Source organism: Alkalibacillus silvisoli, assembly GCF_039521975.1.
GTDB lineage: Bacteria > Bacillota > Bacilli > Bacillales > Alkalibacillaceae > Alkalibacillus > Alkalibacillus silvisoli.
The window spans coordinates 57672-115342 of the sequence record NZ_BAAACZ010000029.1 but is presented as its reverse complement, the minus strand read 5'-3'; the positions used below and the strand labels follow the sequence as shown (position 1 = coordinate 115342).

General features: G+C 36.8%; 60 protein-coding genes (2 of these 60 cut by a window edge). 14 read left to right on the top strand and 46 right to left on the bottom strand.

Going from position 1 to position 57671, the window contains the following annotated elements; genetic code table 11:
* Positions 1 to 1485, bottom strand: partial view of a DNA ligase D gene (gene ligD, locus ABDZ63_RS14855; protein WP_343784855.1) — the 5' portion only. It extends 273 nt beyond the left edge of the window; the window shows 1485 of its 1758 coding nt (coding positions 1-1485); it begins with the start codon at positions 1483 to 1485; its stop codon lies beyond the left edge, outside the window.
* A gap of 95 nt (positions 1486 to 1580) precedes the next feature.
* On the opposite strand from ligD, the gene ku reads away from it, so the two are divergent.
* Positions 1581 to 2438, top strand: coding sequence for a non-homologous end joining protein Ku (gene ku, locus ABDZ63_RS14850; protein WP_343784853.1), 858 nt, complete (start codon positions 1581 to 1583; stop codon positions 2436 to 2438).
* Positions 2439 to 2481: 43 nt separating this feature from the next.
* Here ku and ABDZ63_RS14845 read toward each other — a convergent pair whose 3' ends face one another.
* The 5 genes from ABDZ63_RS14845 to ABDZ63_RS14825 form a co-directional block, all read right to left on the bottom strand.
* Positions 2482 to 2703 carry a hypothetical protein gene (locus tag ABDZ63_RS14845; RefSeq protein ID WP_343784851.1) on the bottom strand — a complete coding sequence of 74 codons (222 nt, stop codon included), beginning with the start codon at positions 2701 to 2703 and terminating at the stop codon, positions 2482 to 2484.
* A 43-nt stretch (positions 2704 to 2746) separates the two neighbouring features.
* A complete protein-coding gene (locus ABDZ63_RS14840; RefSeq protein ID WP_343784849.1) occupies positions 2747 to 3880 on the bottom strand; it encodes an ABC transporter permease in 1134 nt (377 codons plus the stop codon).
* Positions 3877 to 4761, bottom strand: a complete 885-nt coding sequence (locus ABDZ63_RS14835) for an ABC transporter ATP-binding protein (protein WP_343784847.1) — start codon at positions 4759 to 4761, stop codon at positions 3877 to 3879. Before ABDZ63_RS14835 ends, ABDZ63_RS14840 begins: the two co-directional genes overlap by 4 nt.
* A gap of 15 nt (positions 4762 to 4776) precedes the next feature.
* The gene (locus tag ABDZ63_RS14830) at positions 4777 to 6015 is read right to left on the bottom strand and encodes an ABC transporter permease (RefSeq protein WP_343784846.1); all 1239 of its coding nucleotides are present in this window, start codon (positions 6013 to 6015) and stop codon (positions 4777 to 4779) included.
* Positions 6016 to 6127: 112 nt separating this feature from the next.
* Positions 6128 to 7366 carry an ABC transporter permease gene (locus ABDZ63_RS14825; protein WP_343784844.1) on the bottom strand — a complete coding sequence of 413 codons (1239 nt, stop codon included), beginning with the start codon at positions 7364 to 7366 and terminating at the stop codon, positions 6128 to 6130.
* Between the two features lie 562 nt (positions 7367 to 7928).
* Here ABDZ63_RS14825 and ABDZ63_RS14820 point away from each other — a divergent pair.
* Together ABDZ63_RS14820 and ABDZ63_RS14815 are read left to right on the top strand one after the other, a co-directional pair.
* A complete protein-coding gene (locus ABDZ63_RS14820; protein ID WP_343784842.1) occupies positions 7929 to 8093 on the top strand; it encodes a hypothetical protein in 165 nt (54 codons plus the stop codon).
* Between the two features lie 59 nt (positions 8094 to 8152).
* Positions 8153 to 8707 carry a hypothetical protein gene (locus ABDZ63_RS14815; RefSeq protein ID WP_343784840.1) on the top strand — a complete coding sequence of 185 codons (555 nt, stop codon included), beginning with the start codon at positions 8153 to 8155 and terminating at the stop codon, positions 8705 to 8707.
* Between the two features lie 47 nt (positions 8708 to 8754).
* Here the strand turns inward: ABDZ63_RS14815 and lplA are convergent, their stop codons facing one another.
* A complete protein-coding gene (lplA, locus tag ABDZ63_RS14810; RefSeq protein ID WP_343784838.1) occupies positions 8755 to 9762 on the bottom strand; it encodes a lipoate--protein ligase in 1008 nt (335 codons plus the stop codon).
* Positions 9763 to 9826: 64 nt separating this feature from the next.
* Positions 9827 to 10564 (bottom strand): MBL fold metallo-hydrolase, encoded by a 738-nt coding sequence (locus ABDZ63_RS14805; protein WP_343784836.1) that lies wholly within the window; start codon positions 10562 to 10564, stop codon positions 9827 to 9829.
* Between the two features lie 125 nt (positions 10565 to 10689).
* On the opposite strand from ABDZ63_RS14805, the gene yhfH reads away from it, so the two are divergent.
* Complete coding sequence (gene yhfH, locus ABDZ63_RS14800) at positions 10690 to 10818, top strand: protein YhfH (protein ID WP_343784834.1); 129 nt, start codon at positions 10690 to 10692, stop codon at positions 10816 to 10818.
* Positions 10819 to 11075: 257 nt separating this feature from the next.
* Here yhfH and hemY read toward each other — a convergent pair whose 3' ends face one another.
* From hemY to liaF, 7 genes are all read right to left on the bottom strand, one after another.
* Complete coding sequence (gene hemY / locus ABDZ63_RS14795) at positions 11076 to 12458, bottom strand: protoporphyrinogen oxidase (RefSeq protein ID WP_343784832.1); 1383 nt, start codon at positions 12456 to 12458, stop codon at positions 11076 to 11078.
* Between the two features lie 6 nt (positions 12459 to 12464).
* Complete coding sequence (gene hemH / locus ABDZ63_RS14790; RefSeq protein ID WP_343784830.1) at positions 12465 to 13394, bottom strand: ferrochelatase; 930 nt, start codon at positions 13392 to 13394, stop codon at positions 12465 to 12467.
* 17 nt (positions 13395 to 13411) lie between these two features.
* Positions 13412 to 14443 (bottom strand): uroporphyrinogen decarboxylase, encoded by a 1032-nt coding sequence (gene hemE / locus ABDZ63_RS14785; RefSeq protein WP_343784828.1) that lies wholly within the window; start codon positions 14441 to 14443, stop codon positions 13412 to 13414.
* A gap of 127 nt (positions 14444 to 14570) precedes the next feature.
* Positions 14571 to 16727 carry a transglycosylase domain-containing protein gene (locus tag ABDZ63_RS14780; protein ID WP_343784826.1) on the bottom strand — a complete coding sequence of 719 codons (2157 nt, stop codon included), beginning with the start codon at positions 16725 to 16727 and terminating at the stop codon, positions 14571 to 14573.
* Positions 16728 to 17031: 304 nt separating this feature from the next.
* Entirely contained in the window at positions 17032 to 17667 is a 636-nt protein-coding gene (locus ABDZ63_RS14775) for a response regulator (RefSeq protein WP_343784824.1), read from the bottom strand.
* A 14-nt stretch (positions 17668 to 17681) separates the two neighbouring features.
* Positions 17682 to 18719: a sensor histidine kinase gene (locus ABDZ63_RS14770; protein WP_343784822.1), complete on the bottom strand. Its 1038-nt coding sequence runs from the start codon at positions 18717 to 18719 to the stop codon at positions 17682 to 17684.
* Positions 18720 to 18730: 11 nt separating this feature from the next.
* Positions 18731 to 19624, bottom strand: coding sequence for a cell wall-active antibiotics response protein LiaF (gene liaF, locus ABDZ63_RS14765; protein WP_343784820.1), 894 nt, complete (start codon positions 19622 to 19624; stop codon positions 18731 to 18733).
* A 201-nt stretch (positions 19625 to 19825) separates the two neighbouring features.
* On the opposite strand from liaF, the gene ABDZ63_RS14760 reads away from it, so the two are divergent.
* Complete coding sequence (locus tag ABDZ63_RS14760) at positions 19826 to 20260, top strand: ferritin-like domain-containing protein (protein WP_343784818.1); 435 nt, start codon at positions 19826 to 19828, stop codon at positions 20258 to 20260.
* 335 nt (positions 20261 to 20595) lie between these two features.
* Here the strand turns inward: ABDZ63_RS14760 and ABDZ63_RS14755 are convergent, their stop codons facing one another.
* The gene (locus ABDZ63_RS14755; RefSeq protein WP_343784816.1) at positions 20596 to 21261 is read right to left on the bottom strand and encodes an HAD family hydrolase; all 666 of its coding nucleotides are present in this window, start codon (positions 21259 to 21261) and stop codon (positions 20596 to 20598) included.
* Positions 21262 to 21755: 494 nt separating this feature from the next.
* Here ABDZ63_RS14755 and ABDZ63_RS14750 point away from each other — a divergent pair, with 494 nt between their 5' ends.
* Positions 21756 to 22931 (top strand): M20 family metallopeptidase, encoded by a 1176-nt coding sequence (locus ABDZ63_RS14750; RefSeq protein ID WP_343784814.1) that lies wholly within the window; start codon positions 21756 to 21758, stop codon positions 22929 to 22931.
* Between the two features lie 65 nt (positions 22932 to 22996).
* On the opposite strand, the gene ABDZ63_RS14745 is transcribed toward ABDZ63_RS14750, so the two are convergent.
* From ABDZ63_RS14745 to ABDZ63_RS14730, 4 genes are all read right to left on the bottom strand, one after another.
* Positions 22997 to 23389 carry a VOC family protein gene (locus ABDZ63_RS14745; RefSeq protein WP_343784812.1) on the bottom strand — a complete coding sequence of 131 codons (393 nt, stop codon included), beginning with the start codon at positions 23387 to 23389 and terminating at the stop codon, positions 22997 to 22999.
* Positions 23390 to 23408: 19 nt separating this feature from the next.
* Positions 23409 to 24266 (bottom strand): YitT family protein, encoded by an 858-nt coding sequence (locus ABDZ63_RS14740; RefSeq protein ID WP_343784907.1) that lies wholly within the window; start codon positions 24264 to 24266, stop codon positions 23409 to 23411.
* A gap of 171 nt (positions 24267 to 24437) precedes the next feature.
* Complete coding sequence (locus tag ABDZ63_RS14735; protein ID WP_343784810.1) at positions 24438 to 25661, bottom strand: ABC transporter permease; 1224 nt, start codon at positions 25659 to 25661, stop codon at positions 24438 to 24440.
* A gap of 1 nt (position 25662) precedes the next feature.
* Positions 25663 to 26400, bottom strand: coding sequence for an ABC transporter ATP-binding protein (locus ABDZ63_RS14730; RefSeq protein ID WP_343784808.1), 738 nt, complete (start codon positions 26398 to 26400; stop codon positions 25663 to 25665).
* Positions 26401 to 26540: 140 nt separating this feature from the next.
* On the opposite strand from ABDZ63_RS14730, the gene ABDZ63_RS14725 reads away from it, so the two are divergent.
* Together ABDZ63_RS14725 and ABDZ63_RS14720 are read left to right on the top strand one after the other, a co-directional pair.
* A complete protein-coding gene (locus ABDZ63_RS14725) occupies positions 26541 to 26960 on the top strand; it encodes an HIT family protein (RefSeq protein ID WP_343784806.1) in 420 nt (139 codons plus the stop codon).
* Between the two features lie 118 nt (positions 26961 to 27078).
* Complete coding sequence (locus ABDZ63_RS14720) at positions 27079 to 27450, top strand: YtxH domain-containing protein (protein ID WP_343784804.1); 372 nt, start codon at positions 27079 to 27081, stop codon at positions 27448 to 27450.
* 192 nt (positions 27451 to 27642) lie between these two features.
* Here ABDZ63_RS14720 and ABDZ63_RS14715 read toward each other — a convergent pair whose 3' ends face one another.
* The 4 genes from ABDZ63_RS14715 to ABDZ63_RS14700 all read right to left on the bottom strand — a co-directional run bounded on the left by ABDZ63_RS14715 (position 27643) and on the right by ABDZ63_RS14700 (position 31668).
* Positions 27643 to 28572, bottom strand: a complete 930-nt coding sequence (locus ABDZ63_RS14715; protein WP_343784802.1) for a glycine betaine ABC transporter substrate-binding protein — start codon at positions 28570 to 28572, stop codon at positions 27643 to 27645.
* Positions 28573 to 28611: 39 nt separating this feature from the next.
* Positions 28612 to 29550, bottom strand: a complete 939-nt coding sequence (locus tag ABDZ63_RS14710) for a glycine betaine ABC transporter substrate-binding protein (protein ID WP_343784800.1) — start codon at positions 29548 to 29550, stop codon at positions 28612 to 28614.
* An 86-nt stretch (positions 29551 to 29636) separates the two neighbouring features.
* Entirely contained in the window at positions 29637 to 30482 is an 846-nt protein-coding gene (locus tag ABDZ63_RS14705; protein WP_343784798.1) for an ABC transporter permease, read from the bottom strand.
* On the bottom strand, positions 30472 to 31668 hold the full coding sequence (locus tag ABDZ63_RS14700; RefSeq protein WP_343784796.1) for a quaternary amine ABC transporter ATP-binding protein: 1197 nt from the start codon (positions 31666 to 31668) through the stop codon (positions 30472 to 30474). The genes ABDZ63_RS14705 and ABDZ63_RS14700 overlap by 11 nt, the downstream gene beginning before the upstream one ends.
* Before the next feature lie 279 nt (positions 31669 to 31947).
* Between ABDZ63_RS14700 and ABDZ63_RS14695 the strand changes: the two genes are divergently transcribed.
* The 3 genes from ABDZ63_RS14695 to ABDZ63_RS14685 all read left to right on the top strand — a co-directional run bounded on the left by ABDZ63_RS14695 (position 31948) and on the right by ABDZ63_RS14685 (position 33794).
* Positions 31948 to 32439 carry a GbsR/MarR family transcriptional regulator gene (locus ABDZ63_RS14695; protein WP_343784794.1) on the top strand — a complete coding sequence of 164 codons (492 nt, stop codon included), beginning with the start codon at positions 31948 to 31950 and terminating at the stop codon, positions 32437 to 32439.
* Between the two features lie 163 nt (positions 32440 to 32602).
* Positions 32603 to 33130 (top strand): HTH-type transcriptional regulator Hpr, encoded by a 528-nt coding sequence (locus tag ABDZ63_RS14690; protein WP_343784792.1) that lies wholly within the window; start codon positions 32603 to 32605, stop codon positions 33128 to 33130.
* Positions 33131 to 33251: 121 nt separating this feature from the next.
* Entirely contained in the window at positions 33252 to 33794 is a 543-nt protein-coding gene (locus tag ABDZ63_RS14685) for a DUF3267 domain-containing protein (protein WP_343784790.1), read from the top strand.
* A gap of 283 nt (positions 33795 to 34077) precedes the next feature.
* Here the strand turns inward: ABDZ63_RS14685 and ABDZ63_RS14680 are convergent, their stop codons facing one another.
* Positions 34078 to 34173: a YjcZ family sporulation protein gene (locus tag ABDZ63_RS14680; RefSeq protein WP_343784789.1), complete on the bottom strand. Its 96-nt coding sequence runs from the start codon at positions 34171 to 34173 to the stop codon at positions 34078 to 34080.
* Between the two features lie 147 nt (positions 34174 to 34320).
* Between ABDZ63_RS14680 and ABDZ63_RS14675 the strand changes: the two genes are divergently transcribed.
* The gene (locus ABDZ63_RS14675; RefSeq protein ID WP_343784787.1) at positions 34321 to 35229 is read left to right on the top strand and encodes a peptidylprolyl isomerase; all 909 of its coding nucleotides are present in this window, start codon (positions 34321 to 34323) and stop codon (positions 35227 to 35229) included.
* 578 nt (positions 35230 to 35807) lie between these two features.
* Here ABDZ63_RS14675 and yhaM read toward each other — a convergent pair.
* The 3 genes from yhaM to ABDZ63_RS14660 are packed head-to-tail and all read right to left on the bottom strand — an operon-like array spanning position 35808 to position 40959.
* Entirely contained in the window at positions 35808 to 36746 is a 939-nt protein-coding gene (yhaM, locus tag ABDZ63_RS14670) for a 3'-5' exoribonuclease YhaM (protein ID WP_343784785.1), read from the bottom strand.
* Between the two features lie 27 nt (positions 36747 to 36773).
* The gene (locus ABDZ63_RS14665) at positions 36774 to 39752 is read right to left on the bottom strand and encodes an AAA family ATPase (RefSeq protein ID WP_343784783.1); all 2979 of its coding nucleotides are present in this window, start codon (positions 39750 to 39752) and stop codon (positions 36774 to 36776) included.
* Positions 39739 to 40959, bottom strand: coding sequence for a metallophosphoesterase family protein (locus ABDZ63_RS14660; protein WP_343784781.1), 1221 nt, complete (start codon positions 40957 to 40959; stop codon positions 39739 to 39741). Before ABDZ63_RS14660 ends, ABDZ63_RS14665 begins: the two co-directional genes overlap by 14 nt.
* Positions 40960 to 41125: 166 nt before the next feature.
* Between ABDZ63_RS14660 and ABDZ63_RS14655 the strand changes: the two genes are divergently transcribed.
* On the top strand, positions 41126 to 41311 hold the full coding sequence (locus ABDZ63_RS14655; protein WP_343784779.1) for a YhzD family protein: 186 nt from the start codon (positions 41126 to 41128) through the stop codon (positions 41309 to 41311).
* Between the two features lie 73 nt (positions 41312 to 41384).
* Here ABDZ63_RS14655 and ABDZ63_RS14650 read toward each other — a convergent pair whose 3' ends face one another.
* Both ABDZ63_RS14650 and ABDZ63_RS14645 read right to left on the bottom strand, forming a co-directional pair.
* Positions 41385 to 41735 (bottom strand): YlbF/YmcA family competence regulator, encoded by a 351-nt coding sequence (locus ABDZ63_RS14650; RefSeq protein ID WP_343784777.1) that lies wholly within the window; start codon positions 41733 to 41735, stop codon positions 41385 to 41387.
* 83 nt (positions 41736 to 41818) lie between these two features.
* Complete coding sequence (locus tag ABDZ63_RS14645; protein ID WP_343784775.1) at positions 41819 to 42955, bottom strand: DUF445 domain-containing protein; 1137 nt, start codon at positions 42953 to 42955, stop codon at positions 41819 to 41821.
* A gap of 168 nt (positions 42956 to 43123) precedes the next feature.
* On the opposite strand from ABDZ63_RS14645, the gene ABDZ63_RS14640 reads away from it, so the two are divergent.
* Positions 43124 to 43318: a hypothetical protein gene (locus tag ABDZ63_RS14640; RefSeq protein WP_343784773.1), complete on the top strand. Its 195-nt coding sequence runs from the start codon at positions 43124 to 43126 to the stop codon at positions 43316 to 43318.
* Between the two features lie 416 nt (positions 43319 to 43734).
* On the opposite strand, the gene ABDZ63_RS14635 is transcribed toward ABDZ63_RS14640, so the two are convergent.
* From ABDZ63_RS14635 to ABDZ63_RS14560, 16 genes are all read right to left on the bottom strand, one after another.
* Positions 43735 to 43932 carry an alpha/beta-type small acid-soluble spore protein gene (locus ABDZ63_RS14635; RefSeq protein ID WP_343784771.1) on the bottom strand — a complete coding sequence of 66 codons (198 nt, stop codon included), beginning with the start codon at positions 43930 to 43932 and terminating at the stop codon, positions 43735 to 43737.
* Positions 43933 to 44008: 76 nt separating this feature from the next.
* The gene (gene fumC, locus ABDZ63_RS14630; RefSeq protein ID WP_343784769.1) at positions 44009 to 45400 is read right to left on the bottom strand and encodes a class II fumarate hydratase; all 1392 of its coding nucleotides are present in this window, start codon (positions 45398 to 45400) and stop codon (positions 44009 to 44011) included.
* A gap of 139 nt (positions 45401 to 45539) precedes the next feature.
* Positions 45540 to 46322: a M15 family metallopeptidase gene (locus tag ABDZ63_RS14625; RefSeq protein ID WP_343784767.1), complete on the bottom strand. Its 783-nt coding sequence runs from the start codon at positions 46320 to 46322 to the stop codon at positions 45540 to 45542.
* Positions 46323 to 46444: 122 nt separating this feature from the next.
* On the bottom strand, positions 46445 to 46684 hold the full coding sequence (locus ABDZ63_RS14620; RefSeq protein ID WP_343784765.1) for an IDEAL domain-containing protein: 240 nt from the start codon (positions 46682 to 46684) through the stop codon (positions 46445 to 46447).
* 641 nt (positions 46685 to 47325) lie between these two features.
* Positions 47326 to 47922 (bottom strand): NAD(P)H:quinone oxidoreductase, encoded by a 597-nt coding sequence (wrbA, locus tag ABDZ63_RS14615; RefSeq protein WP_343784763.1) that lies wholly within the window; start codon positions 47920 to 47922, stop codon positions 47326 to 47328.
* A gap of 72 nt (positions 47923 to 47994) precedes the next feature.
* The gene (locus tag ABDZ63_RS14610) at positions 47995 to 48540 is read right to left on the bottom strand and encodes a GNAT family N-acetyltransferase (RefSeq protein WP_343784761.1); all 546 of its coding nucleotides are present in this window, start codon (positions 48538 to 48540) and stop codon (positions 47995 to 47997) included.
* 21 nt (positions 48541 to 48561) lie between these two features.
* Positions 48562 to 48855, bottom strand: coding sequence for an AzlD domain-containing protein (locus tag ABDZ63_RS14605; RefSeq protein ID WP_343784759.1), 294 nt, complete (start codon positions 48853 to 48855; stop codon positions 48562 to 48564).
* Positions 48852 to 49592, bottom strand: coding sequence for an AzlC family ABC transporter permease (locus tag ABDZ63_RS14600; protein WP_343784757.1), 741 nt, complete (start codon positions 49590 to 49592; stop codon positions 48852 to 48854). Before ABDZ63_RS14600 ends, ABDZ63_RS14605 begins: the two co-directional genes overlap by 4 nt.
* Positions 49593 to 49631: 39 nt before the next feature.
* A complete protein-coding gene (locus ABDZ63_RS14595) occupies positions 49632 to 50417 on the bottom strand; it encodes a cobalamin-binding protein (protein WP_343784755.1) in 786 nt (261 codons plus the stop codon).
* An 11-nt stretch (positions 50418 to 50428) separates the two neighbouring features.
* Entirely contained in the window at positions 50429 to 51607 is a 1179-nt protein-coding gene (chrA, locus tag ABDZ63_RS14590; protein WP_343784753.1) for a chromate efflux transporter, read from the bottom strand.
* Between the two features lie 68 nt (positions 51608 to 51675).
* Positions 51676 to 53457: a methyl-accepting chemotaxis protein gene (locus ABDZ63_RS14585; protein WP_343784751.1), complete on the bottom strand. Its 1782-nt coding sequence runs from the start codon at positions 53455 to 53457 to the stop codon at positions 51676 to 51678.
* A gap of 224 nt (positions 53458 to 53681) precedes the next feature.
* On the bottom strand, positions 53682 to 54740 hold the full coding sequence (locus ABDZ63_RS14580) for a SpoVR family protein (protein WP_343784749.1): 1059 nt from the start codon (positions 54738 to 54740) through the stop codon (positions 53682 to 53684).
* A gap of 72 nt (positions 54741 to 54812) precedes the next feature.
* The gene (locus ABDZ63_RS14575; protein WP_343784747.1) at positions 54813 to 55466 is read right to left on the bottom strand and encodes a YhcN/YlaJ family sporulation lipoprotein; all 654 of its coding nucleotides are present in this window, start codon (positions 55464 to 55466) and stop codon (positions 54813 to 54815) included.
* Between the two features lie 79 nt (positions 55467 to 55545).
* A complete protein-coding gene (locus tag ABDZ63_RS14570; protein WP_343784745.1) occupies positions 55546 to 56262 on the bottom strand; it encodes an ABC transporter ATP-binding protein in 717 nt (238 codons plus the stop codon).
* A 14-nt stretch (positions 56263 to 56276) separates the two neighbouring features.
* A complete protein-coding gene (locus ABDZ63_RS14565) occupies positions 56277 to 57278 on the bottom strand; it encodes an ABC transporter permease (protein WP_343784743.1) in 1002 nt (333 codons plus the stop codon).
* Positions 57275 to 57671, bottom strand: partial view of an ABC transporter permease gene (locus tag ABDZ63_RS14560; protein ID WP_343784741.1) — the final stretch only. Its footprint extends 779 nt past the window's final position; the window shows 397 of its 1176 coding nt (coding positions 780-1176); the start codon falls outside the window, past its right edge — the gene reads right to left on this strand; its stop codon occupies positions 57275 to 57277. Before ABDZ63_RS14560 ends, ABDZ63_RS14565 begins: the two co-directional genes overlap by 4 nt.

The window sequence follows — 57671 nt, the reverse complement described above, 5'->3', positions numbered from 1 at the left end:
TTCCATAAATTCGCGCGTGTCATCATAAGTCAGCTCTTCATCTAACGGAATGTGTAATTGCAAGCCCGTTTTCCCAGACGTTTTCACATACACGTCATACCCTTGATGCTCACACATTTCTTTGATCAACTGTGCTGCGAAAACCGCTAACGGAAACTGTTTTAAAGTCGGTGGGTCTAAATCAAACACCATTTCATCGGGTAACTCGGAGTCAATTGTGTTAAAAGGCACATGATACTCAATTGCCGCATGGTTGCCGAACCAAAGCAATGTCTGCAAATCTTGACAAATGATATCCTCATCTTCCTCATCACCCGGCACTGTTTGGATAAAGTCAGGTGCATAATCTGGCAAATGTTTTTGATAAAATGAATGATCCTCAACACCGTCTGGAAAACGAATCATCGTCAGTCGTTTGTTTTGTAATCTCGGAAGTAAAAGTGGCGCGACTTCGCGTAAGTACAAGACAAAATCGCGTTTGTTAAACTGTTTGAATAGCAACTTATTTGGCTTAGAAATCTCAACTGACTCCGGCAACTGCCCTAACCCTTCTCGCACACGCTCCCACGTACAATCACCTGGCTCTAAGTCAAATCGAAATTGATGAAACACGGGCTCGCGCAGCTCATGGTCTTTTGCTTCTAAACAGTGAAGCTCTATGCAAACACTCGGCGGAATCTCCCACGTTTTTGTGTTTATTTTTTCTCCATTTTCATAAATAAAAGCCTTCAGTGTTTCTTTTTGTTCATCGGAAAAGCCGTGTTTCAGCTTACCTAGTAGAATCAACTCACTAATTCTATAAACCGACACATCAAAGTAGTCATTCTCCATATTCCACTTAGTCAAAAAGCCTGTAACCGTCCGCCAATTTTTAACCTTTTGCCACTGCTCAGAGCGCTCCCCACTTGTCACTTTAGAGCGTTCGTTTTTAGCCACAACACCTTCACCTTGATGCAACTGCACATCTTGCCATATTTTTTGCGGATAACCGTATTGTTTTACGACGTTTAATCTCTCGTTATAACTGAATGAACCTAAATCAAGCTCGTTAAAAAGTTCCTCTAATTGACTGCGCCTTTTATGTAGAAGCTGATTTTCTAAACTTTTTCCTTTAAATTGCAAGAGGTCAAATGCCATAAACGTCGCGGGTCTTTTTTGACTGACACTTCTGATTCGGTCTTTCGATGACATGCGGCCACGCGTTTGAATAAGTGAGAAGTTCCCTTTTAGTTCTGAATCCAACACGACTAATTCACCATCTAGAAATAATGGCAAGTAAGATTTAATCGATTTAGCATGTTCTTCACACCAAGCCGTAATTTCAGGGAACTGTGCTGTAAAGTCATTACCATTACGACTCCACAATTTCACCCCTTCTTCAGCCCACTCAAGCCCACAACGAAACCCATCATATTTCACTTCATACACCCAATTGTTACCCAACGGCATTTCATCAACAAGTGTCAGCAACATTGGCTTCCACATAGCGCGCACCTCCAATTTTACATCGTTATTTTTAACGTAAAGGTGCATTTTTATCACTAAACGAGAAATGATAACCAATAAAGGAGTTGATCGTGATGCATACAATGTGGAAAGGGACGATAAGCTTTGGCCTAGTCAACATTCCAGTCAAGCTACATTCTGCAACGGAAAGCAAGGATATTAAATTACGTAATTTACACAAGGAATGCCAATCCCCTGTTAAGTATGAAAAGACGTGCCCGGTTTGTGAGACAGAAGTGGCGAACGATGATATTGTCAAAGGGTTTGAATATACGAAGAATAAATTCGTTATTTTAGAAGCTGAAGACTTGGAAAATTTAAAAGAAGCTAAAGACGATAAATCTGTTGAAATCGTGGACTTTGTAAAGTTAGACGAGATCGATCCTATATATTTTGACCGTAGCTATTACTTATCACCGAATGAAGGTGGTGGTAAAGCTTATTCTTTACTGCGCCAAGCTTTAGAAGATAGCGGTAAAATTGGACTCGCTAAAATTACAATCCGCTCAAAAGAACATTTAGCTGTCGTGCGAATTTATAATAATACAATTGTCATGGAGACGATCCACTATCCAGATGAAGTCCGAGACGTTGGTGAAGTACCGAATGTCCCAGAGGAAGATAACGTTGTGGAAAAAGAATTAGAAACAGCGAAAATGTTGATTGACCAGCTGACAACTGAATTCGACCCTGAGAAATATACTGATGAATACCGCACAGCTTTGTTGGACCTAATAGAGAAGAAGAAAGAAGGCGAAGAAGTTGCCACAGCGAAAGAGCCAGAAAAACCAGACAACGTTACCGACTTAATGGACGCATTAGAGAAGTCGCTTAACAAAACGAAAAAAGGCGGTCAGAAGAAGAAAAAGTCTACTGGAGGAGGACAAAAGAAAAAGACAACCACAGCCTCAGGCAAAAAGAAGAGTGGTTAATGAGGAGTTTCACCGGATGAGGCGTACTTTTCACCGAATTAATCTAACTAATTATGGGATGACAGCCACTTAGTGTCGGACTAACTGCCATAATTGCCGGACGACAACCACTTAATGTCGGACTAACTACCATAATTGCCGGACGACAACCACTTAATGTCGGACTAACTACCATAATTGTCGGACGACTGCCACTTAGTGTCGGACAAACTACCGTTATTGCCGAACAAAAACAAACCCAAAGCCCGAAAATCCACCCCCACACAAGATAAAACCCACGACAGCCACCTAAGCTGTCATGGGTTTCCTTAATCAACTTTACTCGTTTTAATTTTTCGTGAAGCAATGAAAAGCAGTACACCTGATACGATTAATGTGACTGGAATCGCATCATACCACCTCTCATTTTCTTGCGTTAAAATAACTTGTTCAGGTAAGACATATTTAAACGGATTAAACCACGCCAAAGCATCCATAGAAATAGCTGCTGTTAAAACGTAGCCTAACAATAATGTCCCTAACAATACAAACAGCGTCAAAATCGTTTGTTTAAATATCAAGCTGTAAAATAAATAAAGTGAAATCATGAACACGACCATCACACTCATTAATCCAACAGCTTGCACAGCATAATCAACAGCCGTCAACGCCCTTAAAACACCATCTACTTCAATAATAACTGGGTATTGGAAATCGCCTTCTGTCCCAAACAGATAACTAACTCCCAGTGGGGTCAACAACACAACCACTGAAACGATTAAGTATACAATCAGCGAGCTTACAAATTTACTCACAATAATATGCGCACGATTAAATGGTTGCGTGAACAATAAGTTAATTGAACGACTTTCAAATTCATTCGTCATCAAGTCACCAATTAGTAGTAATACAACCACCAATGCACCTAACGTCACCCATAAATTAACGACTTGGAGTAAAAAGTTTGGTGGCGCTTGGCTATAGTTCTCAATTTCTTTCGGAATGCCTTGTGCTAAAAGTTGTTGGTTCAACGCAATCGTATGACGAATTTCCTCTTCAGAAATGGGGTACTCCCCCTCTGCCATACGGTATTCTCTTACTTGTTCCATAAAAGATATTTCAACATTTAATTGCTGCTGCCATTCATCTGTCCCAACTAAACTATGCAGTTCATCAGCTGTATTTAAAAGATCCAAGTTCATCTCTTGACGCATTTCTATTTCTTCATATTCTTCTGTTCCTTCTTCAAGATCTTGTTCAAGCTGTCTAGTATAAGTGCGATTATTCATCTCGCTAACTTCTACTAAATAGCTATAGTTCGACTGCTTCTCATCTAAAACATAATCTTCTAAAATAACATTTCGAAAAAACAACAGTACTACTAACGCGACTAAAAAAGCCAATAAAACTAAAAACTTTTTCGAAAAGAACATTTTTTTAAATTCAAAGACTAGTAACTTCATACAGATGCGTCCCCTTCAAACAGCTCACGATAGCGCTTTTCAGCACCAACACGTTCATTTTCAATATCTAAAATTGCTACACCCTGCTTATTTAAATGATCAATGACAGTCTGAAGTTCAACATCTGTTTCTTCAAATGTTACTTGTTCTTGATTATAAATTGAAAATGGAACGGCTGCTTCTTCTAAAACACCTTTAGCCTTTTCCAAATCATCAACCGTTAAGTAATATTCTTTGGTTGCAAATTGTTCAAGTGACTCTTTCAAAAGCGCGCCATCTTTTAAAAAGTATATTTTATTCGTCAGTCGATCAATTTCATCAAGGTTATGCGACGAAACAATCACCGTCGTTCCTTCTTCTCTTAGCTCTAACAAAATATTACGCATATCAATCGCACTCGTTGGATCCAGCCCTGTTAGCGGCTCATCCATTAACAATACCTTAGGATCATTAATAATAACCATCGCTAACAACAAATGCTGCTTCATCCCTAATGAGAAATTTTGTACGCGCTTCTTTAAGTAACTTTCCATCCCGACGCGCTTAGCGACTTCTTCAATTTTCGATTTCGGTAACCCTTGAACATCGCAAATAAATTTCAAATGATCATAAGCGGTTAACGTTCCGTATAAAATCCGGTTATCTTGAAGATACGATACGTCTTTAAAAATTTTCGTATCAGTATTTTTCTGACCGAGCAATTCCACCTCACCTTGATCATAGGTCAATAAATTCGTCATGCAATTCATTAACGTTGTCTTACCCGATCCATTTGGGCCGACGAGCGCTATAATTTGTGGTTCTTCTACTTCTATATCGATTCCTTTTAAAACCCAATCCTTCTTGTACTTTTTCTTTAAACCATCAACTTTAACAATCATACAAAAACCCCCTCACTACTTCATTTTCACTTTCATCACAAAATACGACACGACTAAAATTAGTAAACTACTAACCCCAAGTGACACAACTCCATTAACTAAGTTGATGTCAAAATTCTCCTGCACCAACGCTGTTTCAAACGTGATTATTTCGTACACATCAAAATATAAAAATGGGTTATAAGCGCCGACGATTTGGTCACTAAATTGTACACCCAAGAACACGACAGCTAACGTTAAACCAATCGCAATCGATGTTCGTCTTACTAATACTGAAAATAAAAACAACCAAGCATAACAGAAGACGAGTACCATTAAGAACAACAACGCCGACCATAGTAAAAAGGCACCCATCGGCATAAAACTAAACTGGAACTCTGGTTCATAGATGAGCACAGGATAATCCCACGCACCCAATCGGTCGAACACTGTTCCGAGCAATAACGAAAATAAACCAACACCTAAAACAGTCGATAATGATACTAGTGTAACTGTGATAACTTTACTGACGAAAACAGTTCTACGTCGAACAGGTTGTGTATATAGAAAATGAATCGGCCCATTTTGCCCTAATCCTTCTCTCGTCATAACATTACCAAACAAGAATAAGAAAAAAGCAGCACCGAATACCGTTAATAACAATTCAAACAAGCGGTATAAAAAATAAAAGCCCGATGATGAATGGATATTATTAAAGTCATGTGCAATTTCTTCTTCAACCTCTGAATCAAACACTTCATCGTACACCGTTAATTCAGAAAACGAATGATTTGGGAATACAGGTCTAATCTCACGATCTAGAAGCCAGCGGTTACGCTCTAAGTGGACTTCCCGACTGAAGTGTGTCATCCAAGTATAAACTTGTTCTTCCGCTTGTGTTGGGAATCTTTCAAAATGTTCTTCACCCATCTCTACCTCAACTTGTGCAACTTTCTTCCAATCATGGTCTTCATATCCTTGAAGTCTTGTTTCCCTTGTTTCTATTTGCATGAGAATATTTTCAATTTCACTAGCTTCTAATGGGTCTTCTACTTCATTTATGTCGTCCCCTATTTCAAACCCCATTTCTTCTAAAGAACTTTCACTACCTAATAGTTGCCGCTCTGCCTCTTCTACCATGTCTTCAACTCGTTCAGTTTGTATGTAATTGTAGATAAAATAGCCACTAACCACTAGAACTAATAAAGCTAGCAACATGTAAAAAAATGCAGATTTTGTGGCTTTCTTCATTTCAAAAAATATAAATTTAATCATTAATCTATAGCCCTCCCCTCACAGTAATTATCAAAAATTTCCAAACACATTGTACATAATTCTACATCCACTTACATAATACCTTCTTAAAATTGGAAAAAATTACATCACTTTATCTCATTCTCACCCCCAATATGAAATATGACAAACTTAAGATTAGTAAACTACTAACCCCAAGTGACACAACACCATTGACTAGATTGATGTCAAAATTCTCCTGCACCAACGCTGTTTCCAGCGTGATTATTTCGTAAACATTAAAATATAAAAATGGGTTATAAGCACCGACGATTTGGTCACTGAATTGTACACCCAAAAACACGACAGCTAACGTTAAACCAATCGCAATCGATGTTCGTCTTGCTAATACTGAAAATAAAAACAACCAAGCATAACAGAAGACGAGTACCATTAAGAACAACAACGCTGACCATAATAAAAATATTCCCATCGGTATAAAGCTAAACTGGAACTCTGGTTCATAGATCAGCACAGGATAATCCCATGCACCCAAACGATCAAAAACGATTCCAAGCAATAATGAAAATAAGCCAACACCAACAACCGTCAATAATGATACTAGTGTAATTGTGATAACTTTACTGACAAAAAAAGCTCCACGTCGAACAGGTTGTGTATATAGAAAATGAATCGGCCCATTTTGCCCTAATCCTTCTCTCGTCATGACATTACCAAACAAGAATAAGAAAAAAGCCGCACCGAATACCGTTAAAAACATTTCAAACAAGCGGTATAAAAAATAAAAACCCGATGATGAATGGATATTACTAGCCATATGAGCAATTTCTTCTTCAATTTCTGAATCGAACACTTCATCATACACCGTTAATTCAGTGGAGGAATCAATCGGAAACACAGGACGAATCTCTCGGTCTCGAAGCCAGCGGTTACGCTCTAAGTGGACTTCCCGACTGAAGTGTGTCGACCAAGTATAAACTTGTTCTTCCGCTTGCGTTGGAAATCTATCAAAATAGTGTTCTCCTAATTTTATTTCTTCACCTACAACTTTCTTCCAATCGTGGTTTTCATACCCCTCAAGCCTTGTTCGATTCCTCTCAAAAATCTTTATGTGGCTTTCAATAATTAATCGTTCCTCCTGATCTGTAATTTCAGATAAATCATCGCCTATTTCAAATCCCTTTTCTTCTAAAGAGCGTTCATGAGCTGATACTTTAAACTTAGCTTCTTCGATTAAACTTTCCAACCGTTCGGTGTGTATGTAGTTGTAGATAAAATAGCCGCTAACCACTAGAACTAATAAAGCTAGCAATATGTAAAAAAATGCAGATTTTGTGACTTTCTTTATTTCAAACGTGATGAATTTATGCATAAAATTGTGAGCTCCCCTCATAACTTTTAGTGGAAAACTTCCTACATAATTAATGTTTATTTTCTACATTTATTTCTAAACACCTCTTTATTTGGAAAAAATTGATAAAAAGTTAACAAAATGTTAGAATATTAAAATAATACCCCTCTTAATAAAGGAGATGTAGCTGTGAAAAAATAGTATTTTTACTTAGTGGAATTCTTTTATTAACTGCTTGTACAGGTGAAGAGGTTAAACCACCTACTAACGAACTGGAATCAGATACAGAAAGTGACCAGGAAAACATAGAGGAAGAATCAGAAGAAAACGCTAGATTAGATAGTCCGCCCACATTTGAGTAGAGGTAGATAATGAAGAGCTTTTCTCTCCACGTGATACCTTATGTTGGGAACCTGAAGAAAGACCGTGTGACCTTGAAAAAAATGACCCTCGCGAGATTACGAGCGAACTACCAAACACCCTAGTTAATGCTAACGAACAAATTTCTTATGGAATCGTTACTTCTGGAGAAGACTTTGATAAATTAGGAGGTTTAGTTCCAGATCCGGATCAAGTGGTCGTCATGCGATACCAACAAGGTGAAATACAAGAAGAATTTAAAATGGAAAATGAAGCCTTTAGCGCCCCTGAAGAATCTGGATTACATTATTATTTGTTCCATCTCATATGGGATGATGAGTATTACGGGGAATCTATACACGGATTTAAACTTACTGTTCGTGAATAGAATGTAGGTTTTATCTTTGGGATATTAGTTTTTTAATCTTCAATAGAGGAGATGTAGCTGTGAAAAAAATAACATTTTTACTTAGTGGAATTCTTTTATTAACTGCATGTACAGGTGAAGAGGTAAAGCCACCTACTAACGAACTGGAAGAGGAAGTTGAAAATGAATACATAGAAGATACTGAAAACGGTCTAGTACTAGAGGAACCGCCTGCATTTCGTATATCAGTAAATGACCGAGGATACACACCAAGTTTAGACAACTATTGTTGGGAGCCTGAAGAACAACCGTGTGACCTTGAAAGTAGTGACCCACGCGAGCTTACTGAAGGGTACCAAACACCTATCGTAAATGCCGGACAACGAATCCAACATACTATTACACCTAATGTTGATGACTTTGACACCTTTGATGAAGCTGCGCCAAAACCAAGTAGTATTGTCGTGACTCGTTATCGACTAGGTGATAAGCAAGAAGAGTTTGCAATCGAAGACAATCCTACGTTTGAAGCGCCAGAAGAACCTGGTGTACACCATTACATTGCTTATCTCACTTGGGATAATCAATACTACGGCGAAGCAACTTATGCATTTAGAATTTCCGTTCGGGAGTAAAATACAAAAACCCGCCAGAGCTTTTATAAGCTTTGACGGGTTTTCACTTAATAAACTAAAGACATGAAGTCTTCATCTTCAATTTTGCCTAAATAGTGTTGTATATCTATATCTTTTAACGCTGCTTGAATTGCCTCACGTTCGTATTTAACACCTTTAAGCTTGTCCTCTACATCTGACACTTCACCGATACCGAAGAAGTCACCGAAGATCGTGATATCTTGGATCACACCTTTTTTCACATCTAGGCGTACATCATACGATCCAACACCTTCAACACGCTTTGAATGCTGAATGTTGAAAGCTGGTGAACGGCCATAGTTCCAGTCCCATTTCTGATAGCGTGACTCAGAAATTTCGCGGATTTTCTTCCAATCTTCTTCAGTCAGTTCATATCGCGGGACATCTTTAACATCTTCCACATCGAAAATGTATTTCAGTAACGTTTCTTTGAAGTCTTCCATCGTAATATTTTCATCAATAAACTCAGAAATGTTCGCGACACGACTGCGGATTGATTTAATGCCTTTTGAACGGATTTTTTCAGATTTAACGCGTAAAGACTGAATGACATTTTCAACTTCAGAATCAAACATGAGCGTTCCGTGGCTAAACATTCGACCTTTTGTTGTAAATTGAGCATTACCTGAAATCTTTCGGCCATCTGCTGTAATGTCATTACGCCCTGATAACTCAGCATTAACCCCTAACTTCTGGAGTGCGTCTACTACAGGCTGAGTGAATTTTTTAAAGTTACTAAAGTTATTCCCTTCATCTTTAGCTAAAAAGCTGAAGTTTAAGTTACCTAAATCGTGATATACGGCGCCACCACCAGATAATCGGCGAACAACTTTAATATTATTCGCATCAACGAAATCTGTATTAATCTCTTCTACAGAATTTTGGTTTTTACCAACAATAATGGACGGTCCATTTACGTAAAATAATAAGTATTGCTGATCATCATCAATGTTTAAATGTTTTAATGCATATTCTTCAATCGCTAGATTAAGTTGTGGATCTGTAATGCCTTCATTATCAATAAAATATAACATTCAATAAGCCCCCTTCTCATCTCTCTAATAAAAGTATAAGAAACTATGACAACATTCGCAATGATTACCCTTTAGAACGCCACGTTAATCCTTCATACGCAAGCGTGACACTGCCATTATATAGCGACTGAGATTCATTGACTAAGTCATCATGTTCTCCAAAATGAGGTAAATGCGTTAACCATAACGCTCCTACACTCGCATCTCTTGCTAATTTACCACATTCTTCACCTGTCATGTGCCCAGCTTTCGCCCCGTCCATTCCTTTGTAAAAACTACTTTCTGCAACTAACAAGTCAGCTCCTTTTGCAAAACCAGCTAACTCTGGGAAAAACGCTGTATCAGCTGTGTAAACAAACGTCTTCTCGCCATTTGTGACACGCATCGCATAACACGTTTTCGGATGTTTCGTTTTTTGAAACGAAAAAGTTAACGGTCCGATGTTTAAGTCTTTCCCTGCTTGATACCCTTTTCCTTTTGTTGCAACGTGATTAAGCTGATTAAAATCTGTTTCATTGTCATCTGCTGCATAGATCGGAATATGACCTTGAATATTTTTCAATTGTTGCTGTACTAAACAAGCATACTGAAATGAGCCAAGGTCAGCTACATGATCGTGATGAAAGTGTGATAATACAACAGCATCGATTTCATCAACTGTTACATACTGTTGCAATCTCGATAAGGCCCCACTTCCTAAATCAATCACCACTTTAAAACCATCCTGTTCTAGTAAATAGCATGACGTCGCGCTTTCAGCTTCTGGATAAGCGCCCCAATATCCAATCACCTTTAACTCCATATAGGACTATCCTCTCATTTTAAGTTATATAACAGATTAACACTTAACAAATCTGTATTAATACAGTATAGTATAAGTACAAGATAAGTTTTCTAAAAATTCAAATTCCTAAGGAGGACTTACTCATGTTAATGTCACCTGTACAGTTTTTTCGCAACCTACCGAAAAAGCAATGCGTAGTTTGTAAACAAGACATGGTTGAGCAAGCCGATTGTTACACGAACAAATGTGAGAAATGTAATACCATAAACTAGTTTATCATTTAACCATCCATCCAAAAACAAAAACACGCTCAAAGAATTATTTGAGCGTGTTTCTATGTAACAAATTCAGGTCTTTTCAGGCGAACGTTTAATTAATTAGGCGTTCGCCTGATTAATTAAAATTTCGCCCGATTATCATGGATTTCTCCTGATTATCTAAAAAATCGCCTGAATACTTTTATAAAATTAAAAGGCTGCCCTCAATCAGCCACTTTTTATGACTATGAAGACAACCCTTATAAATTAAATTAGTTCTCAGCTATTTCTTCTACCACTCTAATCGCTTGGTCCATACAATCTGGTAAACCGACACCGCGATAGGCGTTACCGATTAAATACACGCCTGGTAGCTGCTCATTCACTTTCTCTTCTAGCTTTTCTAATCGTTGAAGGTGGCCGACTGTATATTGTGGCATGGCGTCATACCAACGTGTGATCACTTTAAACTTCGGCTCTTTTTCGATTGTCATAATTCGCTTCAAATCGTTAATAACGATTTTTGAAATCTCATCATCTGATAGCTCTAATACTTCTTCATCGCCTGGCTTACCAACGTAGGCACGAAGTAAGACAGACCCTTCTGGTGTTGTGTGTGGCCATTTTTTATGGGTCCACGTACAAGCGGTAATCCGGTAATCTTCTTTTCGTGAAACAACAAAGCCAGTTCCATCTGGTAAATTCTTAACCGCGTCTTCATCAAAGGCCATCGCAACATTGGCAACGGATGTATTCTTTGTCTCAGATAGCTCCTGCATAAATTCATGCTGGCTGAACATTTGTTGTGTTACATGGTGTGGTGTTGTCGCAATGACGTAATCAGCTTCTAACGGCTCTTCTTGACCATTAATATGTAACAAGTAACGATCATTTTGCTTTTCAACTTGACTAACACCCGTTGACGTAAGAACCTCACAAGTTACCGCATCTATAAAACCATCAACTAATGTCTTTAAGCCACCATCAAGTGTTAAGAACATCCCTTGCTTTTGCCCACCGGTTTGCTTTTTCGGTGTCGACTTTTGTAAGCCACGAATTAAGCTACCATGCTTCTTTTCCGTTTCAAGAAAATGTGGGAATGTCGCTTTTAAGCTAAGCTTGTCAATGTCACCCGCATAAATTCCCGAAATGAGTGGATGAATCAACCTGTCGACAACTTCATCACCTAAACGACGGCGGAAGAAGTGACCAACTGATATATCATCTTCTACTTCTGTTTTAGCCATCGTGTAGTCTTTTAAAGCATCTAATTTACCTTTAAAAGTAAATAATGTTGAGCTAAAAAATGGGGCTAACTTTGTTGGAATTCCCATCACAGCCCCTTGCGGCATTGGATGAAGCTGGTCTTGTGATAAGATGAATGCTTTACCTGTAGCACTTCTAATTAACTGATCGTCTAAGCCTAAATCTTCTACTAAATGCTTTGCTGTCGTTTTTCGTTCTAAAAAGGAATCAGGACCACGTTCGATCGTAAAGCCATCACGCTCAACGGTCATAATTTTACCACCTAAGTGGTCTTCCTTTTCGATTAATGTGATATCAGCATCGACTTCATTCTTTTGTAAATAATAAGCGGCGGTGAGACCTGTAATGCCACCGCCGATAATTGCAATTTGCTTACGCTTATGAGTCATAAAGGATTACCCCTTCATCGTATCTAGTACAACCTTAGATAATGTACTAATAAACTTCGGATGAGAGTTTGGCATTTCTGGGCGATAATAAGAAGCTTGAATATCATCACATACTTCTTTACATTCAATATCATTGTCAAATAACACTTCTAAATGATCAGATACAAAGCCTGCTGGCGCATAGACAAATGTTGTGTACCCTTTTTGTTCAAATAAGTCACGTGTTAAGTCTTGAACATCAGGGCCTAACCAAGGCTCTGGAGTGTTACCTTCACTTTGCCAGCCAATCTCATAATCAGTAATACCTGCTTGTTCAGCGATTAGATCTGCTGTACGTTGCAGTTGTTCTGGATATGGGTCATTCTCTTGAATAATTTTCTCAGGTAAGCTGTGAGCTGATACGATTAAACAAGCATTGTTACGCTCTACTTCCGTCATTTGACCATAAACTTTATTCACTTGTTCAACCCAGTACTCAATGTAACCTGGCTCGTCATACCAATCGACAACAGACTTAAGCTCAACACCATGCTTTTTTGCTTCTTCTTGGGCACGGCCGTTATAAGATTTAATGCTGAATGTTGAATAATGTGGCGCTAGTACAATACTCACTGCTTCAGTGATTCCGTCTTTTGCCATTTGTTCAACAGCCTCTTCTATAAATGGGTCAATATGTTTTAATCCTAAGTATAATTTGAACTCTACTTCATCTTGGTCTTCATTTAATTTCGCTTCTAATGTCTCACCTTGTTCACGTGTAATGCGTGCTAATGGTGAAATACCGCCGATTTCTTCATAACGGCTACGTAAATCTTCAATCATTTCATCTGTTGGGCGATTTCCCTTACGAATATGTGTATAATAACGTTCTAAATCTTCTTCCTTGTAAGGCGTTCCATACGCCATAACAAGTAATCCTACTTTTTTCTGTGCCATTGTTTCTTCAACTCCTCTTACTTCGAAGTGTAGTCGTGGACTAACGCCGCTAAGCGCTTCAGCGTATCTGGTTCAATATCTGGGAATACGCCGTGTCCTAGGTTAAAGATATAACCTTCTTCATCTTTTCCTTGGTCAAGTATTTCTTTTGTACGTTTTTCAATTACATCCCAATCAGCTAGTAAAATCGCTGGGTCTAAGTTACCCTGTAAGGAGCTTGTAATCCCCATTTCTCTAGCTTGAGAAACGGATGTACGCCAATCTAACCCTACTGTTGAAACAGGTAAAACATTAAACTCTAATAATAAATGATTTGCCCCAATTCCAAATAGAATCGTTGGAACATCTTCTTCTTTTAGTGCATTAAAAATCTTCTCCATCACCGGTTTAATGAAAATACGATAATCAGCTGCACTAACAGCTCCTACCCAAGAGTCAAAAATTTGAATGGCTTTTGCACCTGATGCAATCTGCGCTTTTGTATAGGTGATGATCATATCACCTAACTTATCCATTAACGCAAACCAAGTCTTTGAGTCGCCATACATCATTGCTTTAGTTTTATTGTATTGTTTTGATGGCCCACCTTCAATCATATAGCTTGCTAATGTAAAAGGTGCACCACTAAAGCCGATCAGCGGAACATTTAACTTCTCTTCTGTTAAAATCTTGATCGTGTCTAATACATAAGGCACGTCATCTTCTGGGTTTAATTCCTTTAGTTTTTCAACGTCTGCCTTCGTTTTAATCGGGTTATAAATAACAGGGCCAACACCTGCTTTGATTTCAACATCAACCCCCATTGCCGGTAGTGGAGACATGATGTCTTTATAAAGAATAGCAGCATCTGTTTGATAGTTCACAACCGGAAGCTCAGTCACGTATGCGCATAGTTCTGGTTGATGTGTGATTTCAAATAATGAATACTTTTCCTTTAGCTTGTTGTACTCAGGCTGAGAGCGGCCAGCTTGACGCATAAACCAAAGTGGTGTGTAATCTGTCTTCTCTCCACGATAAGCTCTTAAAATCGTGTCATTGAATTGTGTCATAGAGTTCTCACCTTTCATCTTGCCATCTGATTTCAATATAAAACAAAATAATGTAACTGTATAGTAATAGACTTGAAATGTCATTAATTTGACTAATTCTTTGTTTATACAATTTTTAATTTAATAATTAAAATGCTGAATCCCGATTTGACTCTTCACCTTCTTCATTATTTAGCGGATTGATTGGAATTACGTAATATGACGGATTATCGAGCATTTGCACTTGCCTTACACGATAGCTCGTTTCACCTGTTACAGTGCCTAACTTTTCGACTTCTCCACCTAATTCACGATAAACATCATAATTAATCCGTCCATCCGTTTCATCTGACCAATTTAAATCGACATATAACCCATCTAAAAAGCCTAATGACACATTAGCGGTTAAGTCCATAATTTCTGGTAATCTAATTGGTGGTTCTAAATCATCAACACCATCTGGTACGACAAAACTTGTTTGAAAGTCTTTCACTTCATCAAGTTCGGTTATCATAGAATCAACTAACGCAGTCGCTAAATGACTACCCGCGGTTAAATAATGTTCTTCATCACTCACATCATAACCAATCCAAGATGCAATAGTATAATCAGAATTAAAACCAATAAACCATGCATCTCTTACACCACCATCATGGTGTGGGTGTTGAGTTGAACCCGTTTTTCCTGCGAAATCTTTCGTATATTGCATACTATCAGCAGTTCCATCTGTTACAACACCTTGAAGCATACGTGTTAAATACCACGATGTTTGGGCTGAGAATAACCGTTCAACTTCTGGAGTTGGTGCGTCTAATACTTCTTCATTCCGGTTTTCGACTGCAATGATTGTATAAGGCTCAATATACTCCCCACCTTGTTCAAAAGTACGATATAATGCTGCCATGTGTAACGGTGAGATCCCTTCTTCTAAACCACCTAAAGCAACTGAAAGGCCATTTTCATCCAATTCAAATCCTAAATCTCGGACATATTCTAAGCTATCATCAACACCCATTTCATCAAGTAATCCAACAGCAGGTACGTTTTTAGAATCCTTTAAAGCATCATACATCGTGATCTCACCATCATAGGAATCATCAAAGTTTCTCGGACTATAATCCCCAAAATCTAATGGCTCATCTATTAGCAACGTATATGGATGATATAAACTCTCTTCTAGTGCTGGACCATAGACAACTAATGGTTTGAATGTAGAGCCTGGCTGCCTTTTTACATTGACTCGGTTTAAATCACCGCGATTATGCTCACGGCCACCAATAGCCGCACGCACGACACCCGTTTCTTGATCTAAAATCACTGTCGCCCCTTCAACACCTTCTTGTGAACCTTGGTAGTATTCATCTTGTTGCATTCGTTTATAAGCGGTTTCCTGTGCTTTAGGATCTAGACCAACTGTAATACGATAACCACCTGTATAAACCTCATCACGTGATAGATGATAATCTTCTTCTAATTCATCTAACACTAAATCGACATAACTACTTAACCATGCGCTTTCATTGGTTTCACCAAGTTCTAAACCTAGTGTTTTGCCTTGTTCATGTCGGGCTGTTTCTGCATCGATCATCCCAATTTGATACATTCGCTCCAATACTAGGTTACGTCGCTCTAATGCCCGCTCTTCATCATTTAATGGTGAATAATAGTTTGGTGCTCTTGGCATTGCGGCTAATAAGGCACCTTCAGAAATTGATAAATCTGAAATAGGCTTAGAGAAGAATGTTTGGGCTGCTTCTTCTACACCATAGATCCCATTTCCAAAGTATATTTCATTTAAATAGTATTCTAATATTTCATCCTTTGAGCGCTGTCTTTCTAAATAAATCGCACCCATCACTTCTTTCGTTTTACGAAGCCACGTTTGATCATTCGTTAATGAAACATTTTTTACAAGCTGTTGTGTAATGGTACTGGCTCCTTCAGCTTTGCTAAACGTCGTTATATCACGATATACCGCTCGTCCAACAGCCCAAAAGTCAACACCACTATGATCGTAAAATCTATGATCCTCAATTGCTAAGAACGCATCAACAACATGTTCTGGAACGGTATCAAGTGGCACGTAAGTACGGTTTTCATCGTACAGCTTGACCACTTCTTCTCCTTCTTCAGTTTGAAGTACAGTCGATTCAGAGAAGACAAAGTGTTGTTCATCGACAACAAAGCGTCCACCTAACAAAATAAACATAAATCCTAATAAACTTAACAAAATTAATATAGCAACACTGTAAACAGCCCAACGCCATTTCCCTAGTGTGTTTTTCATATATGTTCTAACGGCCATAATGCCACCTCAATCAAAATTTCACTTTAAACCACCCTACATTATATTATAGTCTACTTTTTTCGACAAAACATTTATTTACAAGCGACAAGCTTGAAGAAATTAGGCGAACGCCCAATTAATTGAACGTTCGCCTGATTATCGAGGATTTCACCTAATCATTGAAAATTTCGCCTGAAAATCAGGAGAATCGCCTGATTATTGATAATTTCGCCCGATTAGTCCACTTCATCTCAACTAAAAAAAACGCTAATCAAATGTGCGCTCCGCCACATTTAATTAGCGTTAACTAATTGAGAATATGCTATTTCATTAGCCCTTTTTGATGTGCATACACCGCTGCTTGAGTACGGTCTTGCACTTCAAGTTTATGCAAGATATGACTGACATGTGTTTTGACTGTTTTAATTCCGATAAATAATTTTTCACTAATCTCAGCATTTGTTAAGCCATTACCTATACAAATAAGCACTTCGAATTCACGGTCAGTTAAATCTTCATGTAATAAACGTTCAGGTGAGCGCATTCTAGTCATCATCTTCCCAGCGACTTTCGATTCAATGACATTTTCACCTTTAGCTGCTTTCTTAACGGCATCAGCTATTTCTTTTGCTGATGCCGTTTTTAGCATATAACTAAACGCACCAGCTTCTAAGGCAGGAAACACCTTCTCATCATCATAAAAACTCGTTAAAATAATGACCTTACAATCAGGTAAGTGGTCCATAATTTGAGCTGTTGCCTCAATACCTGTACCATTTTCCATAATTAAATCCATTAATACAACATCTGGTTTTTCCTTTAAAACTAATTCTGCCCCTTCATGACCACTCGATGCTTCCCCGACAACGTCAATTTCCTCTTCAGTCATTAAATAGGTCTTAATTCCTTTTCGAACAACATCATGATCATCCACTATCACTAACTTAATTGGATCCATTAGTTTCTTCCCCTTTACTTTGGTATACGAATATCGATATAAGTCCCCTCGCCTTGCTTTGACTTAATCTTGAATGTACCACCAACTTCTTCACACCGTTCTTTCATTGAATTCAATCCATAAGAGGCCTTTGCATTCATCTGTTGTTCAATGTCAAAACCATCACCATCATCACTTATATAAATATAGATTCGATCCTTCTCTTGAATACGTAATTCTATATTCGAAGCATTCGCATGGCGTAATGTATTCGATAACGCTTCTTGCACCATTCGGAATATATGCTCTTCTTTAGACTGTGATAGTTCAAGGAGAGGTTCGACTTCAACAAGAAAGTCGACGTGACACCTTTGTTTTAATTCTTCAATTAAACGCGTAATTCCTTCTTGAAGAGATTCACCTGATAAATGAACCGGTCGCAAATGTAACAGCAAAGCCCTCATTTCATTTTGTGCTTGGATCGCCATTTGTGAAATTTCTTCAATATGTTCCTTCGCTTGATCTGGTTTTTCATCTATAATCTTAGCTGTCGCCTGTGACATCATCGATAAAGCAAATAATTGCTGACTAACTGCATCATGAAGATCTCTTGCTAAACGTTGACGCTCTTCAACAGTTGCTGCAACATGAGCTTGTTTGGCATACTCTGACTTCTCTTCTGCTAAGCGTTCTAATGACTTCACTTGTCCTCTTAACTTACTACCTAAATCATTTAATTCATCACCTAACGTATCAAACTCATCTTGAGAATCCCTCATGACTAGCTTTGCTCCATATTTACCTTCAGACAACGTTGAAATATATAGAGAAAAGCTATGAAGACGCCCCTTTAATTCTCCACCTTTTCTAAACATGACATATAAACCAACTGGAGTCATTATGATCGCCATTGTAACAAGTGCTAGAAAGATCGATTCTATAGTAAGCCATCCAGGTTGAATAACGGAATAGGTAAAGAATAAAACTAACGTAATCATTAACAAAGAAAAATAAATAACTTGCATATGTGCTCTCATAAACTGATAACGAATGCCTTGTAGCCGTTTTACCATATATAACCACCCTAAACCGATAAGACTTTCACTTCGCCAATCTGATAGCTAGCATGTATATCCAACCGTCTACTAGCTTGTTTATAGTCCGCAGATTCATAACTTAATCTATTGTGGATACCAGATCGTTCTTCATTAAAAATTGACACTTCACCAATACTAACCCGTCCATCAATTTTAACAGCTACATGCTCTGGTACTTTTATGACAACATCGCCAATGTAACCACGTAACATTACTTTAGTTTCTTTCTCTGGTATATAAGCTTTTGAAAAATCAATATAAGCGTCAATAATTCCTGACCGAACATCAAGCGGTTCAACTGACCAATTGTTTTTTGACATATTTAGCTCTGTCACAAAGCTTTTACTATTATTAAAGTAATGATCATACTTTCCAAACCGTTTTCCTGTAGATTTTTCATCCTCTTTTCGAAACTCAAACTCAGCCTCATCAAACTCTTCTTCATCAAAAGAATCATTAAAGTGATCTTCAAATTTATCAACGACTTTCGTACGATGGTTATTCCCTCCATGGTCCCTATCTGAATATACTTGAACAGTCATTGTCTTTTTACCTGTTAGTAAATTTGCCCCAATATAAACTAAGATCAGAGGCCACAATCTCCATACATCTAAAAATGAATAATCGATTAATTCAAAATTACCCGCCCAAAGTAATGAACCAAATACAAAGAAAAATATTCCCCAAAACCAACTACCCCCTGGCACTGTTCGAAAATAATTAACAAACCACCAGAAACCTAATACGACAAATATAATCGGCCAAGAGTCCCAAATTATATCCGATATTTCCAGGGTAATAATTTGTAGATTTTGCAAGATTAATGTCACACCGAACAAAATTAACCCAACTGCGAACAACCATTTGAAAAACTTAAACACATGATCACACCTTTATATACCAACATTTAAGACTATCAACCTCGTTAATTTATCTCTATTATACAGACATTTTTACATTCTTGTAACATACTTTAGATTGTTTAATACTAAGACTCTAGACTGAGGAATAACTTCATTTGTTTTAGTGAAAATTATAATGGGTATAGTTTATTAACAAACATTCTAATAGGAGTGATCAATATGGAACCAAAACTTCAAAAACTAATTGACGGTTTAAATGAAGACTTAGCTCACGAGTATGGCGCCATTATTATGTATACGTACAACGCAGCTGTTGTCTCAGGCCTTTATCGCCCTGTTTTAAAACCATTTTTCAAAGGCGAAATAAAAGATGAAACTTCACATGCACTTTATTTATCAGAAAAGATCAAAACATTAGGAGGTACACCAACAACCCAAGCTGCTCCTGTAAGCCAGCCAACAGGTGTTAAAGAAATGTTAGAGGCAGCTTTAAGTGCTGAAACGAGCACAATTGAACGTTACGAACAACGTAAACAGCAAGCAGAAGAACTCGGCTATACTGAACTTGCTGTCAAGCTAGAAGATTTGATTGCTGATGAAACACATCATAAAGAAGAAATCGAACGAATGCTACAAGACTCTAATTTTCAATAATTCATCTAAGAAAAGACAGGAGAGCAAGTTTAAAGCTGTAATAATAGAAAGTCCGAACGAGTCATCACAAATGAACGCGTTCGGACTTTTTTTACATTTCGATCCCTTACAACAAAATGGCTTGAGTGTTGCGCCGATATAACGAGTCCGTTCGGATAACCTGTCATGTAACACCAAAAATTAACACCCCCTATCTGTCTCTAAGTAGTTCAGTTTTGGAGTAGAAAACTTAAATTCTACACCGAATTAACACATCAATTCACACTAATTCCGTTAATAAAATTAACAAGTGAATTAGCACATAAAAAACGCTTGGGTTTTCCCCAAGCGTTTTGTTATTTACACAATATAAGTTGATTAAATTGTTCTACTGTTTCAAAGTAATATTTAGATTCCAATTTCATCTTTTCCTTGATTTCGGGAATACTGTGAGACCATCCAGCAGCGGCAAAATCTACATTACAACTTCTCGCCATCTCCAATCCAGGTTTTAGGTCATCCAACATTAGTGCTTCAGTTTCTTGAAGATTAAAGCGTTTTAAAATTTCCTTAATTGGATATGGGTGTGGTTTTCTTTGATGTTCTGGAAGTTCCCATCCAAAGATTGCGTCTGGCACAAATCCACAATGAATAGAATAATCTCTTTCAATTCGATTCCTCTCAGAATGAGAAACAACCGTCACAATTCCACCTTGTTTTTTAAATTCTTGAATAGTCTCTACAAACAGTTCATAGAAGTCTGGTACAGTTGATTCGGTATATTTTTTCCATACCACTTGCTGATGTCTTTGTTCTTCCTCGGTGAATTTAATGATGTCTTTACATAAAGAAGAAAATCCTGGATTGAAACAATATCTAACAAAATCTTCAAAGGTAATAGATTTATCATGTGGTCGCAAGTCTGTAAGAGCCTCCACAAATGATGGATAGTGTATATCTGGTGTGCTTTTTACTGCTGTATCATCGTGGTCTAAGATTATACATTTATATTTTAAAACCATAATAACCTCCTATAAAACTTTAATATCTTTATATTTAAATGATTTTTTCATATTTAATTAAATTTTAACACTCAATCGAATATAGACAAATTTTATCTAAGATCAATAATGTCACTATATCTATATTATAACTGTTTTTAGCAAGTGAATTAACGCCAAATTTAACATATGTTTTAACCACTGAACAATAGCCATTGTCCATCTTCTAATTAGTGTCCTAAGTTTAGTGCTAATTTCTATACTAATTTGATACAAACATTGATATATAAAGGAAAATTAAAAGTCCAATTCATTTGCGAATTGGACTTAAAAAATGTCTGTTAATTTGTTTTTTCTACCTCAAAACCGAACTACTTATATATCTATCTCAGACCTCCTTTATGTTCAGCGTGCCAAATATAAGCCTGTTAGCATAATTTATTTTATTTAATACGTTACTCGAAAATTCTGTTATAATAATATTAACTTTTTAACTAGAAGGGAGATTTTAGAAGATGTGGGAACAGCTTTATGAAAAAGTCGATCAACTTTATGATCGTATGGTAGAAGACCGACGCTACCTACACCAACACCCTGAGCTTTCGTTTGAAGAGAAGGAAACGGCGAAGTATATTGCAAGTCGTTATGATGAATTAGCCATTCCATATAAAAGTAATATCGGTGGTTACGGGATTGTCGCAACAATTGAAGGTGGAAAACCGGGGAGGACAGTTGCATTACGCGCTGACTTTGACGCCTTACCGATTCAAGAGGAAAATGATGTCCCTTATAAATCAAAAGTAGATGGTGTGATGCATGCTTGCGGACATGATGGACACACTGCATCGCTATTAGCTGTAGCTGAAGCAGCACTAGAATTTAAAGATGAATTACCTGGAACGCTCGTCTTCTTACATCAACCTGCTGAGGAATATGCCCCTGGTGGTGCTAAGCCAATGATTGATGAAGGCGCATTAGAAGGGGTTGATGCTGTATTTGGCACACACCTATGGTCAAATACGGCGTTAAATAAAATTGAAACCGCTAAAGGAGCTTTCATGGCTGGCGCGGACCGCTTCACAGTTACGTTCAAAGGAAAAGGCGGTCACGGTGCAATGCCACACCAAACGAAAGATCCAGTTGTGATGGCAGGTCAAGCCATTGTGGAATTACAACAAGTTGTCAGTCGTCGGATTAATCCTTTACAACCCGCTGTTTTATCCATTGGTAAAATGGAAGGCGGAAATGCTTTTAACGTTATTCCAGACACGACTTCTTTAACAGGTACAGTTCGAATTCTTGATAAAGAAGTTCAAGGAAAAATCATTGATGAGATGCATAAAATATTAAAAGGGATTGCCATTAGCTACGATGCTGAGTACGAGTTAGAGTATATTAAAGGTTACCCACCAGTCGTTAACCACGAGGTTGAAACGGAATATTACCTTAATAGTGCTGATGAAATACCAGGTGTAACTGGATCAGAAGAAGTCGATCCGATTATGGGCGGTGAAGATTTTGCTTATTATCTAGAAGAGCGCCCAGGTGCCTTCTTCTTCACCGGCGCACAAATTGAAGGTCACGCTTACCCTCACCATCACCCTAAATTTGATTTCGATGAGCGTGCATTACCTACAGCTGCCAAAGCTTTACTTCACGGGTATAAAAAATATCAAGAAAACAATAGTTAAATAAAAAAACTGTCCCAAAGGGTTAAGAAACCTCTAATTGGGACAGTTTTTTACTTTTAACGAACCTATTCTTGACCTAGATCTAATTGCCACGAAACGCCAAATCGATCTTGTACCCATGCAAATTTTGAACTAAAAGGATATTCACCAATCGGCATTAACACCTGGGCGCGATCTGATAATTTCGCATATAACTCATCAATCTCCTCTTCAGATTGACAATGAACATATAATGAAATGGACGGTGTGAAATCAAAATCATGTGGGATCGGACTATCAAAAACCATGTACTCCTCGCCTTTAATCACCATTTTGGCTTGCAACGCTTCACCCATTTCAGGAATTTCATGTTTATGCTTCTCTACAATCTCTACGTCTTGAAATGTTTCTGAATAAAAGTCCATCGCTTCCTCTGCATTACCTTGAAACATTAGAAACGTATGAATTGCTTTACTCATTTGTTAATACCTCCTATTATTAAGCAGGTTCATAAAATCCTTTACCTAACACTTCTGCTGACTCTGTAACAATGACAAATGCTTCTGGGTCAACCTCTTTTACTGTTCGCTTAAGTGCTCCGACCTCAGAAGAATTAACCACGCACATCAGTACTGGACGCTCAACATCTGTAAAACCACCTTGAGCTGAAAGCCTTGTTACACCTCGGTCGATTTTTGTGTAAATCGCTTCTTGTACATCTAAATATTCATTCGAAATAATCAGCGTTGTTTTTGTTTTATTAAAGCCTGTTTGAACTAAATCAATTGACTTACTCGTCATATAAACACCCATTAAAGCATACAAACCTAACTCAATATCAAAGACAATAATCGCCGCTAAGACAATCATCCCATCAACTACCGCAATACTAGAACCTAAAGATAGATTAGAGAATTTATGAATTAACTGCGCTACTAACGCCGTACCACCAGTTGAAGCATCTCCTAAAAAGACAATCCCTAAACCAACGCCAACACCTAAACCACCAAATATGGCAGCTAACAAAGCATCTTGTACAAACGGTTCAATATGCCTTGTTAAATAAACGAAAAACGGTAATAGAAGGGAGCCTGCGAATGAGCGGAATGCCGAACCTTTTCCTAGTAAATAATAAGCTAAAAATAGTAATGGTATATTAATTCCCCAAATGACATACGCTGGCTCTAATCCAAATAACCCCTCTAATATTGTACTAATTCCACTTACGCCACCTGCTGCGACGTAATTCGGTAATAAAAATGCGTTAAATGCAACAGCAACAATGGCTGATCCAACAATAATATAAAGTATTTGTTCAATTCTCGTTAAATGTGTCTTCCTTTTCTGTCCTACCATCGTTGATCGAACCTTTCTGTCTCTATCTGTAAACCGTGATGATTTTAACACTAATTTTTCCGTTTGTGAACATCAGCGTACGAACGCTTTATCAGACAAAAGTAAAAATTATAAAAAAAAGCCATGCTAAGAAGTTACTCAATAGCATAACCTTTTTCATTAACCCTATTTTTAAGTTCCTAATTTACGAATGCGCCCTTTAACATAAAACGCTTCAAACAACACAGTGAATGAAATGGCTAAACCACCATATATTAATGCTCCCATTAAATCCGTTGCAATGAAGAACACAATAGACATTACGACAATCTTCATTAACATTAACACTAAAATTAGTTGATGCACTGCTTTTGTGCGTAAGGCATGAGGAATTGGGTATAGTTTTAGCCAATCGATTGAACGATGATGATTATAGATCGTAATAAACTGAAAACCAGTCAAAAATAGAAACAGTAATGCGAAGACCATTTTACCCCAGAACGCTGGAATCCAAAACGCAAAGAAAACCGCTAACAACATTAATCTCAAATACATCCCTAAATAATCACCACTACGAATAAATGTAATGCTATATAAATAAATGAACGTTTGATTTTGTTTAATTGGCATTCTTTTCGTCACTAAGCGGACTAACCCATGGCGTTTTTTCGGCTTTCGTTTTAGATCAGGGACATCTGTTGACATATTCGCAATCCGGTAAAAGAATTGTAACCTGGCCTCTTCCTTTTCAATAAGGTCATCCCATGGCAAACTAAACTTCTTATAAACATTATGATAGTTCAAGAACATCACCCCAACCAGTAACAAAAGAGCAATGAAAGAATAATATGGCTGACCAATTGCTAAAAAGAAGACCATAAATACGTTAATAATTAAACGAACAACAATGTCTAGATAGTGCAATCTTTGATCACGTGACTTTTGAATAAACCAAGTCGCAATTAAATTACTTACCTTTACAACTAATGCAAATATTAAGATGAAAAACAAATAACCTGCGCTAACTTCCTCATTAACTGTAAAATATAAAGGCGATAGCGCGAATAAAAATATCGCAATCCAATAGCTTTGCATGACAAAGCTATAGATGATCGATTTCTTAATATAAGGCATTAAACGGTTTTCCACACTAAGCAAAAACACCGTATCCGCTTCTTTAAAAAACGTACGAACAGGGCTATACGTAAGTAAAAGGCCTATTGAAATCGCCATTAACCACTCAGCAGGAAATGTACTTGGTACCGTTTCTAACCATTGCTGATAAAAAAACGCAAAGGCTGCCACAAAGAAAATAAGCGCAAAAGCTAAATGATCGTTAAAGATTAATCGCATGTAACGACTAACCATTTTTAAATGATGATTTAAACGTTCTTTCCATAATTGATTTGTATCCATCTTAAGCATCGTCCTTTGTTAATTGTACATAAATATCATCTAAGCTTGCATTTGGCATTTTGAATTCGCTTCTTAGATGATCTAATGTCCCGTAAGCACGAATTTCACCATGATGAATAATGACAAAACGATCACAATATTTCTCAGCGGTTGCTAAGATATGTGTCGACATCAAGACTCCTGCACCCTGTTCTTTCATGTCATTCATCGTATCTAAATACGATTGAATTCCAAGAGGATCTAAGCCAACAAACGGCTCATCGACGATATATAAAGAAGGCTTAACCAAAAAGGCACACATAATCATCACCTTTTGTCTCATCCCTTTAGAGAAATGAACAGGAAACCATTTGCGCTTCTTGTCTAAATGAAACTCTTTTAATAAGAAGTCTGTTCTTTTGTTATACGTTTCTTCATCAATTCCGTAAGCCATCGCTGTTAACCTTAAATGCTCATCTAATGTTAATTCTTCATAAAGCATCGGCATCTCAGGTATATAAGCAAACTCACGTCGATAACTTTCCAAATCTTCAACGATACTTCTTCCATTAATATTAATCGAACCCGTTTTTGGATTCATTAAGCCGATAATATGTTTAATGGCTGTACTCTTACCTGCACCATTTAAACCAATCAAGCCCACGACCTCACCCTTTTTCACTTCAAAAGAGATTCCGTGTAAGACATTTTGTTGTGTATAACCACCAACGAGGTCATTTACCGTTAACAATTCACTCATGTTATCCCTCTTTTCTTTCTACACTCTCTTATTATCATACCAAAAATTTCATAAGATTTAATAGCTTAGACCTTTTATTCTTACATTCGACATTCTATTACGTTACAATACTTATAAAAGTAAATATTAGGAGGATCATCATGTCAGAATGTATCTTTTGTAAAATTATCGACGGTGAAATACCATCAGCAAAAGTGTATGAGGATGAGCATGTTTATGCTTTCTTAGACATTAGCCAAGTCACAGAAGGACACACATTAGTCATTCCAAAGAAACATTGTCAGGATGTGTTTGAACTAGATGAGGACACTGCTGCTCAGTTATTTAAGGCAGTACCTAAGATCACAAATGGTATTAAAGCGGCATACAAACCTAAAGGATTGAACATTCTAAACAATAATGGATCATTCGCTGATCAAAGCGTTTTCCATATTCACTTGCATTTAATACCGCGCTTTGATGACAATGACGGGTTCAAATCACAATGGGAAGTTCACGGTGATGATTACACACCAGAAAAGCTTCAAGAAATCGCTCAGACGATTGCACAGGAAGTTTAGCAAGGAACACACTTACTCCTTACACAACACAAGAATTATTTTAACAGAAGATTAGCACTAAACATTATCGGGAAAACAAGTTATAATAGCAGTAGGGTAACGAAAGGGGTTATGAAGTATGCCAAATGGTAAATCGTTATTTTTAGGAGTATTAGTTGGTGGCGTTGTCGGGGCATCTGTATCACTTCTTACAACACCATCATCAGGTGAAGAAATGCGAGGCCGCATGAAAGATCAAAGCGAACGCTTACGTGATATTACACAGGAAATTAAAGAAAATGGCTTAGACCTTAAAAACCAATTAACAAGGACATCTAAAGAAGGTGCAGCATTACTTAAAGACCTTTCTCAAGATATTAAGACATCTGTTGAAAGCTGGAAGGAAACTGTAGAGCCACATCAAGAAAACTTACAAGAACATTTACTGCAAATTGAAGAAGGTATCAAAGAACTAGAAGAGAAGATTAAAGAACAGAATTATACTCGATAAGTGAAGTGAAACAAAATCAGGCGAACGCTTAATTAATTGGGCGTTCGCCTGATTATTATAGATTTCGCCCGATTATTTCGAATTTCGCCTGATTATTGTAAAAATCGCCTGATTATCAATTAATCAGGCGATTTACTTAAAGAAAAAAACCTATCAAGAGGACCATCCCCCTTAATAGGTTTAAAGTTACAGTTATTCAGCTGGCTCCAGGTCTTCAATGGAGTCAATGCCCATATATTCAGGTACGACTAGTCCGATCTTAGCACCTTCTAAGTTGGCACCTAAGTGAACGACATCATCTTCTACACTTTCGTAGAAATCAGCATGAGTAAATGGTAACCAAGCTGCTACAGTTGCATCACCATCACCATTTGCGATAGATTCAAAAACAACTGCAACATCTACAGGTGTAACGGTGACATCAAAGCCATGCTCTTCTAAAACAGCCGCTAAAACACCAGAAGAAGCACGCTCAGAATCCCATGGTGTTGAAACAATTTCTACTTCTTCACCATTACCTTCTTCTACACCTTCAATCCATTCAGATACTTGATCTTGGTTATCTTCTACCCACTGTCTTGCTACGTCATCAATATCCTCACCAGTTTCACTGGATTCATACATGATATCTTCCATGTCTTCAACATCCCAATAGAACTGTTCGATTAATTTGAAAGCTTCTGGATTATCTTCCTCAAAGCCTTGACGAGCTAAAGTTTCGATATTTTCTGCTTCACCATAAATGCCTTTAGGGTCATCTAAGTATTTCAAATCCGGAAACTGAGCAAACTTCCAGTGCGGGTTCCAGCCTGTTACAATGATCGGCTCTTCATCAGCAATAGCTGCTTCAAGTTCAGTAACCATTGCTGTTGTTGAAGGCTGTTCTAAGTTCCAACCTGCTAAGCTTTCATAACCCTCTTCTTGATCAATTGCTCTTTCTGTCGTAACTGTAATTCCGGCACCTGGTTCAATACCAATAATTGTATAATCAACTGCTTCACTGTAATTTATGTCTTTATCATTAGTAGCGTCATCATTAGTAGCATCATCATCTGCACCACATGCAGCGAGCACGAGTACAGATGAGATGACTAATAACAACATAACTTTTTTAAAGTTCATGTTAGTTAAGACTCCTCTACCTTAGAAAAATTCTTTGACTTATTGAACGTTAGTCCATTCTTCAACTAATTCTGGATGATTTTCAACAAAGTTAGCTGCTGCTTCTTCAGGGTCTACACCATCTTGAATCTCAGCCATTACACCGTTGAATTCATCTTCTTCCCAGAAGAAGTTATCTAGTACTTGATAAGCACCTGGTAAATCTTCTTCTAGACCTTCACGTACCATTGTTTCGATTGTCTCAGCTTCACCAAAAACCATTTCTGGGTCTTCTAGATACTTAAGGTCGTATTCAGCAAACTTCCAATGTGGGTCCCAACCCGTTACAGCGATTGGCTCTTCATTAGAAATAGCTTCACCTAAAGCAGTAGCCATTGCACCAGAAGAAGACGTATCAACGCTCCATCCTTCTAGGTTACCATAAGTTTCAACTGCGTCCTCAGAAGCTTGAACTACACCTGCACCTGGCTCAATACCAGTAATTGATTCACCTAGTTCATCAGCATACTGATCTAATTCCTCAATTGAATCAACGTCCATATATTCAGGTACTACGATACCAATTGCAGCACCTTCAAAGTTAGGACCTAGTTCAACTAAATTATCTTGATTTTCTTCATACTGTTCACCATGAGTACCTGGTAACCAAGCAGCTACCATACCATCAGCTTCATCGTTAGCTACAGCTTGCCACATAACAGCGTTATCTAATGGTGTTAATGTAACATCATAACCTAAATCTTCTAATACATGACCAATTACGTGAGTAGAAGCTACTTCAGTATCCCACTCAACGTATACTAGCTCAAGCTCACCTTCATGCTCGATGTCACCTTCTGCAGTTTCTTCAGTTTCTTCACCTTCTGTACCTTCTGGCTCTTCACCACCATCTTCATCATCAGTACCACAAGCAGCAATAACTAGTGTTAGTGCTAGTACTGCGATTAAACCTAAACGTTTCCATGTTAATTGTAACATGTTTAAACAACTCCCCTTCACTTCATTATGTGTTTATTGGAACTTCCCCCTCCTAATAAAGGAGAGAGAAGGAGTTCCTTTAATCATTAATGCTTTTCTTTATTCAAGTTTTGCGTAAAGCGATCAATAATAATCGCAAGGATTACAATACCAAAACCAGCTACGAAACCTGGTCCAGCATCAGCACGTTGTAGAGCTGATAGTACTTCACGACCTAGGCCTGGTGCACCGATCATAGATGCAATGACAACCATTGATAGTGATAACATAACTGTTTGGTTAACACCTGCCATAATTGTACGTTTCGCCATTGGAAGCTCCACTTTAAATAACTTCTGATTACCTGTTGCACCGAATGCATCTGATGCTTCAACTAATTCTGTAGAAACTTGGCGAATACCTAAGTTCGTAAATCTAACTACAGGTGGTGTTGCGAAAATAAATGATGCAAATACACCTGGAACCATTCCAATACCAAAGAATGCAACGGCTGGAATTAAATAAACGAAAGCAGGCATTGTCTGCATAAAGTCTAACACGGGTGTAATAATTTTTTCAGCTATTCTGCTCTTAGACATTAATATACCCACCGGAATACCAACTAAAACAGAAATTAAACTGGCATAAAACACAAGGGTAAATGTAAATACTAACTCATCCCACAATCCTTGGTTTTGAACAAAGATAAGACCAATAATTGTGAACGCTGCTAATCCAAATTTCTTACCACTTAAGAAAAATGCTAAAATCGCAACTAATAAAATGATAATGATTGGTGGTACTACAGCTAGATATTCAGAAGAAGTATCTAGTAACCAACCAAGCACTAATTTAATTGGTTCAAAAACAAAACTAAACCATTCAGTAATTCGATCTACAAACCAGTCAATCCCATCAGCAACTGGTATATTCGGTATACGATCAAGCGCCATCTTCGTTCACCTCATTTCCATCAGCTAATGCTGCAATCACTGCTCCTCTAACGATCACGCCTCGTAGTTTTCCGTCTTCTGTAACAGCAACTGGAATTGGAGAGTCATGAATAATATTGAAAATATCTTGAATACTAGTATCTAAATCAACTGTAGGAATTTCAGTCTTAATAATTTTACTTAACTGACCAATCCCTTTCTCACGTGCTTGTCTAGCATCCTCTGCTGTTACATAACCTTTTAGATTACGCGAACGGTCCGTTACAAAGATTGAAGACAGTCCTTGTTCACGCATTCTCTCTAATGCTACACGTGGTCCATGCTTATCAAAGTCAACCGTCTCTGGACGCTTCATAATTTTATCAGCAGTTAAGACTTTAGAACGGTCAACATCTTCAACGAACTTCTCAACATAATCATTCGCTGGGTTGATTAAGATTTCTTCTGGTGAACCGACTTGTACAATAGAACCGTCTTTCATTAACGCGATACGATCACCAATACGTAATGCTTCATCTAAATCGTGTGTAATGAAGATGATTGTTTTCTTCATTGATTCTTGTAAATCTAGTAATTCATCTTGCATATCTTTACGAATTAGTGGGTCTAATGCAGAGAACGCCTCGTCCATTAATAGAACTTCCGGGTTATTAGTCAATGCACGAGCTAAACCAACACGTTGTTGCATACCACCAGATAATTGGTTAGGATACTGGTTAATATAACCACCTAAACCAACTAACTCTAAAGCTTCTTTTGCTTTATCTGATCTTTCCTCTTTTTCAATTCCCTGTACTTCTAAACCGAACTCTGCATTTTCTAATACTGTTCTAAATGGGAATAATGCAAACTTTTGGAACACCATACTCATTTTTGTACGGCGAATTTCACGTAAATCTTCCTTATTCATAGTAGCTAAGTTTTGTCCGTCGATTTCAACGCTACCTTCTGTTGGTTCGATTAAACGATTTAATAGGCGTACTAAAGTTGACTTACCACTTCCAGAAAGCCCCATAATAACAAATACTTCGCCTTCCTCTACTTCAAACGTTGCACGGTTAACCCCAACTGTACAACCCGTTTTCTCTAGTACCTCTTCTTTCGAATAACCTTCATCTAATAATTTAGTTGCCTCTTTTGTTTTTTTACCGAAAATCTTCGATAAGTTTTCGACTTTAATAGGCACTGGTTTACACCTCTTTCCTCAATCACTTTAAATCTAAGAACTTAATTGTAATCACTTTGTAACAATCACTTTTATAACTATAGTAGTTTTGTAAGGAATATTCAAACAACAAATAGAGCGACATAGTTTCATATATTCCGTAAAGTTTAAACTGAACAAACTTATTAGACAAAATGTTATCAATTTCTCAATTATACTCCGAAATACTCTCGAAAATCAGATTTTCCTTTTGAAATCAACTAGTGTAGATTGATTATAGACGCCTAAGGAGGTTCATTTATGCAGACGAGACAAAGCGAAGAAGCATTAGATCACTTTCATCATAATATGATTAGTGAGTTCTCTAAGACATTGGAGATGTTTTCATTAAACACAACAGAATCCCAACTGTTTGTTATCCTCTATTTAAGTGATGAACCGATGACATTGGATGATATGAAAAATTCACTAGGAAAAAGTAAAACAGCAATGAGTAATTCTATTCGAACATTACTAGATTACAACCTAGTGGAACGGGTGTGGAAAAAGGGTGCAAGAAAGGACCTTTATCAAGCGGAGAAAGATTTATTTGGTCAGTTTATGAAAGCTTACGTTAATCGTTGGCTAGATGCCATTGACCGACAAAAGTCAAGCCTTAAACAAATAGAAGAAAATATAAAAAGTGATGAACTTCATAGTGATCAACAAACTAGTGCTAAACTAAAAGAAGCGATCAGGTTTCATGATGCCTTAGAAGATGTATTTAATGATATTAATAATAATGATTTTTAATCCGTTAAGAGTTGTAGGAGAATTTATTTTATTCCTGCAACTCTTTCTTTTATACTATGTTAAAATATGAGTACAATAATTTAAAAATCATGAAGAGAGCTTATATTTTAAGGTAAACTAGCTCACAAATTATCAAAAAATTACAAAAAAAGGAGTCGTTGATGTGAGTAAAGAATCGTATTCACTACAGGAAGCCATTCTATATTCACACAAAATGGCGCAATTATCTAAAGCCATTTGGAAACAAATTGAAAAAGATTGGCAAAAATGGGTCAAACCATTTGATCTCAACTTGAACGAACATCATATTTTATGGATCTGCTATCACTTAAATGGTGCGAGCGTATCAGAGATTTCTAAGTTCGGCATCATGCACGTATCTACAGCATTCAACTTCTCGAAAAAACTAGAGGAGCGTGAGTTACTGACTTTCTCAAAACGCGAAGAAGACAAACGCAATACGTATGTCGAATTAACTGAGAAAGGTAAGCGATTATTTGAAGATACCATGCAAGCCCATGCTAAAGGAACCGATAAAAATACAGTCATGCAAGCTTCTTTGCCTTTAAAGGATCTGTACGGACGGTTTCCTGAATTTCAAGACCTAGAAGCAATTGTTAAAGAGATCTATGGTGAAGATTACTTGGAGATTTTAGACCGTTCTATTGCTAGCATTCGTGAGGAATATTGACGATTAAGGAGTTTTTTTGAGAAAAGGGTTGAATTTTTTCTCTGTAAGGCGTATTATCACTTCTGTAATAACATAATTAATAGTAAATGACGCTGATCAGACTAAAAAAGGAGGCCCTAGTATGACTTGCTGGAAAACAGTTAACATTTCAAAAGAATTCGGTCAAAATCGACTTTTGATCCTATCAATCTTTCTTGGCATTATTTCATTTATTGTTTTATTTATACCATTTTCAATTTTACACCAAAATGTTCTATTACATGACCCAGTTTTTTGGCAAGTGTTACTAGGGCTTTTGATTTTACCAATTTTGCATAAATTAGCACATGCGTTTCCAATTGCTTTTACAAGAAAAGAATTTAAGTTAAAATGGTACTTTAAGTATAAATATATTCCTTTATTGAAACTAAACGTAAGGTCAAGTTTGTCTAAACGCACATCTATCATTATGATCTTAGCACCAACATTAGTGATTACATTACCTTTATTAGTTGGTGCACTTGCGTTTCCGACATTTTACCCGATCTTAATCGTTTTTGCATCTATTCATATTGGAATTTCATTAACGGATTGGCTGATTTTATCGTTCTTTATTAAAGCACCAAAAAAATGTATTGTAGAAAAATCAAAGAACAATTATGATATATTAGTACAGTCTCCTTAATCATGTTATAATGTAAAGGAATTTTAGGAGGGGAAACATTGTTACTTTTTTATGTTCCATTTGCAATTTTTATCTTTTATTCATTTAACTCTATGGCAAAAAAGTTCTGTACAAAATCAGAAATGTCAACTGAGAAAAGCAGTAAAGTTTATCGGACTATAAATATTTCCATGTTAGTATTACTCATTTCATCGTATTATGAAGTGAATTATCTATATTAAAACAAAAAGGTTGATCCTATATTAAGGATCAACCTTTTTTTAAGTGACGTCCTAATTCATTTCTAGCACCACCAAGATGCTCCAACAATAATTAACAGAATAAACAACACAACAATTAAGGAGAAGCCTCCACCATGATGTCCTCTACCGTAGCCCACTTGATTCACCTCCCAGTCATTATCTACGTTATACTATGTGTCATTTCTTACGTTTGTTTAGGCACCTATCAATTTGATTCGTGTATCTTCAAGAAAATTGTGATATATTTAAAAATGTATGATTACATCACAATAGGGGGATAACAGATGAAAAAATACTTATTAATTATGTTGACAACTACTTTGCTCATATTAGCTGCTTGTAGTTCGAATGAGGACGAGTCTGCTACAGATGCTGAATCAGGCGATGTTACTCAATCTGGTGGGGATGAGCTTGTTATGGAATCTGAAGCAGGTAATATTACGCAGGATGAGCTTTATCAAGAATTGAAAGAGCGTCACGGTGAAACTGTCCTACGCGAAATGACAACGCGTATGATTTTAGAATCTCAGTATGATATTTCAGAAGAAGAGCTTGATGAAGAAATTGAAGACTTTAAAAATGAAGTCGGTCCTGAGTTTGAACAATTCCTAGCACAACAAGGGTTTCAAAATGAAGCTGAATTTAGAGAAGCTTTATACATGAGTCGTTTAGAATTTGAAGCAGCTACAGAAGACCTTGATGTCACAGAAGAAGATATCGAATTACGTTATGAAAACTTGCAAAAAGAAGTACAAGCTCGCCACATTTTAGTCGATGATGAACAATCAGCATTAGAAGTTCTTGATTTATATGAAGACGGTGAGGATTTCTCAGAGTTAGCAGAACAATATTCAACTGATGGTTCAGCTCAACTTGGTGGTGACTTAGGGTACTTCACTGGTGGTGACATGGTTTTACCATTTGAACGCGTTGCTTTCTCACTTGATGAAGGTGAAGTAAGTGAGCCAGTAGAATCCCAGTATGGCTGGCATGTCATCTTAGTTGAAAACATACGTGATGCAGAGGTTGAATTAGATTCATTTGAAGAAATGGAAGATCAAATTCGCCAAGACTTATTAGCAGCTCAAGTCGACCCAAATGAATTAGTGTTAATTATTGACGAAGTGATCAATGATGCAAATGTAACCATTCACGATGCTGAGCTTGATCATCTATTCGGTACAGAATCTTAAACACCTTGGTACATCACTGTAATCACAGTGATGTACTTTTTCTTTTATGGCTCTACAATATTTGTTGGGGTAGAGACACAATTCAGAGTGAGGTTTGGGATGGCGGCCGTTGGCGTCAGGCGTTCCGCTTACGGTGGATGCTTACACCCAAAGGGCACAAGTGCAACATCTGCTCAAACTTCCCTACGGTCATTTGTCGCAGTGTTTTCTTTGCCGCAGCACGGCTCGAGCCTCCTCGGAAGAAAACCACTTCCTGCGGGGTCTCGAGACGCGTGCTGTTCCCGTGACGACCCGGACGGTCTAATGTCGACGTTGGCCACAGGACGTGGCCGACTTTAGTCGACCAGGCGTCACCACCTACGCTTCTCACCTGACACCAACTCAGCGGTTTGATAAGACAAAAAAGCACACTAACGCCTTATTGTTTTCCTTGTTTTATACCACCAAAACAAACGATGCTTATGATACCAGTCCATGGTAGGATGGTTGAATAACCGTCTTAGGCATCGTTTTCATCTCTCTTAGTCCATTTATGAAATATTTAAAATCCACGGCATGGTTTAGTATATCCTAAAGAGTTAAATCGTCGGCTTGTAGAATTGACGGTTTTCTAATGGGAATATACGATCTGTAAATTCTCCTGGATTAACTTTATCTAATGCCCTGTTCATCATATTCATCTTAGCATCAATCATATCGATTAAATGAAGTAATTCCGCTTCACGTACAATTGGTGCTTTCGGACTCCCCCACTCACCTTTTCCATGGTGGCTTAATACTAGGTGTTGAAGTAACATCACTTCTTCACCCTCAATGCCTAACTCCTCAGCAGTCAATGAGATTTCATCAACCATAATCGATATATGACCTAACATTTTTCCTTCTAATGTATACGTTGGTGAAGCTGGGCTTGAAAGTTCTTTAACTTTACCAATATCATGCAAAATAATTCCGGCATATAACAAGTCAGAATTGATCTCTGGATAAAGGTCCTTCATCTGTCTAGCGATTTTTAACATACTGATGATATGATGAATTAAGCCAGAAGCATACTCATGGTGATTTTTCGTAGCTGCTGGGAAAGTAAATAAATCATCACTATATTTCTTTAAAATATTTCGAACGATTCTCTGGATATTAGGATTCTCTAATGCAAAGATCATTTGCGTTAAATAATCTTTCATCTCGTCTAATTCAACAGGCGCTTTTTCAATAAAGTCCTCTACCTTTACGCCATCCATTTCATTCGACAGTCTAATTTGTCTAATGTTCAATTGATTCTTCCCTCTAAATTGGCGAATTTCACCTTGGACTTGGACGATCGACTCTGCAACTAATGATTCTTCATCTTCCTTAGTCGCTTCCCAAAGTTTTGCTTCAATTTCACCTGTCCGATCGCGAAAAATAATCGTTAAAAAAGGCTTGCCAGAACTAGTCACTCCTTTATCAACTGATTTAATTAGTAAAAACCCATCAAATTGTTCTCCGACTTCTCGGTAAAAAATCCCCTGCTTCATCTTACTCTCCCCTTTAACACTTCATTATCACATCATAATCGGCTGTCCATTGGCTAGTGAGATTGTATGGACTTTCGACTTAAATTGATCAGGTTCACATGCGAAATATATTAATTGTTGTTTCTTCGTTTGTTTTAATAAGATCTTCATCATCTGCTGTCTACGACTTTCGTCAAAATGAACAAATGCATCATCTAACACAAACGGAAACCCTTGTGCATCACTTAATGATTCATTCAAGGCTAGACGTAAAGCAATATATAATTGATCTGCTGTTCCCTCAGATAATTGTCTAACGTCAAACCATTTACCATCTCTATGTTGAGCGATTAACGATTCATCCTTAGAAAATTGTACATCCTGGTAAGCTCCATTAGTTATTTCACTAAATAATTTTGATGTATGAGCTAAGATCTTAGGTAAGTATTCATATTGATAACGTGCTTTCGTATCTTGAAGCAATCCTTTTGCCGTTTGGTATATAGCCCACTCTTTAGCTAAAGTCATGATTTCCCCTTCGATCATCGACTTTTCATGAATTAAGTCAGATAACTTACCATCTTCTTCTAATTGGCGAATATTCGCAGAACAATCAGCTAAATGTTGACGTTTTTCATCTAATTGATTTAGAACCTCTTCTTTATTACTTCTATCTTGACTTAACTTAGTTTCAATTTCAATCCAATTATAAGATTGTTTTAAAATGGAATCAGCCTGTCCTTTATCAATACTTTGAACTGCTTTTATAGCTTCTTGCCTCATCTCATCTTTTTCTTGATAGGTTTCAAAATCCTCAACCGCTTGACCTAATGTTTCTTCATTTTGAATATTCGTTTCACTTAGCATGTTTTGAAGTTCTTTTTCATACGGGGTATTGGCTTCTTTCAATTCCTGGAGTTGCCCTTCTAATTCATTCGCCCAACTATGTTGATGCTTAATTTGTTCTTTAACGTTTTGTTCGTGTTTTAAATAATGGCGAACGAGTTGTAAATAAGTGTCTGCATGGTTTAGTTCATCTTCACTCACATAATACGATAAAAACCGTTTTAATTGATCGTCTAATTGGTCAATTGACTGTTGGATTTGGTCTAATTCATGTTTGTACTGATCGATTCTCTGAATTGACGCTTGTGCCTCGGTTAATAGCTGAAACACTTCTTCCCATTGTTCTAACTCAAACGCTTCGAGTAGTGGTAATTGTTCAGTTTCAAATACACGCTTCTGTTCATCAGCTTCTAACTGTTGTTCAAAATTTAATCGCTCAGCCTCGACCTCTCTAATCTCTCCGTTCAAATAATCAATTCGCATTTGTGATTCTTTTAATTGCTCATGATGACGGCTTTCTTCAGCTTTTAGTTTTTCTAACCCATTAATTCGCTTCTCTACATCGTCATAATCCTCTATTTTTAACTGGTCTGTCTTTAGTTGATTTAAATCGTGGTCAACCTTACCCATTTGACGGTGTAATAATATGAAAATGAATAGACCTATTGCTGCAATCGCAAATGACCAACTAAAGTCAATCACCGGTACTACTTCACTTAATACTAATCCAATCGCAATACCAGAAAAACTAACAACTCCCCACTTTAACCAAAAGAGCATTTGCTTAAATCGCTGTAGTTGGCTTTTTTGCTTGTTTGTATGACTTTGCATTTGTTGTTGGGCCCTAAAAGAAGCTTGTTTTTGTTTTAATTGTTCGAGTTCATCTGTATACGCTTCACTTCCTAAAGAGGATTGCATTTGCTTTTCTACATTTACCTGTTTATGTTCAAGTTCTTTTAATTCCTCTAACTTAATCCGTTTTCGCCTTTCAAGTTCACTTAGCTTTTCTGAGTTTGCATGGACATCTTTTGCGAGTCTAGACCATGTTTCTTTCGTATATTTACTCAGTTCTAAATGACGTATTTCTTCTTCAGTTAGTTGAATATTAGCCGTTTGTAAATAACTTAAGAGCTGAGATTGCTTTAGTTCAACATTACTGACTAATTCTTGTTTTTGTTGAAGCTTTTGTTCGACTTCGACTGTCCATTGATTCACTTCTTCTAAAGAAAATGGGAAATGCCCACTTTTCGATTGTTCCATTAAACGATTCCGCTGTTCTTTAACACTGCTAATCTTAGACATTAACACACGAGCACGTTCATCGTATTCTTGTCGTTTTTCTTTTACTTCATCATAACGTTCAATCACATCTTCTGTTAAATTAGAATGTGATAACAATTCACTCATTTCTTGATCCAGTCTTTGAACTTGTTCGATCGATGATTTAGCTTGGAATAACATTTGTGCTTGATTAATGCGGTTGTGAAGGTCTAAATCTTGTTCTTTTAACTTGGCTATGTCCTGCTCGAGATGTTTAGCCTCTTGATACAAAGCTTGATGATTTCTCTCACGTTCATGAACTTTTTCGATTTCTTCATTAATCGACTTTAATTGAATTAACTTTTCATTGATCGGTGGTTTACGTCCTTGCTTTTTAAATAGTTTTCCACTTTCTTTCGCTAATTCTTGTTCAAGTTCTAAGACGTAATCTGACCCGGTTAACCCTAAATTGAACAATACTTTGCCAATATCCTCAGTCTGTTTATGACGAATTGCATATAGGTCACGGTCTTGAAATGAAAAGATCGATTCAAATAAATAATGATCAACATTTTGTAATAACTTTTGAACCTCTTCTTCACTTAATTTCTCACCTTTAAAATACCCAACCCGTTTACCTCGATCTCTGTGTTGAAAGCGCTCTATTACATAGTCATCATCTTCGGCAGCTATTATAAGCCTTCCACCCAATTGCCCATCAAAAATTGACATATACCGCTCACGATCTTTTGGTGATAAGCCAAATAATACATACGTTATAAACATTCTAATTGAAGACTTACCAGATTCGTTAGGTCCATATAAATAATTAAAGCCTTCATTTAATTCGATTGTTTCATCTTTCCATTTACCGAAAGACACAACTTCTAATCGCTTAAAATACAATTTAATCCCTTCCATCTTTCAATAACTTTTCAATGACTAACTGTTCAGCCTCTTGCTTTATATCTGTTAATTCAGATGCTGAAAATGAGCCGACTTGTTGCTTGAAGTGACGATTATTAATTAAATCTGATAAATAGGATTCAATCCCTAGTTGTTCATCAGATAATTTCACGACTTCTCCAACAAACTGGTTAGATTGTTTTAATTGCTTACGGTCGTATTGGACAACTCGCTCTAGGTTTAGTCCTTGAATCCATATCCAATGTTCCTTTTCGACTTCTACTTCATTGAGTAAATGAACTAATTCTTCTTTATAATGAAGAAGCGTTTCTTGAACTGTTATAGTCAACCTTACCCAAGTTTTACCTGACTGATTACGTAATTGGTCTTTATATACGTTTAATGCTTCAATTAAGTCATCAAAACGCTGACAATGAGTTAACGTTAATGCTTCTTCAAGAAACAATATGTCATGAACTGGGTGGAAATCTAACTGTGTCTGACTCTTACTCAAATCAACAACATAACAGCCTCTTTCACCGGTTTCCTTAATATGTCTACTTTGTATATTTCCCGGGTAAACGATGTAAGGATTATGTGATAAGATTTCACGTTTATGTATATGTCCAAGCCCCCAATAATCAAAAGGTTTAGTTTTTAACTCTTCTAATAAAAATGGAGCATACTGATCATGTTCTTGGTTAGTTTTCAAGCTGCCGTGTAAAGTTGCAATTTGAAAGCAATTCTGATCATGAGGAAAGTATTCATTCACTTTCGATTCTGTTACAGCTCTATTCTCATAACTAAAACCATGAATATAAGCTAAGACTTCACCATCTTTCTCAAACGGGAAGCTCGTCACCTCTTCTGATCTAAAAACATATGTATTACTCGGAAACGATAGATCCACCTTATTTAACAATTGATAATCGTGATTACCAAAACTTATATACACTTTAATATCAAATTGTTCCAGCTTTACTAATCCTTCTTTTAACGCAACTAAAGATTTCAATGACGCTGATTCTTGATCGAATAAGTCTCCAACTAATAAGACGAAATCCACTTGTTCTTCTATTGCTAATTTAATTAAACGTTCAAACGCTTTAAAAGTACTTGCTTTAACATCTTTTAAAATATTATCAGGTAAATTCCTCATCCCCTTATAAGGACTATCAAGGTGCAAATCAGCACTATGTAAAAATCGTACAGATCGATTCATCACTGTTCCTCCAATGATTCTATTCTTAATTATTATTTTATCAAACTTCAAAAGCGAATGCACGTTCGATGAGTGATTTTTTAAAATTAATGCGTCAGACTATTTACAAAAGTCTACAAAATACATATAGTTAAAATAGCGGCACATACATAAGGAGGAATAGACATTGAAGACGTATCATTTAACGGTTTACTCAAAAAAAGGTGAAAGTTTATTAAATGAAACAATCGAAGCAAAAGATGATCAAGAGGCCAAAATGGTTGGGACTAAGCAGTTAGAAGAGCAAGATTATCATGAAACAACACACCGCCTAGTTTCACCAGATGGTCGTCTCTTGTTATTCCACCGATAAAATGTGGACATATATTAAAAAACTGTTCCAATAGTCAATTTTCATGACTATTGGAACAGCCCTTCTTTATTATTTACTGTTGTTCTTCACCATATAAATCTTCAAGTGGCTTAGTGATAATTTTACTAACATCACCAATTACCGTATTTAAACGTTGCTCTTCTTCCATAAGCTTAGAAATATCTTCATTCTGTTGAACAAGCTCTACAACTTGCTTCGCTTTATTTACTTCTTCTTCTGTAATCTCTTCACCTTGCATTTGCTTTTGCTGAAGGTTTAACTGAGTATCACGGAAGTTATCGAACATTTGCTTTGTGGATGGATCATTCATAACCGTTTCATAAGCATTCTTTAAAGCTTGGAATTCTTCACTTTCACGAAGACCTTTTTCTAAATCATAAGCTAAATCATAAATATTCGCCACAATATACCTCCTAGATTAACTACACATATTATTCGAATACTACTGTATCAGAGAATGTACGTGCTGTATAGTATTAAAATAAATCAGCTGATCAACATCACAATAAGACCCTGGACTAAACCAATCGTACCCCCTAAGACAGCTCCCAAATAAGTAATCATGTTAAATTCCCGTTTCGTTATTTCTAAAACCATTTTCTCTAAGCGAACGACATCAAATTGAACGACTTCTTGACGTACCATATTCGACACATCCATCGTTTTCATCATTTTCTCTACTTGACTTGATAATAGCCCAATCAACAGCTTCACACCGTTTGGAATTAACTCCTGATTAATGACTTGTTCATATTTAGTTAACCAAGTCGAAACAGGCTCATGTAAATGTTGACTGACTTGAAGCTCATTGACTAAATAATTTGCAACTCTACTTTCTAAAGTATCGTCAAACAATTGATTTCTTAAACCAGAAAGTTGTTTATGTTGCCACTTTAACCATTCTGCTCGAATTAAAGTTTCGATTGTTTCGTGTGTATCAGTTGAACGAATGAATTGATTAATAGCTGGGGTCACTTTTTCAACTAGTCCCTCCTCACCGAAATATGAGGAAACCATACTTCCTAAAAACCCTTGTGATTGTAAAAATTCTGAGGCTGTTTCGGATAATTTCTTTTGGCCTTCTGGGCTGTTAATATAAGCATCTACTTGTTGTAAAATATAAGCGGCAACAACAGGCAACTGCTCATCAATCGAATGTTTAACATCATCAGGTAAAACATCACCTAACGTACGAGTTGATTGATGTTCGTACATATTCGCTAACTGGTCTGCCACTTTTTCTTTAAAATAACTTTCAACGTCTAAAACGGTTAAATCCTGTTTAAATTGTTGAATAACCTCAATCGTTTTCTGATCACTTTCTAAATATTCATCAAAACGACTTTGGACCATTGATATAATTTGCTTTTGAAATTCTGATTGCACGAGCTTCTTACTAATCGCATCAGCCTTAACTAAATGATTAGTAACCAAATGCCCTAATTGCTCTGCTAATTCTGCCTGCCTTTTTGGAATTAAACCGGGTGTAAACGGTAACTTCCAATTTCTTATGTAGATCGGACGGTAAGGTCTAAATAGCATTTTAATGGCAAGATAATTCGTCATCCCACCAATTAGTGCACCAATTGCAATCATCAATAAAATTATTAGTAAGACGTTCATGATATCTACCTCTCTAACGTAATATAACCAGTACTAAAATAGCACAAAATCAACAAATAATCGACAAAACAACTTCAATTAATTACCGGACATGATTACTTAACAGGCACACAAACTAACAGTGTGAGAAACCGCAAGAAGGCTTCTTACGTAAAGGAGGATACTGCAATGGCAAAGCCATCAAAAGATAAAGACGATATGCGAAATGAGTATGATTTAGACGTCGATCGTATGATGAATGAAGGCTTAGCAGGTGGATACGTGAGCCCAAGATATGACCGCGTCCAAATTGATGAATCTCATGAAATTAGAAAAAACGGTGAACCCTTTGCAGAGGCAAAAACGAATAACGAAGAGCATTAAATTTAAACGGAGATGTGGAGCGCACACATCTCCGTTTTTAAAGTCGCCCGGAATCAGGCGATCGCCCGATTAATTGGGCGTTCGCCTGATTATTGTTTGAGTTCGCCTGATTATCGTGAATTTCGCCTGATTATCGAGATTTTCGCCCGATTATCGTGAATTTCGCCTGAATATCGAGATTTTCGCCCGATTATCGTGAATTTCGCCTGATTATCGTTAATTTTGCCTGATTGACTGTCCGATGACCATCTCACTTGTTCAATCACTGTAAGTTCTTCACTCCATTCACGAGCTGATTCGCCTATTTATCATGAATTCCCGATCCTCTATTAACGAAACCAAAAAAAAGAGGGCCTTATTAGACCCCCTCTTAAATTAATGTTAAATGTTGTTTTCGTTAGTGGACAAATCTTTAATTACTGTCCACCCATTTGTTGTTCTGCCATTTGTACTAGACGCTTTGTAATTTCACCACCAACTGAACCGTTAGAGCGTGAAGTTGAATCAGCTCCAAGCTGTACACCAAATTCTTGTGCGACTTCTGTCTTCATTTGGTCTAATGCTTGTGCTACACCAGGAACTACTAATTGGTTTGAATTGTTGTTCTGTGCCATGTTGTTCACCTCCTGTGTATCTACTATTGTTAACAGGAGGAAAAGAAATATGAACTAAAATGCTAGGTAAATAATGTTATTTAGCATTCGGTTTAGTCATTTCTTTAGGCACGACTAAACGATCAAATTCATCCCCAGATAAAATACCTGTATCTACTGCTGCTTCACGTAAAGTTTGATTATTTTCGTGAGCATGTTTAGCAATTTTTGCTGCATTCTCATAACCAATATGAGGGTTTAAAGCGGTAACAAGCATTAAAGAATCATTTAAATACTTCTCTATTTCTTTTTCATCAGGCTCTAAACCTACTAAGCACCTCTCATCAAATGAAATCATACTATCACCAAGTAACTGACAAGATTGTAAGAAGTTATAAGCAATCATTGGCTTATATACGTTTAATTCAAAATTACCCTGACTTGCCGCAAAACCAATTGCAGCATCATTACCCATAACATGAGCGGTAACCATTGTGATCGCTTCACTTTGTGTTGGGTTAACTTTACCTGGCATAATTGAGCTTCCAGGTTCATTTGCTGGAATTGTAATTTCACCAATACCACAACGAGGACCACTTGCTAAGAAACGAACGTCATTAGCAATTTTCATAACGTCTGCTGCAAGTCCTTTAATTGCACCATGTGTGTGGACAAGCTCATCATGACTAGTTAAGGCATGGAACTTATTTTTAGCCGATATGAAATGACCATTAGTTTCTTCATTAATTTTGTCTGCTACAGTTTCAGCAAAGTCAGGATGAGCATTAATACCTGTCCCAACAGCGGTACCTCCTAAGGCAATTTCTCTAACATATTTTAACGAGTCTTGGATCATGGATTCAGTCTTCTCTAACATACGATGCCAGCCACTAATCTCTTGTCCTAGCGTTAATGGTGTCGCATCTTGTAAATGCGTTCGACCGATTTTAACGATGTCATTGTAGGCATCTGTTTTTTCTTTTAAAGTATTTTTCATTTGCGTTAATGCGGGAAGAAGGTGATCTTCTATCTTTTTTACTGCAGCAATATGTAATGCTGTTGGGTAAGTATCATTAGAGCTTTGTGACTTGTTCACATCATCATTTGGGTGTAGACGAGTTTCTTTACCCACCTCTTCTAACCATTCATTGCCAACATAAGCTAACACTTCATTCATATTCATGTTTGATTGTGTACCACTACCTGTTTGCCATACAACAAGCGGGAAGTGATCAAATAATTCACCAGCTAATACACGATCAGCTGCATGACCTATCGCATCAGCTTTATCACTTTCTAATAAGCCTAAAGATTCATTAGCACGAGCTGCACTTTTCTTTAAGATTGCAAATCCTTCTATAATTTCTTTTGGCATTGTTTCATTGCCGATTGGGAAGTTTAATACACTCCTTTGCGTTTGTGCACCCCAATACTTATCTGCTGGTACCTTCATTTCACCTAATGTATCACGTTCAATACGATAATCCATTAAAGTTCCTCCTTCATTTGTACAATGACAACTTTATTAACCACTTCTTATTATAATAATAAATTTGCAGAATTTAAACGAAAAGCCATGAAAAAAAGGCCTAAAGATATTTAGACCTTCTAAAAACTTATTCGCATCATCATTCAACTAAACCAAAATATTCTTCTAAAGTTAAGCCTGATTGATATACGCTCGTTGCTAGGTCCTCACCGACATATCTTAAGTGCCAAGGTTCATAGCCATAACCTGTGATCTCACTTTTTCCTTCCAAGTAACGGATAATAAAGCCATGTTTGTGACCATTTTCAGCAACCCACTTACCTTCTTGCGTTTCACCAAACTCCTCAGACAATGCATAGCCAATTGATGCTGTTGAAACGTCCATTGCTAAACCAGTTTGATGTTCACTGTAACCAGGTTGAGCTGAATATTGTTCAGCATGCTCTTCCCCATGGCGATCAACATTCGAGGCAAATACGACTTCTTGAGTTTGTTCAGATCGATAACCTGAAACAGCAACTAACTGATGCCCTTCTTCACTTGCCGCTTCAAACAGATCTTCTAATGCACCTGCAGCTTCTTCACGTAGGTGTTTTCTTTCTTCATTAACAGCGTGATAATCAACATCAGCAATCATTAGATCTTCTGGCTCATACCCATTTGGTAACCGACGTTCTTTATTAACTATTACATCAATAATATCAGTCTCAGGCACGATTACCGCTTCTCCATCTTCTGTTAATTCCCCTTCATGTCTAGTTGCATCAACAATGGTGAACTCAGATTTCTCACTCAAAGTGCCTTCTATTGGTTTTAAATGATCCGCTACTAAATTTTCTAAATCTACTGTCTCGTTTTGACAAGCGCTGATTATTAGGCTAGTTAATAAAATAATCAAGACACCTGATTTCCTAATTCCCATTCAAACTCCTCATTTTTATAAATATTGTAGTCTCATTATATAACAGCATACTATGTTGTCATACATCTTTAAACAAGAAAAAGCTGCCTAAAATGGCAGCTATATATCAACACTTTAACGACTTACTTAACATATTTCGCATATTGTTTGCTTAGCTTTTTAAATTGCTCTATGTCTTGTTTGTCAATTGCTTCGTTAATTCTTTCTTCTAATAATCCCTTATTAAAGTTAAAAACCATTTCATCAAGTAATAATCGTGAAGCTAGCTTAAACTCATATGGTACTTCACGCCTAGCTTTAATTGCGATTGTTTTCGGAAATTGATATCTAATTAGTACATAAGAGGTAACTTGATTCTTCATGCCCCTTCCCCCTTACTCCTTTTTTCTATTATCTTAAATTTCAACTCCAATTGCAACAATTTTCTGAACCTTTATTGTAATTTATTCAACTAGTATACTAATGTGTTTGTGCTTTTTACGAAAATATTTATTTTTCCGTATTTCTTAAAAGTGAAGCTGTAGTCATAACTAGGGTAAAAAAATCCCCTGACGCTTTTCTAACGTCAGGGCTAATATCCTCTTGTTGGGAGAGAGGTGTATATGAACTTTGTGTATAACCACAAAGGTTCACCGAATTCATTCAACGATACACATTTTAATACTTTATTAAACCATCTCATTTAATGGTAGCTTTAGCAACATAAATGCTTGAGTGATCATTTATGTACCTTACTACTACACTATTACGTATGACGGGATTTTATTTTGGGGGTTTTATATCATCTTTTGCATGATTGAACAGATTAGAAAGTCTGGTGAAATCAAACAAAGATCCTTTACCCGAGCCGGATAATTTTATCAGTGCTCGATTGCTTTTTATCAGCGTTCGGGGCTGTTTTGATGGAGCGAATATCGAAAGCATAAAAATCCGAACGAATTCATTTACGATGAATCGTCTGGATTTTCTTTTATGACAACTCTTTTGTCCCATTCTCTTTCATTTATTGAGCAATTTTATTTGTTATCTCAAATGTACGTTTAGCTTGATGTTTAACAGCATTCTCTACATCATCTTGAATTTTTCCTTCACCATCAGCTGTAGCGCTCGTACCATAAGGGTTACCACCAGAAGCAAAAACGGAATCATCTGTATAACCAGGACTGGCAATAACCGCACCCCAATGGAACATCGACGTATAAAGATGCATCAAAGTTTGTTCTTGTCCACCATGTGGATTTTGTGCAGTCGTCATCGCGCTTACAACTTTATTCACGAGTTTGCCTTCTGCCCACAACCCACCTGCTTGGTCCATAAATTGTTTAACTTGAGCTGGTACGTTACCAAAGCGTGTAGGAATGCTAAAAATAAAGCCATCTGCCCATTCTAAATCATTGACTTGCGCTTCAGTTACATCTTTAGAGTTTTCATAGTGTTCTTTCCAAGCTGGGTTTTGTGAAATTGCTTCTTCTGGTGCCGTTTCAGGGATTTTCACTAACTTCACTTCTGCACCAGCTTCACTCAGTGCTTCTTCTGCCCATTTAGCCATCTGATGATTAGCACCAGTTGAACTATAATAAAACACTGCCATTTTCGTCATTTAAAACACCTTCCTCATTCGTCATTTCTCTACAATATCAATGTTTCCCTAAAAAAGCGTGTTTAAACAACATTATTGAACCTGAGATGATGTAAGCCATGACCTTAATTGATATAAGTCCTTCCATCCATAAGCCGTTTCTTCATATGTCCCTGTTCCAATTGTAATATTCTCAGCCTCTATTCTCCTTGCTCCTAATCGAACATAAAACTGACCATATGGATTATCTGTTAAAATCCATACTAATAAAGACGTATAACCTAACTGATTACATTCATTAACAAAATAGCTTAATAACCATTGGCCATACCCTTTTCTTTGATAAGCTGGTGATATGTATATATCAAAAATTTCACCATCAAACTCGAAATGATCAGTCCGTGCTTTACCTCCAGAAATGAAGCCAACTACACCATTCTCCTTAGAGTCTAATACAAATACGTGATGGTTTAATGTTTGTAAAGTTGTCTCCCACATCACTTTTCTATTTTCAAATGAGGTAACTTGTTGTAAATCATCTTCTTGAATAATGGTTTCATAGGTTGATTTCCATGTATTATCATGTACGCGAGCAATTTGCTCTGCATCTATTACAGTTGCTCTTCTAACCTTAAGCATACAATCCCACCTTTTTTACAGCTACATCGTTAATAAAAACACCGTTAAAATAGCTCCTACTACTGCAAAGATAACATTCAAATTAAATAATGCAATGACTGTGGCAACAATTCCACCTAACAACCCAATCCAAGGTTGATCTGGGATGACACTCATAATCCCAGGAAACACTAAGGCTCCTAATGCCGCAAAAGGAATCGCATTCAACCAACGATTTAACCAAGGTCTTAATGTGATCTTCTCCATAATAAAGGATGGGATAAATCGAGGTACCATCGTGACAATCGCCATACCAATAATAATTGCCATGATCATGACTCATCCTCCTTTAGCAATCCTATGCCAAGTAAACTCGCTAAAATAGTTGATACAACAATAGCCCAACCTACATCTAAACTGATTTGCTCCATCAATAAATAATTAATCGACATCGCAACTAATGCAATTACTCCAACTCGCCATTCCTTTTTCACAGAAGGTATTAATAAGCCAATAAACATAGCATATAGCGCAATTCCCATGCTGTCACTTAAAGTAGCAGGTAAGGCATCGCCAATCATAGCCCCTAAGAAGCTTCCGAACACCCAAGAAAAATAAGCAACTAAAATTAACGAAGCAAAGAAATACATCCCATGTTTCTTCTTTGATTCTTCTCCATTCAAAGAAGAAACAGCAAATGTCTCATCTGTTAATCCGATCGATAAACCAAACTTCCATTTTAATGGCAAGGATCGAACTTTATTCATAAATGACATACTCATCACAAAATGACGGAAATTTAATACAAAAGTCGCAATCACAATTTGTAAAAACAATGCACCTTGAGCGATCATATTAGCAGCCATGAATTGTGCTGCGCCCGCAAATACTAGAACACTCATCATCGTCGTTTCAAAAGTCGTTAATCCTGATTGTTTAGCTAATACACCATATGCAATCGCAATTGGCAAATATCCTAAAACGATCGGAAAACCAGCTACAGCCCCTCTTTTAACGGCTTCTACTCTCGATTGTTCATCTCTATAATTTGTTGCTGTTTCTGCACTTTCCACTTTTCATACCTTCTCTCTAAAGAAATTCCTCAATCATAATTAAGGTGCTGGATAATAATTAGGATGAAGTAGATAAGCTAACTTCTTTAGTCCTTCTAACAAGCGTGGTGATGGTCGGCAATATAAATATTCTTCTAATACATGAATATCATTATTTATAACAGACTGAAGCTCCATAGCCCTTTCACGTTTCTTTATAATAGCTGGGTTCATCTTTTTCTCTTGTACTCCAACCCATACCATACAGATCTCATCAGGGTCTTTCTCTAATACTTCTTCCCATTCAATTTGAATACTCGCTTCATCATAATCAGAGAAGATATTTGTTGCACCAGCCAACTCACTAATATATGAGAGCCAGTTTTTTTGACCTGGTGTAAAGATTGGCTTTGGCCACCATTCCCAATAGATCCTTTTAGGCTTAGTGATCTCTTCTGAAATGGTCTGATATTGCTTTAAGGTAGCGTAATAATCTTGATAAACTTGCTTGGCCTTATCGGTTTTATTAATTTCCTTACCAACTGTTAAAATATCACTTGCAATTTCATCTAATGAATTTGGGTCTAAAATAATATAAGGTAAGTCATATGCTTTAAGTTGTTCAATATTACGTTCCATACCGGGGACACTTAAAGAAGCAAGCACTAAATCAGGCTCTAATGCTTTTACTTTTTCCATATCAATGTTTAAGTCACGACCGACCCGAGGCAAGTTTTCTATTGCTTGTGGCCAGTCACTATCATCATCAACACCAACAAGTAAGTGGGTCGCATCTAAATAAGCTAATATTTCAGTATTACTTGGACAAATCGAAACAACACGCATTAAAAACACCCCTATATGAAAAGACTTAATAACATGTATACGACAACAACAATGATCACGACTAGCCAAGCAGGACGTTTCCAAAATTGTAATAAACTAAAGCCTAACAACGCCACAGCGAAGTCCAATTCCGTCATAATACCACTTGTGAAAATTGGATGATAAAATGCTGCCACTAAAATACCGACAACAGCCGCATTAACTCCTAATAGAGCTGCCCCGACATACTTCATTTTTCTTAACTGTTGCCAAAACGGCAATACTCCAATAATTAACAAAAATGAAGGTAAGAAAATCGCAATCGTTGCAATAAGCATACCTGGAATACCATGAATAACAGTTCCTAAATAACTAGAAAACGTAAATAACGGACCAGGGATCGCTTGCGCTGCACCATAACCCGCTAAAAATAAGTCTTCACTTATTAATCCACTAGGCACTAACTCACGCTCTAAAAGCGGTAAGACAACATGCCCACCTCCGAAAACAATTGATCCTATCCGATAAAATATATCAAATAACTCTATGTATATATGGTTAAAATAATGATTCAAAACTGGCAATAACGCCAAAAGCCCTACGAATAAAGATAAAGCAAATACACTTATTTTTTTGGAAAATTTAAAAGCTGCCCTACGATCATCCGTATTCACTATTTCTTTAAAATATAATGCGCCAATAATTGCAGCAAGAGCTATTACAATAAGCTGCGTCACAGCAAACGGGAATAATAATAAAGTCATAGCTGAAGCAACTAACAATGCAATTCTCGGCAGGTCAGGTGCTAATTTTTTCCCCATGTTTAATACGGCATGAAAAACCACTGCAACCGCTACTACTTTTAATGCTCCGATCCAAACAGCATCTCCTAAATCCATTTGGATCACATACCAAGCAAAAATTGCAAGAATCACTACTGAAGGTAACGTAAAGCCAATCCAAGCTAATATACCTCCGATCAAGCCACCGCGAAGCATTCCAATTGAAATACCCACTTGACTACTGGCTGGACCAGGTAAAAACTGACAGAGCGCAATTAAATCAGCATACATCTGGTCTGATAGCCACTTTCGTCTTTGCACATATTCTTCTTGGAAATAAGCCAAGTGAGCAACAGGACCGCCAAATGATGTAAAACCTAATCGAGTTGCAATTAAGAAGATTTCAATATATCTTGATAGCCGTTCCATTTTCTCTCTCCAATGCTAGCCACTTATCAGAAAAGAGGCTGTATCTTTATACAGCCCCTTTTTTAATATTATAACTTAAACTTTTGAACTTGCCCATTTAATTGTTCGGCTAATTTTGTTAAATCATCTGCTGCACTTGTGATCTCTTCCATTGAACTGTTTGCCTGTTCAACTGATGCCGCTGTCTCTTCAACACCTGCAGCTGACTCTTCAGAAATCGATGCAATTTCCTCTACTGATTTGTTCATTTCTTGACTATCATTCATCACATCTTTTAGATTAGAAGTGATTTCTTGGATTTTACTAACAACATCACTAATCGATTCATTAATTTGGATAAATGTCTGTTGTGTGTTTTTAATTTGCTGAGACCCTTCTTCAACCCCTGCATAACCAGATTCTAAAGATTGGGTTACTTCTTTTGACTCGTTTTGAATCGAGTTAACAATTCCTGTGATGTCACCAACTGAATGGCTCACCTGCTCAGCTAACTTACGAACTTCATCTGCTACAACAGCAAATCCTTTTCCATGTTCACCTGCTCTTGCCGCTTCTATAGCTGCATTTAAAGCTAATAAATTAGTTTGTTCGGCAATATCCTCGATCACCTGTACAAGCTTTGAAATTTCATTTGATTGATGGTCTAGTCCTTTTACTTTCTGTACAGAATCTTCAACTAATGAATGAATTTGTTGCATTTGTGTAACTGACTGCGCCATCATGTCACGACCTTCATTAGCCATTGACAGCACTTCCTCTGAAGATTGAGAAACATTGTCGCCACTTTCATAAGAGTATTGCAATTTACTAAGTAGTTGCTCCATCATTTCAGATATGGAAGATGCACTTTGCGCTTGCGTTTCAGACCCTGATGATAACTCTTGCATAGTTGAAGCAATCTGTTCACTACCTTCACTAACTTCTTTAGCGGCTTGATTAACTAAGTTACCTTGACTTGTAACGGACTCTGAAGCATTTGATACACTTCCAATAATATTCTTTAGGTTAGCTTTCATTGCATTCATCGATTGAGCTAAACGACCAACTTCATCTTGTCCATTGTACGGGATATCATCTACAGTTAGGTCACCTTCAGAAATTTGGTCTGCAACCTTCACAACAGAATTAATACTCTTATTAACATTTCGGCTTATGATCGTTAAGAATATAATTGCAATAACAGCTGATGCAATTAGGCCGCCTATTAAGAATGCTTGTATTTGAAGCATGGCATTACGAGTATCAACTGCAGAAGCATTAAATTCCTCTACAACCATACCACGAAGTTCTTGAAGTGAATCAATCGCCTCACCTCTTATACTTGTAACTACTGCACGAGAGCTAAGTGCATCTTGTTCATCACGGTTACCTATTGCAGAAACTATGTCATCATTAACAATATGGGTGATTTCTTCATTTCTTTCTAAAACGTCATCTAACACAGCCGCTTGCTCTTCAGTTAAGCCAGACCGGACTTCAGATGCCAATTCAATAAACTGTTCATTTTGTTCTCGATATTCCGTTATGTAATTATTTGTTTTAAGTAAAACATAATCACCTATTGCAATATCCTTACTATTAAAGACAGAAGCCATTTCACCTACTGTAATCGCTTCTTCACTTAACTCAACTTGCTCGTTTATTGTTTGATCTGATAGGTATGCTTGAACAAACACTAAGCCTGAAGCAATTGAAAATAACAGTAAAGTTATAATAAAGACAAAACCGTATTTCTTACCAATTGACATGCTTAACAATTTGCTTTTTTTATTCTTTGGTCTATGTTCTCTTTTCTTCTTACCGTTTTTAATTTTCGGTAATTTTAGCTTTGATTGTTTGTCTTTTCCCAATGCTAATCCCCCTTAAGCCCAACAAGAATTCCCTATTTAGAGAATTTTCTTAAATCTATGTAATATTAATATTAGATTAGCACAGGTATCGACAAAAAACAACGCTATATCTACATAAATTTACATAAAATTTCGAACTTAATGCACCATACAATAGTCTTGGTACGCACTTTTCAAACAAACGAATTTAGTCCTTTTCTCTTATATGAAATATGTCATTTGGTCTAATTAAAGCTATTTTTCGGCTTAATATAGACGACAATATTAAATAGTTGCTTAAACTGATGCTTTAGGCGGTTCAAATCGTGTTTATTCACATTAGAATTCTCATATCGTAAAGTTAAATAGCCTGATGATTCGGTAATGGGGTGATCTACCTTAATTACAATTTTCCCGCCATATCTAGCTGCCTCGATTAAGTTCTCCTTCACTGTTAAATAACCATCATTGATCTGATTATACTTGCTTATGTATGAAATTTGTTCTTGTGTGTGTACTTCTTTACTATAATAATCCTTTATAAACTGATAATCTTGATATGGTTTCATAACGCGCCTTAGGCTGGCTTTGTTGACGTTCATCCACAATGACTGGCCTAATTGATATAGGTTTAAACCATACGGATAAGTCAGATACATTTCTACCTCACTAACAGCAACGCCCAAATTAAATAAATTGGCTTGTTTTAATAATGGAATTTGATGAAAAGTAGCCCAGCCTTCGTTCATTAATTTTGTTTTCTGAATCGACTCAAACAGTTTCACTTCCGCTGTAGCAAGCTCGATAAGTTGATATTGCCAATGCGATAACGCCAAATAGCCCATTAACCAGTCAATATCACTTCTACTCACATAAATGATGTTAAAGAGTTTCATTATTTCTGTTAAAAAGCCGTTAACTTGATTACGGCCTACTAATTCTATCGTTTTCTTTAATGCTTGGCGGTATTTATATAAGGATTTACTAAACTGATCTAACTGTTCATTTAAATAATTGTTATGCCAAAGAAAATCTGAGTGTCCGATTGCATGTGCTAATATAACCAAATTAAGTTCGTTGGTATTTTGATCATTAACATATATTGTTCGGTCCACTAAATCGTATAATTCTGCTATATAGGACGAAGGTGGTGGGCTTGTAGTTTGAGGTGTTAATCGTTTGCGGTAACCTTTTACTTGTAACATTTTTATTTCTTCATTTGTAACGTGTTTTATGTTAAATGGTTTAGGGGACAAATTTAAATACTTAGAAGCATCAAACAAAGCATCATAATACTTTAACACTGTTACACCCCTTCTTCTATATGAATTAAAAAAGATGGAGCCAACTTAAGGCCCCACCTTTATATCTTTAAATTAACGTTCTAAGTTAGGGAAAATACGACCTAACATCGCATTGAATTCTTCGAAGAATCCTTCGATTGGGTCCCCTTCGTTTACACGTTCAGTATAATCGTTAACCATATTAAAGAAGTCCGGGTTTGCAGATACATAAACATTATTTAAGTCTTGTTTTGTAGACTTAACAACATCAGAAACCTCTTCTTTTACTTCATCACTTAAATCATTAGTAGCATCGTCATTATTATCATTATGAAGTACAACTGCTACATATGCATTATTATCACCAGTCATAACATATGCCTGACTTACTTCATCAATCTGGTCTGTTACATCATCAGCTGCTTCTTCCGCAACATCAAAACGCATCATTCCATCTTGATTTCTGTTTTGATCAGTTGTACCAGTTCCCATACGGTCACCTTGACGATTTGGTGTGCCAGTCCCCATTTGATCGCCTTGACGATCTGCTTGGCCTTGACGATCTGTTACGTTCATCTGACCATCAAATTGGCCTTGTCCTTGACCCTGGCCTTGACCTTGACCTTGTTGTGTACCGTCTCCTTGTTGACCTGTTTGGTTGTCACCCATCATATTCGTATCATTAGGTTGACAAGCCGCCATTGTTAGAAATAAAACAACCGTCAACGGTAATACCCAAAAGCGCATATATAAAGCCTCCTTTCCTCCTTAATCTACTTTTAGTATGGAAGGAGAACTTGATTTATATGCTTGATCTAGCGTAAAGTTAATTGCCATTTTTTTCATAATCAAACTTTCTAAGCGCAAACATCTTTTTTAAAGCACTATCTTCAGATTGATAATCCATTTCTCTCTTTGAAATATCCTTTATTAAAAATTGATCCATTAACTTGCCATCTTGTAAAACCCACATCGTTTTGGCTAAATTATATATAACATGCCAATCATGACTTACGAAAACGATCGTAACACCTTGATTATTAAGCTTATTCAACCAAGTTAACATATCGTGTTTAAAAGCTAGGTCAACACCGACAAAAGCTTCATCTAAGAAAATCATCTCTGGTCGATGAATCACACCAACTGCAAGGTTTAACTTTCTGGCCATGCCACCACTTAATTCTTCAACTTTCTTATTCATTATACTGTTTAAATCTAATGCACTCGACATTTCATTAATAAAGGCTTGATCTTTTTGTTTGGTTAACTTTTGATAATACTTTAGATGATCCTTTACCGACATGTTCGGAAAAAGGGCTATTTGTTGCGGTATATAACCAACCGTTTTAGGAGTAGAAAGAGATATTTCACATTTTCCAGATGTCGGTTTTATTAAACTCGCCATTATTTTTAACAAAGTCGATTTACCCGCACCATTAGGCCCGAATAAACAAATACTCTCCCCACGCTCGACTCCAGCCGTTATTTTGTTTAATATTTCTTTATTCTTTTTGACATAATTAATATTCTGTAATTCCAGCATTAAATACTCTCCCTTTAACCTAACCAAAATGGGATAAACAACCCACTCCACCAGTTAGATTCAAGTATTTGCCAATCCACTAACATAAATAAAGCAACTGCTACAATTAAATAAGATAAAGTCACAGCTAAGAAAGCCTGTCTACTTCGCAATAAAATACTTAACATTAACAGCAATAAAGCTGAAACAAATGATATGATCACAAGCTTAGGTAAATTAGTTAGCCCGAGCGATTCTGGATTAAACCAAGAACTAAACATAACGATGATCGTGATTAATAAACTGACAGACACCGTGGTTATAATAAACCATGAGCCATAAAGTTTAACTTGACCATAGCGATAAATTGACAGCCGTTCAATTAATTGTTTGTCACGCCAATGTTCTATAAAAGAAGTTAAATAAATCATTAACAGCCATATATAACCCCAAATTAATAGTAGTGGATAAAGCGCTTCACTTCCTTCAGAATGATTAGTGCTCTCTCGGTAAGACTCATAATTCATTTGAAAGAGTGGTTCTGGTTCAAAATACCGCGAGCTATAATCATACACTTCTTGCCAATCGACTGTATGCATCTCATCTACGACAAGGTTGGCTGCTTCTTTACGAACAATATCTTCCATTAATGTTGAAGCCATATATTCTTTAAACAACCCGTCAACCAAGCTATTATCATACCGATACCAAGTAAAAAGCTCAGCAACATCACCATCTTGAACCTTCTTTGCTAATTGATCTTCAACAACGAAAATCGCCTCAACCTCACCCCGCGCTAAGGATTGTAAGTCTAATTCATCTTGTAGCTGAACATTAAATGGCTCAGGGTTGTCCATTTTTTCGATTAATTCATGAACTGCTGTTTGTTCATAAGGATCGACAACATGAACAGCTACTTGTAAGTCTTCAACCGTTTGATCAAATAATGGTACCACGACAAAAAAGACTAAAAGAGGCATTAACAAAAACATAAGCAACGTTGATTTTTTAAATAACATAGATTTCCACAATGTCATGATGATGTTTCTCCCCTTCTAGTAGCAAGCCGTAATAACACCAACAATACTAAAGCCATTAGAACAATCATACCCCATTCATATAATGGCGCGTTACCTTCATTAAATATATGATAAAAAGCCTCACTAACAGATTGAAGCCATTCAATTTGTAACCATTCCGGCAAGAAAGCAGCCGGCAACATTAATCCACTACTTAACAAAAACAATGCACTAAAAAGACTAAAAACAGTCAATGAGAAAGCTGGAACTTTTAAAAGATAATCTAATACGACATAAAGGAAAATAAATACTATAGCGACTAAAGACCACTGCACTAACATAATGCCAAAGCTAAACTCGAACCATATCGATGGCACTAATACACCAAAAAGCATTAAATAAATAAGGCTA

Excerpts from the sequence above, each read along its gene's own strand:
- ABDZ63_RS14645 (WP_343784775.1), bottom strand. The coding sequence starts at position 42,955 with ATGAACGTCTTACTAATAATTTTATTGATGATTGCAATTGGTGCACTA.
- ABDZ63_RS14840 (WP_343784849.1), bottom strand. The coding sequence starts at position 3,880 with ATGAAGTTACTAGTCTTTGAATTTAAAAAAATGTTCTTTTCGAAAAAG.
- ABDZ63_RS14595 (WP_343784755.1), bottom strand. The coding sequence starts at position 50,417 with ATGCGTGTTGTTTCGATTTGTCCAAGTAATACTGAAATATTAGCTTAT.
- ABDZ63_RS14780 (WP_343784826.1), bottom strand. The coding sequence starts at position 16,727 with ATGGCCGTTAGAACATATATGAAAAACACACTAGGGAAATGGCGTTGG.
- ABDZ63_RS14725 (WP_343784806.1), top strand. The coding sequence starts at position 26,541 with ATGTCAGAATGTATCTTTTGTAAAATTATCGACGGTGAAATACCATCA.
- ABDZ63_RS14760 (WP_343784818.1), top strand. The coding sequence starts at position 19,826 with ATGGAACCAAAACTTCAAAAACTAATTGACGGTTTAAATGAAGACTTA.
- ABDZ63_RS14635 (WP_343784771.1), bottom strand. The coding sequence starts at position 43,932 with ATGGCACAGAACAACAATTCAAACCAATTAGTAGTTCCTGGTGTAGCA.
- ABDZ63_RS14610 (WP_343784761.1), bottom strand. The coding sequence starts at position 48,540 with ATGCTTAAGGTTAGAAGAGCAACTGTAATAGATGCAGAGCAAATTGCT.
- ABDZ63_RS14735 (WP_343784810.1), bottom strand. The coding sequence starts at position 25,661 with ATGGATACAAATCAATTATGGAAAGAACGTTTAAATCATCATTTAAAA.
- ABDZ63_RS14710 (WP_343784800.1), bottom strand. The coding sequence starts at position 29,550 with ATGTTACAATTAACATGGAAACGTTTAGGTTTAATCGCAGTACTAGCA.
- ABDZ63_RS14715 (WP_343784802.1), bottom strand. The coding sequence starts at position 28,572 with ATGAACTTTAAAAAAGTTATGTTGTTATTAGTCATCTCATCTGTACTC.
- ABDZ63_RS14730 (WP_343784808.1), bottom strand. The coding sequence starts at position 26,400 with ATGAGTGAATTGTTAACGGTAAATGACCTCGTTGGTGGTTATACACAA.
- ABDZ63_RS14825 (WP_343784844.1), bottom strand. The coding sequence starts at position 7,366 with ATGCATAAATTCATCACGTTTGAAATAAAGAAAGTCACAAAATCTGCA.
- ABDZ63_RS14565 (WP_343784743.1), bottom strand. The coding sequence starts at position 57,278 with ATGACATTGTGGAAATCTATGTTATTTAAAAAATCAACGTTGCTTATG.
- ABDZ63_RS14740 (WP_343784907.1), bottom strand. The coding sequence starts at position 24,266 with ATGGTAGGACAGAAAAGGAAGACACATTTAACGAGAATTGAACAAATA.
- ABDZ63_RS14685 (WP_343784790.1), top strand. The coding sequence starts at position 33,252 with ATGACTTGCTGGAAAACAGTTAACATTTCAAAAGAATTCGGTCAAAAT.
- ABDZ63_RS14820 (WP_343784842.1), top strand. The coding sequence starts at position 7,929 with ATGCGATACCAACAAGGTGAAATACAAGAAGAATTTAAAATGGAAAAT.
- lplA (WP_343784838.1), bottom strand. The coding sequence starts at position 9,762 with ATGTTATATTTTATTGATAATGAAGGCATTACAGATCCACAACTTAAT.
- ABDZ63_RS14605 (WP_343784759.1), bottom strand. The coding sequence starts at position 48,855 with ATGATCATGGCAATTATTATTGGTATGGCGATTGTCACGATGGTACCT.
- ABDZ63_RS14665 (WP_343784783.1), bottom strand. The coding sequence starts at position 39,752 with ATGGAAGGGATTAAATTGTATTTTAAGCGATTAGAAGTTGTGTCTTTC.
- ABDZ63_RS14750 (WP_343784814.1), top strand. The coding sequence starts at position 21,756 with ATGTGGGAACAGCTTTATGAAAAAGTCGATCAACTTTATGATCGTATG.
- hemY (WP_343784832.1), bottom strand. The coding sequence starts at position 12,458 with ATGACTCATAAGCGTAAGCAAATTGCAATTATCGGCGGTGGCATTACA.
- ABDZ63_RS14640 (WP_343784773.1), top strand. The coding sequence starts at position 43,124 with ATGGCAAAGCCATCAAAAGATAAAGACGATATGCGAAATGAGTATGAT.
- chrA (WP_343784753.1), bottom strand. The coding sequence starts at position 51,607 with ATGGAACGGCTATCAAGATATATTGAAATCTTCTTAATTGCAACTCGA.
- yhfH (WP_343784834.1), top strand. The coding sequence starts at position 10,690 with ATGTTAATGTCACCTGTACAGTTTTTTCGCAACCTACCGAAAAAGCAA.
- yhaM (WP_343784785.1), bottom strand. The coding sequence starts at position 36,746 with ATGAAGCAGGGGATTTTTTACCGAGAAGTCGGAGAACAATTTGATGGG.
- ABDZ63_RS14575 (WP_343784747.1), bottom strand. The coding sequence starts at position 55,466 with ATGCGCTTTTGGGTATTACCGTTGACGGTTGTTTTATTTCTAACAATG.
- ABDZ63_RS14620 (WP_343784765.1), bottom strand. The coding sequence starts at position 46,684 with ATGAAGAATCAAGTTACCTCTTATGTACTAATTAGATATCAATTTCCG.
- ABDZ63_RS14775 (WP_343784824.1), bottom strand. The coding sequence starts at position 17,667 with ATGGATCCAATTAAGTTAGTGATAGTGGATGATCATGATGTTGTTCGA.
- ABDZ63_RS14770 (WP_343784822.1), bottom strand. The coding sequence starts at position 18,719 with ATGGTAAAACGGCTACAAGGCATTCGTTATCAGTTTATGAGAGCACAT.
- hemE (WP_343784828.1), bottom strand. The coding sequence starts at position 14,443 with ATGACACAATTCAATGACACGATTTTAAGAGCTTATCGTGGAGAGAAG.
- wrbA (WP_343784763.1), bottom strand. The coding sequence starts at position 47,922 with ATGACGAAAATGGCAGTGTTTTATTATAGTTCAACTGGTGCTAATCAT.
- ABDZ63_RS14625 (WP_343784767.1), bottom strand. The coding sequence starts at position 46,322 with ATGGGAATTAGGAAATCAGGTGTCTTGATTATTTTATTAACTAGCCTA.
- ABDZ63_RS14745 (WP_343784812.1), bottom strand. The coding sequence starts at position 23,389 with ATGAGTAAAGCAATTCATACGTTTCTAATGTTTCAAGGTAATGCAGAG.
- ABDZ63_RS14720 (WP_343784804.1), top strand. The coding sequence starts at position 27,079 with ATGCCAAATGGTAAATCGTTATTTTTAGGAGTATTAGTTGGTGGCGTT.
- ABDZ63_RS14675 (WP_343784787.1), top strand. The coding sequence starts at position 34,321 with ATGAAAAAATACTTATTAATTATGTTGACAACTACTTTGCTCATATTA.
- fumC (WP_343784769.1), bottom strand. The coding sequence starts at position 45,400 with ATGGATTATCGTATTGAACGTGATACATTAGGTGAAATGAAGGTACCA.
- ABDZ63_RS14660 (WP_343784781.1), bottom strand. The coding sequence starts at position 40,959 with ATGAATCGATCTGTACGATTTTTACATAGTGCTGATTTGCACCTTGAT.
- ABDZ63_RS14835 (WP_343784847.1), bottom strand. The coding sequence starts at position 4,761 with ATGATTGTTAAAGTTGATGGTTTAAAGAAAAAGTACAAGAAGGATTGG.
- ABDZ63_RS14695 (WP_343784794.1), top strand. The coding sequence starts at position 31,948 with ATGCAGACGAGACAAAGCGAAGAAGCATTAGATCACTTTCATCATAAT.
- hemH (WP_343784830.1), bottom strand. The coding sequence starts at position 13,394 with ATGGCACAGAAAAAAGTAGGATTACTTGTTATGGCGTATGGAACGCCT.
- ABDZ63_RS14755 (WP_343784816.1), bottom strand. The coding sequence starts at position 21,261 with ATGGTTTTAAAATATAAATGTATAATCTTAGACCACGATGATACAGCA.
- ABDZ63_RS14570 (WP_343784745.1), bottom strand. The coding sequence starts at position 56,262 with ATGCTGGAATTACAGAATATTAATTATGTCAAAAAGAATAAAGAAATA.
- ABDZ63_RS14830 (WP_343784846.1), bottom strand. The coding sequence starts at position 6,015 with ATGATTAAATTTATATTTTTTGAAATGAAGAAAGCCACAAAATCTGCA.
- ku (WP_343784853.1), top strand. The coding sequence starts at position 1,581 with ATGCATACAATGTGGAAAGGGACGATAAGCTTTGGCCTAGTCAACATT.
- ABDZ63_RS14805 (WP_343784836.1), bottom strand. The coding sequence starts at position 10,564 with ATGGAGTTAAAGGTGATTGGATATTGGGGCGCTTATCCAGAAGCTGAA.
- ABDZ63_RS14705 (WP_343784798.1), bottom strand. The coding sequence starts at position 30,482 with ATGGCGCTTGATCGTATACCGAATATACCAGTTGCTGATGGGATTGAC.